The following is a 56076-nucleotide window of genomic DNA, read 5'->3' on the forward strand; positions in this document are numbered from 1 at the left end:
AATAGTTCGGGATGACTTGTGGCTAGGGGTGAAAGGCCAATCAAACTCGGAAATAGCTGGTTCTCCGCGAAATCTATTTAGGTAGAGCGTCGACCGAATACCCCAGGGGGTAGAGCACTGGATGGGCTAGGGGTCCTCACCGGATTACCAAACCTAACCAAACTCCGAATACCTGGGAGTACTAGTCGGCAGACACACGGCGGGTGCTAACGTCCGTCGTGAAAAGGGAAACAACCCTGACCTACAGCTAAGGTCCCCAAGTTATGGCTAAGTGGGAAAGGATGTGAGGATCCCAAAACAACCAGGATGTTGGCTTAGAAGCAGCCATCATTTAAAGAAAGCGTAACAGCTCACTGGTCTAAATAAGGGTCTTTGCGCCGAAAATGTAACGGGGCTAAAGCCATACACCGAAGCTTAGGGTTTGGTCCGCAAGGGCCAAGCGGTAGCGGAGCGTTCTGTAAGCTGATGAAGCCATACCCGTGAGGGGTGGTGGAGGTATCAGAAGTGCGAATGCTGACATGAGTAACGTAAGGGGAGTGAGAGACTCCCCCGCCGAAAGACCAAGGGTTCCTGCTTAAAGCTAATCTGAGCAGGGTTAGCCGGCCCCTAAGACGAGGCGGAAACGCGTAGTCGATGGGAACCACGTTAATATTCGTGGGCTTGGAGGTAGTGACGGATCATTGAGGTAGTCCAATCTTATCGGATTGAACGGGCTGCTGCGTGGTTCCAGGAAATAGCTCCTCCTTATAAACCGTACCCGAAACCGACACTGGTGGTCTGGTAGAGTATACCAAGGCGCTTGAGAGAACTATGCTGAAGGAACTCGGCAAATTGCACGCGTAACTTCGGAAGAAGCGTGACCCTTTTCTACGCAAGTAGAGGAGGGTGGCACAGACCAGGGGGTAGCGACTGTTTATCAAAAACACAGGGCTCTGCGAAGTCGCAAGACGACGTATAGGGTCTGACGCCTGCCCGGTGCTGGAAGGTTAAGAGGAGGGGTGCAAGCTCTGAATCGAAGCCCCAGTAAACGGCGGCCGTAACTATAACGGTCCTAAGGTAGCGAAATTCCTTGTCGGGTAAGTTCCGACCTGCACGAATGGCGTAACGACTTCCCCGCTGTCTCCAGCATAGACTCAGTGAAATTGAATTCCCCGTGAAGATGCGGGGTTCCTGCGGTTAGACGGAAAGACCCCGTGCACCTTTACTATAGCTTTACATTGGCATTCGTAGTGGCATGTGTAGGATAGGTGGTAGGCTTTGAAGCCTGGGCGCCAGCTCAGGTGGAGCCACCCTTGAAATACCACCCTTATTACTATGGATGTCTAACCGCGGCCCGTTATCCGGGTCCGGGACAATGTATGGTGGGTAGTTTGACTGGGGCGGTCGCCTCCTAAAGAGTAACGGAGGCGCGCGATGGTGGGCTCAGAACGGTCGGAAATCGTTCGCTGAGTGCAATGGCATAAGCCTGCCTGACTGCGAGACTGACAAGTCGAGCAGAGACGAAAGTCGGTCATAGTGATCCGGTGGTCCCGCGTGGAAGGGCCATCGCTCAACGGATAAAAGGTACGCCGGGGATAACAGGCTGATGACCCCCAAGAGTCCATATCGACGGGGTTGTTTGGCACCTCGATGTCGACTCATCGCATCCTGGGGCTGGAGCAGGTCCCAAGGGTATGGCTGTTCGCCATTTAAAGCGGTACGTGAGTTGGGTTCAGAACGTCGTGAGACAGTTCGGTCCCTATCTGCCGTGGGTGTAGGAATATTGAAAGGATCTGTCCCTAGTACGAGAGGACCGGGATGGACGGATCTCTGGTGGACCTGTTGTGGCGCCAGCCGCATAGCAGGGTAGCTATATCCGGACGGGATAACCGCTGAAGGCATCTAAGCGGGAAACCCACCTTAAAACGAGTATTCCCTGAGAACCGTGGAAGACGACCACGTTGATAGGCCGGGTGTGGAAGAGCGGCAACGCTTGAAGCTTACCGGTACTAATAGTTCGATCGGCTTGATCGTTCTCATTCCTTATGCCCATCTGACAAAGTCAGATGGTCTGTTCTCACTCACGCTTGTTCCGCCCTGCGGGCGGCGCTACGTGGGTGCGGCGCATCAGCGCCGACGGTCGGTCGACCTTGCGAAGCTTCGCTTCGAAAGGCGCCAGACCAAGAACCGTAAAGGCACACAAAGACCAGCGAACAGCCCCGAGAGGCACCCGACAGCTCCGCTGCCGATGTCTCTTTGTGCGCCTTCGCTCAAAAGCTTCTCGAACAACGTGCGTTTTGCCGACCTGGTGGTTATGGCGGAGCGGCTGCACCCGATCCCATTCCGAACTCGGCCGTGAAACGCTCCAGCGCTGATGGTACTTCGTCTCAAGACGCGGGAGAGTAGGTCGCTGCCAGGTCTGCCAAACGCACGTTGATCTCACATCCAAATCGGATGGAGAGAAATCTTCTCTTTATGAAATGGCCCGCCAAGGGATCACGGGCCGCGTAAGCGGCCCTTTCATTTGGTCAGCCATATACCTATCTGTAGGCCTCGGCTTACACAAAAATTGACGCGGGGTGGAGCAGCCCGGTAGCTCGTCAGGCTCATAACCTGAAGGTCACAGGTTCAAATCCTGTCCCCGCAACCAAATTCAAAAAAGCCCGCCATCGTGCGGGCTCTTTTGTTTTGTGCCGTGCCGTGCTGCCGGCCTGTCATCAGGCGCCCGCAACCAGCCAAGCCAAGCCGCCAGACAGAAAACGCAAATCCTCTCCCCAAAACCAAACTTCAAAAACAGCCCGCCAGCCACAAATGCCCGCGCGCCGTTTTGATATGCGGCTGGGGTGGCCATCGATCTGCCCAGGCTCAGGCCCCCGAAAGCGAAGCCGAAGCTGCAGCCGACTTTCTGGCCAAGCGGACATATGGAGAGCGTCACGCTGCGCCCGGAACAGATCTATCAAAGACAGGATCGGGGGCTTCAGGCGATAAAGACGCGGCCGGCGGGAGGGTACCATGCGAGCCCCCCGTGCGGATACTCCGCCACCCTCTCCGGTTTCGCGGCCAAAGGCCGGTAAGGCCTTGCCCAGCCCGTACGGCATCTTGGCGGCCGCGCCCAGCCTCGTCGACCGGAGCGTAGGAATCCCCTTGAAGTAGAGTATGAAATATATTTCACTATGTGAATTATATTGACAATGCGCGCCCGGGCTGTAATGTCCCGATCGTCGGCTTTCGGAGGAAGGTCGGCATCATCAAATCCATACGGCAGCGCTCACTGAGTGCCTGCAACGGTCATTGAGGATGGCTTCGGCCAAGGGAGGAAACTTGCGCAAATTTCTGAGCACGCTCGCAATCGCGGCGGCTGCATCGACCTGCTTCGGGTCGATGCAGGTACGCGCCGAAACCCCTAACCCGTTCAAATGCGAGCCGGGTGAAAAATACGTCATGAACGTGATGGTCTCGGGCGTCGAATACTGGTTCCCGGTCTATGAAATGTTCAAGCAGGCCGGCCAGCAGTTCGGCTGCGAGACCGCCTATACGGGTACGCCGGAATACGACGTCAACAAGCAGATCGCGACCTTCGACCAGGCGCTGGCGCAGAAGCCTGCCGGCATACTGGTACACCCGATGAACTCCGATCCGTTCATCGAGCCGATCAACCGCGCCATCGAGCAGGGCACCGCGGTGGTGACCTTCGCCGCCGACTCGCCGAATTCCAAGCGCGTCTCCTACATCACCTCCGACAACAATGCCGAAGGCACCTATGCCGCCGACGCCGTTGCCAAGGCGATGGATGGCAAGGGGGAATATGCGGTGCTGGAGAATCCCGGCCAGGACAACCACGACAAGCGCGTCAACGCCTTCGTTGCCCGCATGGAAGCCAAATGGCCTGACATGAAGCTCGTCGGCCGCGCCGCTTCGAACCAGGATCCGACCAAGGCCTATCAGGCGGTTCTGAGCTTGGCGCAGGCGCATCCGGACCTCGGCGCCGTCTTCATGCCGGAGGCCAACTCGGCCATCGGTGCTGCCCAGGCCGCCAAGGAAGGCGGCGGCAAGATCCGCGTCATGCTCGCCGACGTCAACGCCAAGATCCTCGACATGATCAAGGCCGGCGAGATCTTCGGCTCGGTCAATCCCAACCAGGGCATGCAGGGCTATATGGGCTTCATGCTGTTGTGGATGGCCAAGCATCCCGGCCTGATCGATCCGATGAACGACGCCAAGCGTTCGGGTTTCAACCCGATGAGCGTGCCCTTCGTCGACAATGGCTTCTCCATCGTCTCCAAGGACAATGCGGACGACTTCTACTGGGACAAGTACCTCAAGCGTCGCGGCACCAAGGGCATCGAGGAATAGTCTCGATCGCCGCCCCGGCCTCCACAAGGCCGGACCAACCGGGAAGGAGGCTTCGGCCTCCTTCCTCCCCCGCAAGCATCGCAGGAGCATGGCGTGACCCAGTCGCCCATTCTTGAAATCCGCGGCCTGTCCAAGGCGTTCGGCCCGGTCAAGGCACTGAACGACGTGCGGTTCGAGCTGCGGCGCGGCGAAATCCATGCGCTGTGCGGCGAGAACGGCGCCGGCAAGTCGACGCTGATGAACATGATCGCCGGTGTATTGCAGCCCGACGAGGGCGACATCCTGATCGATGGCGAGCGAGTTTCGATCCACTCGCCCGCGGCCGCCCAACGTCTCGGCATCGCGCTCGTCCACCAGGAGATCGCGCTCTGCCAGGACGCCACCGTTGCCGAAAACATCTACATGGCCGCGATCAACAGCCGGCGCGCGCCGCTGATGAATTTCCAGAAGCTCTACGCTGACGCCCAGAAGGTCGTGGACCTGCTCGCGCCCATTCCGGTGCGCACCAGGGTCGCCGACCTCTCCATTTCCAACCAACAGCTTGTCGAGATCGCCAAGGCGCTGACGCTCGACTGCAAGGTGCTGATGCTCGACGAGCCGACCGCCGCACTCACCGAAAGCGAAGCGCAACGCCTGTTCTCGATCGTGCGCGGGCTTAGGGAACGTGGCATTTCGGTGGTCTATATCAGCCACCGCATGGCCGAGATCTTCTCGCTCTGCGACCGCGTCACCGTCTTCCGCGACGGCCGCTACGTGGCGACCGATGCGATAGCCGCCGTTTCACCCGACGATGTCGTGCGCAAGATGGTGGGCCGCGAAATCACCCAGCTCTATCCCGACAAGCTGGCGCCGCAAGAGCCTGGGCGCCTTCTCCTGTCGGTCGAGGGGCTTTCCGATGGGCGCCGCTTCGCCGACGTCGATCTGCAGCTTCGCGCTGGCGAAATTCTGGGCATAGGCGGCCTGATCGGCGCCGGCCGTAGCGAGATCGCACAGACGGTCTGCGGCCTCAGGCCAATGACCTCTGGAACCGTCGCGCTCGACGGAAAGCAGCTGCGGCTGCGCAGTTATGGCGATGCGGTCAAGGCGGGGCTGGTCTATCTCTCTGAGGATCGCAAAGGCTCCGGCGTGTTCCTCGATCTGCCGATCGCGGCGAACATATCGGCGCTCGACCTCGGCCGGCTCACCGGGCGCCTCGGCCTGCTCGACCGCAAGGCCGAGGATCGTCAGGCGCGGGAGCTGACCGGCAGGCTCGGCGTGCGCATGGCCGGCATCGAGGCCACTGTGTCGACGCTGAGCGGTGGCAACCAGCAGAAGGTTGCCATCGCCAAGCAGCTGTCCGTCAGTCCCAAGGTCATCATCATGGACGAGCCGACGCGCGGGATCGATGTCGGCGCCAAGGTCGAGATTCACCGGCTGCTGCGCCAGCTAGCCGGCAGCGGTGTCGGCGTCATCATCATCTCGTCCGAACTGCCGGAGCTGATTGGCTTGTGCGACCGCGTTCTTGTGGTGCGCGAAGGCAGGATCGCCGGCGAACTCGCCGCCAGCGAGCTCGGCGAGGAAGCCATCATCATGCTCGCCTCGGGCGTCCAGGACAGTTCAATTCAAAGGCAGGCCCAGAATGTCGCCTAGGGAATCAGGAGAAGCGCTCGTGCACGCCGAGATCAAGTCCGCCGGGCGGCGCATCAACTTCGCTCACCTCGCCTCGATGCGCGAGGCCGGGCTGATCGTCATCATCCTGGCGCTGTGCATCGCCATGAGCTTCGCCTCGCCGCACTTCCTGACATGGGGCAATTTCCGCGCCATGCTGATGAGCTTCTCCATCGAAGGCATCGTCGTCGTCGGCATGACCGTCCTGCTCATCGTCGGCGGCATCGACCTTTCCGTCGGCTCCGTCGTGTGTTTCTCGATGGTGGTCTCGGGTGCGCTGTTCCTCGCCGGGCTCGATCCCTGGACGGCAAGCCTGATCGGCATCGGCGTCAGCGCGCTGATCGGCGCGGCCATGGGCTTCTTCGTGACCGTGATAGGGCTCAATCATTTCATCACGTCGCTGGCCGCCATGGTCATCGTGCGCGGCATGTGCCTGGTGGTCACCAAGGGCACGCCGCTGTCGCTGTTCACCTTGCCGCCGGCCTTCAAGGCCATCGGCCAGGGCAGTTTCAACAACATCCCCTATGTCATCCTGATCTTCATCGTCGTGGTGGCGATCTTCGACTTCCTGCTGCGTCGCGCCACGGCCTTCCGCAAGGTTTTCTACACCGGCTCCAACGAGAAGGCCGCGCAGTTCTCCGGCATCAGGACCAATCAGGTGAAGTTCTGGGTCACGGTGCTGTGCTCGACCCTCGCCGGAGTGGCCGGCGTCATCTACATGGCGCGCTTCGGCGCGGCGACGCCGACCTTCGGCGCCGGCATGGAGCTCAACATCATCGCCGCGGCCGTCATCGGCGGCGCCTCGCTGAATGGCGGCTCGGGCACCATCTTCGGGGCGATCCTCGGCATGGCTCTGCTGTCGGTGGTGACGAGCTCGCTTATCCTGCTCGATGTCTCGGTCTATTGGCAGGACATGATCAAGGGATGCATCCTGCTGGCAGCGGTGTCGATCGATCACTTCCTGCACCGCAAGAAGTCCTGAACCTCAAAGGCGGCGAAACAAGACCATGGCCCCTCCCAACACCCGCGACGACATCGCCGCTGTTCGTCAGATGCACCAGGCGCTTGTCCTGCATTATGTCGAAGGCAAGACCCAGGCCGAGATCGCCGGGGAACTCGGCATCTCGCACGCGACCGTCAACCGGCTGATCAAGCGCGGTCACCAGCTCGGTCTCGTCGAGATCAAGATCAAGTCGCCGATCGACCATCTGGTCGACCTGGAAGCGCGGCTGGTGGCGCTGGGCGGCATCGAGCGGGCGATGGTGGTGCCGTCGGTCTCCGAAAATCCGCACACCGCCCTGCAGCGGGTCGGCGAGGCTGCGGCTGGGCTGCTGCTCGACACCATCAAGGACGGCGACACCATCTCGATCACCGGCGGCAAGGGCGTCAGCGCGCTGGTCGCCGGTCTCAAGCCGGGGCGCCGCTACGACGTCGAAATCATTCCCGCCACCGGGCTGGTCCAGGGCAAGCACTACACCGATGTCAACCATGTCGCCTCGCTGATGGCCGACAAGCTCGGCGGCCGCGCCTATCAGATCCATGCGCCGTTGTTTGCCGATACCGCGCAGCAGCGCGAGATGCTGATGGGCATCAGCTCCGTCGCAGACGTGTTTCGCAAGGCGCGCGAGGCCGATGTCGCGGTGGTGGGTGTCGGATCCATCCTGACCGACGATTCCAGTTACTACGACCTGCATCCGTCCTCGAATGCCGATCGCCAGGCGATCGAGAAGTCCGGGGCAACAGGCGAGCTGCTCGCCCATCTCATCGATCGCCGGGGCAAGCTTTGCAATTACTCGCTCAACCGTTCGCTGGTCTCGCTGACGCTTGACGAGTTCGCGACCATCCCGCGCTCGATCGGCATTGCAAGTGGCGCCAGCAAGGTCGCGCCGATCCTCGCCGCAATGCGCGGAAATCATCTCGACACCATCGTCACGGACGAGGCCACGGGGCTCCAGATCCTCGAGCTGGCCGAACAGGAGGCAGCATGAATTCTCGACAGATCCAGCGGCAGATCGGCAAGTCCGGCATATCGGCGTCGGCCGTGGGCCTGGGCACCTGGGCGATTGGCGGATGGATGTGGGGCGGCACCGACGAAAAGGAGTCGGTGCGGGCGATCGAAGCCTCGATCGATGCCGGCCTCAGCCTGATCGACACAGCGCCGGCCTACGGTCTTGGCCGCAGCGAGGCGATCGTCGGCACCGCCATCAAGGGCAAGCGCGACAAGGTGGTGATCGCGACCAAATGCGGGCTGAACTGGCATTCGGGCAAGGGCGGGCATTTCTTCGACCAGGACGACAAGCCAGTGCATCGCTATCTCGGCGCCGACGGCATCGCCTATGAGGTCGAGCAGAGCCTGCGGCGTCTCGGCACCGATCATATCGACCTCTACATCACCCATTGGCAGGACCCGACGACGCCGATCGCCGAGACGATGGCGGCATTGGAAAAGCTCAAGGCAGCCGGCAAGATCCGCGCCATCGGCGCCAGCAATATCAGCGCCGAGGATCTTGGCCATTATATCGATGCCGGCCAGCTCGATGCGATCCAGGAGCGCTATTCGATGATCGACCGCGACATCGAGAGCAGCCTGCTGCCGATCACTCGCCGCCATGACATCGCCACGCTCAGCTATTCGTCGCTGGCGCTGGGGCTGCTCACCGGCACGGTCGACCCCGGCCGCACATTCGGCGGCGACGACCAGCGCAAGGACAACCCGCGCTTTTCCACGGCCAACCGACAGAAGGTGGCAAAGCTGAAGGAGGCCATCGCCCCTATCGCCGAGAGCCACCAGGCGTCGACCGCGCAGATCGTCATCGCCTGGACGCTCGCCCAGCCGGGCATCACCTTCGCCCTGTGCGGCGCGCGCAATCCCGAACAGGCGCTCGACAATGCGCGGGCCGGGGAGATCACGCTTGCGGCAGGCGAGCTTGCGGCAATCGACGCCGCGGCAGCCGCGCATCTCACCGCGATGGATGCCTGAGAAAAAAAGGCAACAGCCCCGATGAACCGTAGCCATACGTTAGCCGGTCTGCGCGACCGGCCTGATATCGCCGTGCTCGTCATCGGTGGCGGCATCAACGGCATCAGCGTCTTTCGCGAACTGGCGCTGCAAGGCGTCGATGTCGTGCTGGCGGAAAAGGGCGACTATTGCAGCGGCGCCAGTGCCGCCCTTTCACGCATGGTGCATGGCGGCCTGCGCTACCTCGAAAACGGCGAATTCAAACTGGTGCGCGAATCGCTGCTCGAACGTGACCGGCTGCTGAGGAATGCCCCGCACTATGTGGCCCCGTTGCCGACGACGGTGCCGATCTTCGACATTTTCTCCGGCCTTGCCAACGGTGCGGTGCGTTTCCTGGGTCTGACGCGGCGGCCGAGCCGGCGTGGTGCGCTGGTCATCAAGACCGGCCTTGCCATGTACGACCTGTTCACCGCCGCACGGCGTTTGATGCCGACGCACAGGTTCAGGGGCCGCGCCGAAACCTTGAGAAAATGGCCGGCGATCAATCCGGCGATCCGCAATTCGGCGACCTATTACGACGCCTGGGTGAGCCGGCCCGAACGCCTCGGCCTGGAGATGCTGCTGGACGCCACGGCGAGCGCGGCGAACGCCCGCGCCTTGAACTACGCTCAGGTATCGTCGACAGGTGATAGCCTCGCCATTACCGACACGCTGACGGGCGAACAACTGCCGGTACGGGCGCAATTGGTCATCAACGCTACTGGCGGCTGGATCGACCTGACCAACAAGGCCATCGGGGCGGCGGCGCAGACGATGATGGGCGGCACCAAGGGCTCGCATCTCATCGTCGACAATGCAGAACTGTTCGACGCGCTCGGCGGCCATATGGTCTATTACGAGAACGAGGACGGGCGCATCTGCATCCTGTTTCCCTATCTCGGCAAGGTGCTGATCGGCTCGACCGACATCCGGGTCGACGATCCGGACAAGGTGCGTTGCGAGGAGGACGAGCAGCGCTACATCCTGCAGTCGCTCGCCTTTGTATTCCCCTCGATCAAAGTAGCTGAAAACCAGATCGTGTTCCGCTTCGCCGGCGTGCGACCCTTGCCCGCCAGCGAGGACAGTTTTACCAGCCGCATACCGCGCGATCATTTTTGCGAGTTCGTAGAAGCGAGCGGGCATCTGCCGGCGACACTGTGCATGATCGGCGGCAAGTGGACCACCTTCCGTTCGTTTGGAGCGCTGGCCGCCGACATGGCACTGAAGCGGCTCGGCCTCGCGCGCAGCCAGGGAACGCAGGACATGGCCATCGGTGGCGGCCGTGATTTTCCGGCCGATCCGGACGCCTGGTGCGCATCATTCGCCGCCGAGCATGGCCTGACGGTCGAGCGCGCGCAAACGCTTCTGCAGCGCTATGGCACGTTGGCCAGGGATTTCGTTTCGCACCCGGCGGGCGAACAGATGCTGCCACTGTCGGACTATTCGGCAAGCGAGATAGGCCGCATCATCGAGCGCGAGCAGGTCGAGTGCCTTGCCGACCTGTTCTTGCGCCGCACCACCATCGCCATTTCAGGCGGTCTCAGCTTCGACCTCGTCAACGCCGTTCTCGACATGCTGGCGGCGCACAAGGACTGGAGCGCCAGCGAGGCTGCCACCGAGCGCTCGACCTTCCTCGCCTTGCTGGCCGACCGGCACGGCATCGACCTCCAGACACATCAAAGGAGCGCCCTATGCGCGTAAACAAGAAAGTCCGTATGAACCGGCTGTTCGGCGGCGGCCGCTGCCTCGACGTCGCCATCGATCATGGCGTCTGCAACGAGCCGAGTTTCCTTGCCGGGCTGGAAGACATGGCCAGCGTGGTCAACCAGCTGGTCAAGGCCGGCCCCGACGCCATCCAGATGAACTACGGCCAGGTTGACCTGCTGCAGGCCGTGCCTGGCGAGGACAAGCCGGCGCTGGTGATGCGCATCGACATGGGCAATCCCTATAACAGGATACGCCACCGGGCGATGTGGGCGGTGCTGCAGAACGAGGCCGAGCCCTTGCTTGGCGCCATCGAGATGGATGCGGCTTGCGTCGTGGTCAATCTGTTCATGCTACCCGACGAGCCGGACCTGTTCCGCCAATGCGTGCAGAACATCGCCCGCGTGCGCGCCGATTGCGAGAAATACGGCCTGCCGCTGATGATCGAGCCGCTGGCCATGCTGCCGGTCACCGAGCATGGCGGCTACATGGTAGACGGCGACGCCGATAAGATCGTCACCTTGACCCGGCTTGCCCGCGAGATGGGTGCCGATATCGTCAAGGCCGACCCGACCACCGATCCCAACGACTTCCACCGCGTTGTCGAGGCGGCGCGCTGCCCGGTGCTGGTGCGCGGCGGCGGCAAGGAGGATCTGCGTGCCGTGTTCGACAAGTCGGCCGCCTTGATGGCACAGGGTGCGCTTGGCATGGTCTATGGCCGCAACATCTACCAGCATGCCAACCCGAGCGCTGTCGTGCGCGGGCTGATGGCAATCATTCACGACGATGCCGATGGCGGCGCAGCCTGGGATCTGTACAACCAGGCATAGGCTGCAGTCTCGGGAGGCGCCAATGGCAAGCTATATCCTCGGTCTCGATGCCGGCAACACCGTCATCAAGGCCATTCTCTTCGACCTGTCGGGCCGCGAACTGGCATTCGCCGCCCGTGACGGCCGCTCGTCCATGCCAAAGCCCGGACATGTCGAACGCGACCTCGACGAACTCTGGCGCAATGCGGTCTCGGTCATTGGTCAATGCATCGCTGAAGCCGGTATCGACGCCGGCGAGATCGTCGCCATCGGCTGCGCCGGCCATGGCAACGGGCTCTACGCGCTCGATCGTGCGGGCGCGCCATTGATCGGCATCCAGTCGCTCGACACACGCGCCGTCGATATCGTTGCCGAGTGGGCAGAGCAGAATGTCGGCGACCGCACCTACGCACACTGCCTGCAGCGGCCGTGGGCGGCGCAGACGCCGACCCTGCTTGCCTGGCTCAAGCGCTTTTCGCCGGCTTTGTTTGCCAGCATCGGAACTGTGTTCCTGTGCAAGGATTTCGTCGTCAACCGCCTGACAGATGCGCGCAGCAGCGATACTTCAGATATGTCGGGCTGCGGCCTGCTGCAGATGCAGGACCGCCGCTACGAACCGGACCTGCTTGCCGCCTATGGGCTCGGCGATTGCATGGACCTGCTGCCGCCAGTGCTGGAATCGGCCGACATTGCCGGCCATGTCAGCGCGGAGGTGGCGGCCCTGACGGGACTGCGCGCCGGCACGCCGGTCGTTGCCGGGCTGTTCGATGTCGTCGCCAGCGCGGTCGGTTCGGGCGTGACCAGAACCGGTGCCGCCTCGGTCATCGCCGGAACCTGGAGCATCAACCAGGTCATCACCGACAAGCCGATCCGCGACCCTTCGATCTTCATGCTGTCGACTTTCGATCGCCAGCGCTATCTGGCGATCGAATCCAGTGCCACCTCGGCCGCCAATCTCGAATGGATCGTTCGCGAATTCCTCGAACATGGCGGCGAAGCCGGCAAGTCGCCATTCGAATTGTGCAGCGAACTGGTGGCGTCCGTCGATCCCAACAGCGACATCCCGATCTATCATCCCTTCCTTTATGGCTCGCAGCAGAATGGCCATGCGCGCGCCGGCTTCTACGGCATCGCCGGCTGGCACAGCCGAGCCCATCTGCTGCGTGCGCTGTTCGAGGGTGTCGCCTTCGAGCACAAGCGCCATGTCGAGACCTTGCACAAAGCGGGCGCCGATTTCGACCAGGTGGTGCTGTCCGGCGGCGGCTCGCGCAGCAGCGTCTGGCCGCAGATTTTCGCCGATGTGCTCGGCGTGCCCGTCACCGTGGCGCGCAGCCGCGAAACCGGCGCGCTGGGAGCGGCGATCGCGGCGGGCACCGGCGTCGGCATTTTCGCGGACTACAGTGCCGGTGCAGCCGCCATGACAGCGGCCGCCCGACATTTTGTACCCAACGAGACGGTTGCTCACGCATACGCACGGCGGTATCGACTCTATGGCGAGATCAACCAGGCGATGACCCCGATGTGGGAGCGCATCGCCGGACAGCAGGCGCGCACGTGACCGAAGCTTCACCGTCTCCGTTCGGCAGTTACGACTACGTCATCGTCGGTGCCGGCTCCGCCGGCTGCGTGCTCGCCAACCGGCTCTCGGCCGATCCGCGCAACAAGGTGCTGCTGCTCGAGGCCGGCGGCAGCGACCGCTATCACTGGGTCGATATCCCGATCGGCTACCTCTTCTGCATGGGCAACCCGCGTACCGACTGGATGATGAAGACCGAGCCGGAAGCCAGTCTCAACGGACGCAGCCTCAACTATCCGCGCGGCAAGGTGCTTGGCGGCTGTTCATCGATCAACGGCATGATCTACATGCGCGGCCAGGCTGCCGACTATGATGGCTGGCGCCAGGCCGGCAATGCCGGCTGGGGCTGGGACGACGTGTTGCCCTATTTCCTCAAATCGGAAGATTATCACGGCGGCAAAGGCGCCATGCACGGCAGCGGCGGCGAGTGGCGGGTCGAACGGCAGCGGCTTTCATGGCCGATCCTCGACGCCTTCCGGGACGCGGCCGAGGAACTCGGCATTCCGCGCACCGAAGACTTCAACACCGGCACCAATGAAGGCTCGGGCTATTTCGAGGTCAACCAGAGGAAGGGCGTGCGCTGGAACACATCGAAGGCCTTCCTGCGTGGCATAGCGGGGCGCAAGAACCTGCGCGTAGTGCTCGGCGCGGAGACCGAACGTCTCGAATTCGACGGCCGGCGCGTCACCGGACTGGTTTTCCGCCAAGGCGGCCGCCTGCATCAGGTCCGCGCTGGACAGACGATCCTTGCGGCCGGCGCCATCAACTCGCCCAAGCTGCTCGAACTGTCGGGGGTGGGTCGCCCCGACCTGCTCTCGGGCATCGGCGTGGATGTTCGTCATGCTTTGCCGGGCGTCGGAGAAAACCTGCAGGACCATCTGCAGATCCGCACCGTCTTCAAGGTCGCCAACACTGCCACGCTCAACCAGCGTTACCACAATCTGGTCAGCCGTGCGTCGATGGGGCTGGAATACGCGCTCAAGCGCAGCGGGCCGCTGTCGATGGCGCCAAGCCAGCTCGGCATCTTCGCCAGGAGCGATCCGCGCCTCGCAACGCCCGATCTGGAATATCATGTGCAACCGCTGAGCACCGACCGTCTGGGCGAGCCGCTGCATCGCTTTCCCGCGGTCACCGTCTCGGTCTGCAATCTGCGTCCGGAAAGCCGGGGCAGCGTGCACATGGGTTCGTCCGACGCGCGGGAGACGGCGAAGATCCGGCCGAACTATCTTTCCACCGAGGGAGACCGCAGCGTGGCCGTCGCGTCGTTGCGCCATGTCCGCAGTTTGATGAAGGCTCGGGCGGTGGCGCGCTTTGCGCCGGAAGAGATGCTGCCCGGCACGCAGTATGACGGCGATGAAGAGCTCATCCGCAAGGCCGGCGATATCGGCACGACGATCTTCCACCCCGTCGGCACCTGCAAGATGGGTTCGGATACGATGGCGGTGGTCGACGACGGCCTGCGTGTTCACGGGCTTGCCGGGCTGCGCGTGGTCGATGCCTCGATCATGCCGACAATCGTCTCGGGCAACACCAACTCGCCGGTCGTCATGATCGCGGAGAAGGCAGCCGAGATGATCCTGCAAGAGGCCCGCTGACCGCTATCGGCTTCAAGCCGTGGCGACGCCGCGCGATCGCCGCTTCTCGGCCGCCGCGAGCAGATCGACGAAGGTGCGAACCTTGGCGGGCCGGAACCGGGCCGGCGGAAAGACTGCGTGGATGCCGCCTGACGGCAGGCTCCAGTCGGCAAATACCGGCACCAGCCGCCCCTCGGCGATATCGTCGCTGACGCTGTAGTCCGGAAAGACGCCCAGCCCGATGCCGACGAGCACGCAAGCAAGGGCGGCGGGGCTCTTGTCGCACATGAGGACCGGATTGAGCTCGGTCAGCACCGTTTCGCCATCCCTGGAAAACAGCCATTGGCCGATGCCGCGCAACTGGGTGTTGCCGACCCAGGCCAGCGATCTTGCCTGGTGCGGCGTCAGGTCGGGCGGCAGGCTCGCCGCGAAGCCAGGGCTCGCCACCACGATTTGCCGGATCGTCCCCAGCCGCCGCGCCTGGTTCGAGGAATCGGTGAGCCAGCCGACGCGGATGCCGAGATCGATCTGCTCGTCCACCAGATTGCTGACGGCGTCGTCGAAGATCGCCTCGACGCGCATCTGCGGATAGGTTCTGAGATAGGCCGCCATGACCGGAGCCACCATCTTGGTGCCGTAGTCGAGCGGCGCCGTCAGCCTCAGCGTTCCGCTCGGTTCGACGGTCCCGCGCGAGATTTCGCCATAGGCGGCCTCCGCTTCCCGCAGGATGATCATCGCGCGGTCATAGAAGAGGCGACCCTCTTCGGTCGGCGTGACACGCCGGGTCGTGCGCTGCAGCAGCGTTGCGCCCAGTTCCTCTTCGAGCTTGCCGATCTGATGGCTGACCACGGCCTTGGCGACGCCAAGCCGGTTGGCTGCGGCCGTGAACGAGCCGGTTTCCATCACCGTGGTGAAGTAGGCGAGCCGATTGAGGTTCAGAAGTTCGGCCAAGCTGGCTGCCATTTGTATGATCAGATCATACAGTTTGTATTATTGGGTGCCATTTATCGCAAGACCCCCACCTGCCACATATCAGCCAACGGCATTCGATCAAGCCGGCAGCCGGGATCATGGGTAGCAGCGATTATGAACAATTCAGAAGTGACCTATCTTTTCGATCCGCCCTGCGGCTGGTGCTATGGTGCCACCCGGATGCTCGGCCGGTTGTCGGCCACCGGTGTGCGCGTCGAGCTGCTGCCGACCGGCCTGTTTTCCGGCGCCGGCGCGCGTCCGATGGATGAAGGTTTTGCGGCGCACGCCTGGGCGAACGACCAGCGCATCGAGCGCCTGACCGGACAATCGTTCACGCCGGCCTACCGGCACAATGTCCTCAATGTCCGTGGCACCCTGCTCGACTCACATGCCGCCACACTCGGCATCACTGCCGCTGGCCTGGAGGACCCTAGCCGCCGGTTTGCGGCGCTGAAGACGATCCAGCATGCGCGCTATGTAGAAGGACGCGATGTCGTGACGATCGGCGGTGTGGCCGAGGTGCTCGCCGCCGACGGCATGGCGGACGCCGCCGAAACGCTTAAGGCGCCGACCGAAACATTGCTGGCGGCTCACCGCGACCAGGTTGGCCGTGGCCGTGCGCTGTTCCAGCGCCTGCATGCCGATGGCGTGCCTTCGCTCGCGGTCATCCGCAACGATGCGCCCCGGCTCATCGGTTCGAACGCGCTGTTCGGCAGCTTCGACAATCTCGTCGCCCACATCGCGGCGGCGTGACCCCATCCTCCAGACCCCCAAGCATAAGGAAACAGACATGGCAAAAGTCGCTCTCATTGGTGCATCGGGCGCTGTCGGTTCGCGCCTTCTCAGGGAACTCTCCGATGGCGGCCATACCGTCACGGGCATCGCGCGCAACCCGGAAAAGATTGTCGCGCTTCCGGGCGTTACGGCCAGGAAGGGCGATGTCTTCGACACAGAAGGTCTCGCGGACCTGATCCGCGGCCATGACGCTGTGATCAGCTCTGTGCATTTCCTGGATAGCGATACCGATGCACTGATCGAGGCGGTGCGCGCCTCCGGCGTGAAGCGCTATCTCGTCGTCGGCGGCGCCGGCAGTCTCGAAGTCGCGCCCGGCAAGCGGCTGGTCGATAGCCCCAACTTCCCGGCGATCTACAAGGCAGAAGCGCAGAAGGGCGCCGACTTCCTGGACAGATTGAAGACGGTCGACGACCTCGATTGGACGTTCCTGTCGCCATCCGCCATGTTCGTGCCTGGCGAGCGCACCGGCAAATTCCGCCTCGGCAAGGACACGCTTCTCGCCTCCGACGAGGGCAGCAGCATTTCCTTCGAGGACTACGCGATCGTCATGGTCGACGAGATCGAGAAGCCGGCCCATATCAGGCAGCGCTTCACCGTCGGCTATTGAGCGAACGGATGGTGGCGGCCGGGTCTCAATCGAGGCCGGCCGACGCCAGCCGCATCAGGGTCCGGTTCAATCTCGGTGCTGCCGCCACCAGCGCCTTTCCAATGGCCGATTGCGGTGCGTCGATGACGGTTCGGGCATCGCCGTTCTCGGCAACCCGGCCGGCGTCGAGAAGGATAACGCGGTGGGCGATCGACCGGATGACGCCGAGATCATGTGAAATGAAGAGATAGGCGATCTTTTCCTGGCGCTGCAGGTCGAGCAAAAGCTCGAGGATCTCCCCGCGCACGGAAACGTCGAGCGCCGACACCGCTTCATCGAGCACGATCAGCGACGGCTTCGTGGCGATGGCGCGGGCAATGGCGACGCGCTGCCGCTGGCCGCCTGAGATTTCATGGATGGCACGCGGGGCGAGGTCCGCCGTCAGCCCGACGCGCTCCAGCAAGGCGGCGATGCGGCGCGGGCGCTCGCTGCGGGAAGCGATGCCATGGATGCGCAAGGGATCGTCGAGCACACGCGCCACTGTGGCGCGCGGGTTGAAGGCGGCAAGCGGGTCCTGGAACACCATTTGCAGGCGCGCGCGGCGGGCACGCAGTGCTGCGCTGCGCAGGGCCAGGAAATCGTCGCCTTCGAACTCGATGCGTCCGTCGTCCGGCTCGATCAATCGCAGCACCACCCGCGCGATCGTCGATTTGCCGCTGCCGGAGGGTCCGGCCAACGCCAGCGTTTCACCCGGCTCGATGTGAAAGGAGACATCGTCGACTGCAGCGATGGTGTTGTCGCCGCGACGGTAGCGCTTGGTGAGGTTGGACACCGCCAGCAGGCTCATGCGTGGAGCCCGGCTCGGTTCAGCAGCGGCTTGGTGTCGAGGCCGATATCGGCATCGAGCAATGCGCGCGTATAGGGCTGGGCCGGGGCGCCGACAATCTGCGCCGTCATGCCAAGCTCGACCAACTGCCCATGGCGGAAAACGGCGATGCGCCCGGCAAGCTCGGCCGCCAGCGCGATGTCATGGCTGATGAACAGCAGCGTCATGCCGTCCTCGGTCACCAGGCGTCGGATCAAGGCGACGATCTCGGCCTGCACGATGGTATCGAGCGCGCTGGTCGCTTCGTCGGCGATCAGCAATTTCGGACCGGCCGCAATGGCGGCGGCGATCGCCACACGCTGCTTCTGGCCGCCGGAAAGCTGGTGCGGGAAGGCGCGCAGGGCCGAGTGAGGATCGGGCAGGCGGACGCGTTCGAGCAGGGTTTTGGCCCTGGCATAGGACTGGGACCAGGTGAGGCCGAGATGGATGCGGGCGACTTCGGCGATTTGTTTGCCGATTGGCATTACGGGGTCGAGGCTGGCGGATGGGTCCTGGAAGACGAAACCGATATCGCGGCCGCCGCGGGGAGGGTGACTTGATCTGGTGAAGAGCTTTTGCGGTCTGTGCTCTACGAGGCCCCCTCTGTCCTGCCGGACATGTCCGGCAGGACAGAGGGAGGTGCCTTGGCGCCCAACGCCGACGGTAGGAACCAATCGATCTTTCCTTCAGTCTTGGTGCTTGCCGGCAGCAGCCCTGCAATCGCCAGCGCCAGCGTGCTCTTGCCCGAACCGCTTTCGCCGATGATGGCCAAGCGCTCGCCAGCCTGTATGTCGAGGCTGACATCCTTCAGCGCCGTCGCCTCGTTGCCGTCACGGCGGTAGGTCACCGTCAGGTCGCGGATCGAAGCCAGCGCGGTCACGACAGGCCTCTCCTGACCGCCGTCGTCTCGACGATGCCTTCGCCGGCGAGATAGACGCCGAGCACGGTCAGCACCAGTGCTATGCCCGGCACGATCGACAGGAAGGGCGCGGTGCGCAGGACAGCACGGCCTTCGGCAATCATGCCGCCCCAGGTGACCCGGTTGGGATCTCCCAGGCCGAGGAACGACAAGGCCGCCTCGGTGAGGATCGCGGCGGCGACGATCACCGACGACATCGCCAGCACCGGCGGCAAGGCATTGGGCAGCACCTCGCGAAAGGCGATCGCCAGCGGGTGCATGCCGATGACCCTGGCGCCGGCGACATAATCGCGTTCGCGAATGGACAGGACTTCCGCGCGGGCGACACGGGCTGGTCCGGTCCAGGTGCCGAGCGCGATGGCGATCACGACGATGCCGAGCGACGGTCCGACGACGCTGACGAAGGCCAGTGCCAGCAGGAAGCTCGGCACGGTCTGGAAGGCGTCGGTGATGCGCATCAGCACCTCGTCGACGAGGCCGCCGGCAAAGCCGGCCAATGTGCCGACCACTGCCCCGACGACAAGTGCGGCGGCCGCGGCGGCGATCCCGACAGCCAGCGATGTGCGGGCGCCATGAAAAAGCTCGGCCAGCACGTCGCGGCCAAGCCGATCGGTGCCAAGCGGCAGCGACCAGTCCTGGAACGGCGGCAGCAGCGCCGGCCCGGCAATCGCTTGCGGATCGCCGGGGAACAGCAGCGACGCCGACAGCGCCATGGCGATCAGCGCCGCCAGGAGGATGGCGCCGGCGACCGCCTCGGGCGTGCGCAGAAAGCGGCGGAGGGCACTCATGCGCCGGCCTCGCTGGCGCCGACGCGCGGGTCGAGGAAGGCATAGGCGATGTCGACGGCAAGGTTGATGACAATGACCAGGACGGCGCTGGTGAGAATAATGCCGAGCAGAAGCGGCGTATCGCGGGAGGCGACTGCCTCCTGCGCCAGCCGGCCGAGGCCGGGCACGGAAAAGACGCTCTCGATGACGACACTGCCGCCGAGCATCTGCGCCGACTGCAGGCCGAGCATGGTGACCAGCGGCAGCAGTGCATTGCGGGCGACGTGGGCGAGCACGATGCGGCGGCGTGATAATCCCTTGGCGCGCGCGGCCAAGACGAAATCCTGCCGCCAGACCTCGGCCATGCCGGCGCGCATCATGCGCAGATAGAGCGCCAGGTAGATGAAGCCGAGGGCCGAAACAGGCAGGATAAGATGGACGGCGATGTCGGCTGCGCGGTCAAGGCCGGTCTTGTCGGAAGCCAAGGTCTCGATGCCGCCGATCGGCAGCCAGCGCAGGTCGACGGCAAAGACGACGATCAGCACCAGTCCGAGCCAGAAACCCGGCACGGCATAGAGCGCCAGCGAGCCGATCGACAGGAAGCGGTCGCGCAAACTCCCGGGCCGCGCACCGGCATAGATGCCGAGTGCCGAGCCGAGCCCGAAGGAGAGCGCGGTGGCGCTGACCATCAACAGCAGCGTGTTGGGCAGGCGTTCGAGGATCACATCGCGGATCGGTCGGGAGAAGGTCACCGACTGGCCGAGGTCGAGATGCAACAGCGCCCAGAGGTAGTTAGCCAGCCGCGTCAGCTCCGACTGGTCGAGGCCCCAGCGATGGCGCAACAGCTCGATCATGCCGGCGTCGCCGCCGGTCGAGACGATATAGGCATCGACCGCATCGCCAGGGGCGGCCTCAAGCAAAAGGAACGTGCCGATGACGACGATCAGCAGCACGAAGATGCTGCCGACGAGGCGATGGCGGATGAGAGTGAGCGCGCGAGTCATTGGGGCGTCGCAGCGATACGCTGGTCAGGATTGCGCCTAGGCACCCCCCTCTGTCCTGCCGGACATCTCCCCCTCAAGGGGGGAGATCGGCTGTCTCTTTTGGCTTCGCCAATCTCCAACGTTGAAGAATTCGCGGGACAGACAAGCGGCCAATCTCCCCCCTTGAGGGGGAGATGTCCGGTAGGACAGAGGGGGACCTCGTAGAACTCAACGCCTACGATGATTTCGCGAATTCTCATCCGCGCAATTCTGTCACGATTCCAGATACGTGTCCGCCCAGTTCGACACCGCCCAGCGCGGGTTGTTGGCGATGTTGCCGACGGTGTCGCGCGCGACGCTGATGAAACTCCATTCGGCGACGTTGATCAGCGGCAGGTCGGCAGCCACCGCCTTCTGGAATTCCTTGTAGAGGTCGGTGCGGGCTGATGCGTCGAGCGTCTCCGATGCCTTGGCGATGAGCGCATCGAGCGCATCGTTCTTGTAGCCGCCCTGGTTGGAGAACGGCACGCCGTCGGGAATGCCGCTCTGCACCAGGATGGTGGTCGAGATCGCCGGATCGCCGCGGAACACCGGCGGACCGACCGCGAGATCGAAGGCGTGGTCGGTGTAGACCGCCTTGATGTGCGCGGCCGAGTCGTTGTTGACCAGCTCAGCGTCGATGCCGATGGCGGCGAGCGCCTGGCGCAGATAGTCGCCGAACTGTTTTGTCTCGTTGAAATAGGGCGCAGGCAGCAGTTTCAGCGTGAAGCGCTTGCCGTCCGGGCCTTTCTTGTAGCCGGCTTCATCGAGCAGCGCGTTGGCCTTGGCGACGTCGAAGGCATAGGTCGGCACATCGGCGGTGTAGAATTGTGGATCGTTCTTCGGCACCGGGCCGGTGGCTGTCGCGGCATAGCCGAGGAACACCGTCTTGACGACGAAATCCTTGTCGATGGCATGCGCGATCGCCTGGCGCACTTTGACGTCGGCCAGTTCCTTGCGGCGATGGTTGATCTCGACGACGAGTTGATAGGTCAGCCCTTCGTAACCCTTGGTGATCACTTTCAGGCCCGGCACTTTCGAGATGCGGTCGAGGTCGGCCAGCGGCACGGCGGAAAAGGCCGCCAGCTGGATCTCTCCGGCCTCCAGCGCGCTGGCCGCGGACGTGCGATCCGGCAGCACCTGATAGATGATCTCGTCGAGATAGGGCTCGTCCTTGCCCCAGTAGTCGGTGTTTTTGGTCAGCCGGTAATACTGGCCGGCCTTGTACTCGCCGAATTTGAACGGTCCGGTGCCGATGGGCGCGTTGTTGGCCGGGTTGTCCTCGATCTTGCCAACCTCGTAGATGTGCTTCGGCACCACGCTGCTCAGCGCCGGCAGCGCGTTGCGGATCAGCTGGAACGGCGTCGGCTTGGCGAATTTGAACACAGCGGTGAGATCGTCGGGGGTCTCGACGCTGGCCAGGTCCTTGAACACGGTGCGGCCGAGGTTCTGCAGCGGCTTCCAGATTTGCAGCGCCGAGAAGGCGACGTCGGCGGAGGTGAACGGCTTGCCGTCATGCCATTTGACGCCGTCGCGCAGTTTGAACGTCACCGAGAGCCCGTCGGCGGCACCCTCCCAGCTCAGCGCCAGCCTTGGCGCGAGTCCGTCCTTGCCGTCGTAGGAGGCTTCGGCCAGCGTTTCGACGATCTTGCTGGAGATGAAGAAGACGCCGTTGGAGGCGACGATCGCCGGGTTGAGGTTGCGCGGTTCGGAATCGGCTGCAAGCACCAGTCGTCCGCCCTTCTTCGGCGTCTGCACCCAGCCCGGTGTCGGGATGGCGGTGGAGGCCAGCAGCATTGCCGAGCCGGAAAGCATCGTGCGTCTGGAAATCGTGAAACCTGACATGATCGAACTCCGTCCTCTCCGCGACCCGGTTGGGCGCGCCAATACCCCTCGAACGCCGGCAAGCCCGCCAGCATCCTTGCGGCGGCGATTATGAGCCTTGCCGAGGGTTTCGCCAGAGACGGAATTGGCGCATCCTCGCTTGGCTTTGAAATTTTCGTCCGCTGGACCAGTTTGGAGCATGCGCTTCTATCACGTCAATCTGGTAGGACCAAATTGATGGGATATACGGCGGACAAAGGTATGATGACATCGAACGGTGCTGTTTTCCCTATTTCTGGCTGGACCAGAACGGGCAAAATGGTGCAGATTTGAGTCATGGCCAGGGGATCGCGAGCGGAACGGCCGGCGATTCCAGGCAATTCAGGGAGAGAGAGATGAACATTGCTCCGGGCAAGAATGCCGTCGGCAATATCCCGTTCGACCAGGCAAGGGTCGACCGGCTGATGGAGGAGGCCGGCATCGATGTGCTGCTCGCCACCTCCAAGCACAACACGCAATATCTGCTGGGCGGTTACAAGTTCATCTTCTTCGCCGCCATGGATGCGATCGGCCACAGCCGATACCTGCCGATCGTCGTGTACGAAAAGGGCGGGCCGGACCATGCCGCCTATATCGGCAACCGCATGGAGGGCGGCGAGCACCAGAACAATCCGTTCTGGACGCCGACGCTGCACGCCGCCTGCTGGGGCACGCTCGACGCCGCCAACCTTGCGGTCGAGCACCTGCAGAAGATCGGCAAGGCCGGCGCGCGCATCGGCATCGAGCCTGGCTTCCTGCCATCGGACGCCTATACGCTGATCCGCAAGGCGTTGCCGGATGCCAGGCTGATCGATGCGACCGACATGCTGGAGCGCATGCGCGCCATCAAGACCGATGCGGAGCTGGAGAAGCTGCGCACGGCCTCCGAACTGATCACCGATTCCATGCTGGCGACCATTGCCTGGGCGCGTGAAGGCACGACTAAAAGCGAGATCATCGAGCAGCTGCGGCGCGAGGAAACCAACCGCGGCATCCATTTCGAATATTGCCTGCTGACGCTGGGTGCCAGCCACAACCGCGCCGCTTCACCGCAGGCGTGGAAAAAAGGCGAGGTGCTGTCAATCGACTCCGGCGGCAATTATCACGGCTATATAGGCGACCTCTGCCGGATGGGCATTCTCGGCGAACCGGATGCCGAGCTCGAAGATCTTCTGGCCGAGGTCGAGACGGTGCAGCAGGCGGCCTTCTCAAAAGTCAAAGCGGGCACGCTGGGCGGCGACATGATTTCGCATGCCGAGGGCGTGCTGAAGGCTTCGAAGGTCGCGCCCTACACGGATTTCTTCGCCCATGGCATGGGCCTGATCACGCACGAGGCGCCGTTCCTGATGACCAACCATCCGGTGACCTATGAAGGCACCTATGCGGCCAAACCGCTGGAGAAGAACATGGTGCTGTCGGTGGAGACGACCATGCTCCACCCGACACGGGGCTTCATCAAGCTGGAAGACACGCTGGCGGTGACGGACGCTGGTTATGTGATGTTCGGTGATCGGGGCCGGGGGTGGAACAGAGGTGGGACGGCCTAGCTGGTATTGAGGCTGCTGCCCCTCACCCGGATTGCCATCCGGGAAAAGCAATTCGGGGCAATCCGACCTCTCCCCGAGGGCAGAGGTCGGAGCCGGAACCGAGGAAAGATCACTGCCCCGGCGGAATCAGCCTGAAATCCGGTAGCTCACGCAAAACCAGTTCAGGTCCTGCCGGCGAATAGACGACGAACAGCTGCATCGGCCCGTCGCCGGTGTTGAGCGTCGAATGAAAGCGGCTTTCCGGCACGTAGATGGTGCAGCCGGGGCCGACTTTCTCGACCATCGGATTGCCCTTCTCGTCCTCGACCATCTGTTCGCCATGGCCTGAGATGACGAAGATGATTTCTTCCGCGCCCGGATGGTTGTGGCGCGTATGGCCCTTGCCGGAAGGCAGGTCGACGACGCCGCCGGAAAAGCGGGTTGCGCCATTCACTTCGGGCGCCACCGTCAGCGCCAATTTTCCCCAGTCGAAGCCGAAGGCGCTGACGTCCTTCGGGTACACGAACACTTTGCTCTTGTCGGTCATCTCACTCATCCCTTCTTTTTCTTGAATGTGGTCTTCTGGCCGCCGAGCGCGACGGCCTTGAAATCGGCCGTCTGCTTGGCGATCGCGGCTTCCGCCGGCAGCCGTTCCATCGAGCTGGCGCCATAGAAGCCGTGCAGGCCCTTGGCCTGGGAGAGAATGTAACGGGCGTCGTCGGGCATCGAAATCGGGCCGCCATGGCAAAGCAGGATGACATCCTTGCGCACCGAGCGCGCGGCATTGGCGATGGCGTCGATCTCCTGAACGCAGTCGTCGAGCGACTTGGCCGACGTGGCGCCGATCGAGCCACCTGTCGTCACACCCATATGGGCGACGACGATGTCGGCGCCGGCTTTTGTCATGGCGCGGGCCTCATCCGGGTTGAAGACGTAGGGCGTGGTCAAGAGGTCGAGCTTGTGCGCCTCGGCGATCATGTCGACCTCGAGGCCGAAGCCCATGCCGGTCTCCTCGAAGCTCTGCCGCATGCTGCCGTCGAACAGGCCGATGGTGGGAAAATTCTGCACGCCGGAAAAGCCCATCGTCTTCAGCTCTGCCAGCAGCAGCGGCATGATGACGAACGGGTCGGTGCCGTTGACGCCGGCCAGCACCGGCGTGTGTCTGACCACCGGCAGCACCTCATAGGCCATTTCCCTTACGATCTCGTTGGCATTGCCATAGGCGAGCAGGCCGGCGGCCGAGCCGCGCCCGGCCATGCGGTAGCGGCCGGAATTGTAGATGATGATGAGGTCGATGCCACCGGCCTCCTCGGCCTTCGCCGACAGGCCGGTGCCGGCGCCGCCGCCGATGATCGGCACGCCCTTGTCGATCATTCCCCTGAATTTCTTCAAGATGTCCTTGCGCGGTATGGCGGGCATTTTTTGAGGTCTCTCACTGTCTGGCGATGTCGAGGAAGGCCGCTGTTGCAGCCCTTGCGAATTCCGGGTCGTTGATATGCAGCGGCAGGCGCGTCACGCGCCGCTTGCCGTTGGGCTTGATGGTGCGCTCGATGGCATCGAACAGAACGGCGTCGGCTTCCCGGTCGAAGAAGGCGCCGCCTTCGATGTCGAGCGCCGAGACGCCTTTTTCCGGGATGAGAAAATGCACCGGCCCCTTGCAGCGGGCGAGCCTGGTGCCGATCCACTCGCCGATCGCACGGCATTCGTCCGCCGTGGTGCGCATCAGCGTGACATTGGGATTGTGTTCGTAGAACAGCCGGTCGCGATAGTGTTCCGGGATGGTCGAAGGCGCCCAGAAGTTCACCATATCGAGCGCGCCGACGGAGCCGACATAGGGCAGCCCCGTGCGTGCGACGGCGCCGAAACGATCCTCCGTCGCCGGCAGCACGCCGCCGAACAGGAGATCGCAGACTTCGGTCGTGGTGATGTCGACGACTCCGGACAGCAAGCCGCTGTCGGCCAGCTTTTCCATGCTGCGGCCGCCGGTGCCGGTGGCGTGGAAGACCATGCAGTCATATCCGGAACGGAGCTGGTCGGCGATGGCGGTCACGCAAGGCGTGGTGACGCCGAACATGGTGAGGCCGATCGATGGTTTGCCGTCGGGTGGTGGCGCCGGGCTGGCCGCCATGCCTGATATGGCTTGAGCCGCGTTGTGCAACACGACACGGGAGAGCCGGTTCAGTCCGGCCATGTCGGTCACAGAAGGCATCATGATGATGTCGGAGACATCGACGTAGGGAGCGGTGTCGCCGGAGGCGAGCGTCGAGACCATGATCTTGGGCAGGCCGAGCGGCAGGGCGCGCATGCCCGACGTGACGATCGATGTGCCGCCACCGCCGCCAATGCCGATCATGGCCGCGATGTCGTTGCGCGATTGGGCAAAGCGGGCGAAGGCGATGCCCATTGCGGCGACCGCGGCGCCGCGATCATTGCCGCCGAGCACGGTTTCACTGCCGCCGGGATGATGGTCGGCGATTTCCCTCGTGCTGATATCGACGGGGATGGTTGCGTCGCGCGTTCCGACATCGACACGACAAACGAGGGCGCCCGCAGCCGTGATTGCATCGGCCAGGAAGGCGAGTTCCTCGCCCTTGGTGTCCGCGGTCCCCACCACATAGATACGCTTCATTGCGCTCTCCCAATCCTGGCAGGCGCGATGCCGCCCCCATCGCTCATTGCCCGGGCCACTCGACGATGCGGACGCCATTGCAAATTTTTGAGACGTGCGTATCGTATTGGTATGAATGTCTCACGTCAACAATCCGCTGCGAGCGACGAGGCTGAACGGGCAACCGGCCCAGTGCCCGAACGTGGGCCGCGCGCGCGGACCAAACGGCTGATGCTGGAGACGGCAACAAGGCTGATGCAGGCGGGCGTCACGCCCTCGGTCAGCGAGGTCGCCGAGGCGGCCGAGGTTTCCCGCGCCACCGCCTATCGTTACTTCCCGAGCCAGTCGGCACTGGTGCAGGCCGTCGTCGACGAGGGGCTGGGGCCAATCCTCACCTGGCAATCGACCTCCGCCGATGCCGAGCGCCGGGTCGCCGAGCTGTTCGACACGGCCATGCCGCGCATCGAGGCCTTCGAGGCTACGTTCAAGGCAGCACTGAAGCTGTCGCTCGATCAATGGGCGCGGCGTCAGGCCGGCACGCTGGGCGGTGAGCCCGCCTTTACGCGTGGCCACCGCATCGACCTGCTGAAGGATGCGATCGCGCCGCTCAAGGGCCGTTTGCCGCCGCGCGACTTCAAGCGGCTGGCACAGGCGCTGTCGCTTATCTTCGGCGTCGAGGTGCTGATCGTGCTCAAGGATATCTGGGGGCTGGACAGCCGCCGGACGATGTCGGTCGCACAGTGGGCGGCCGGGGCGCTGGTGCGTGCGGCAGTGGCGGAATCGGTCGATGAAGGAGGCAGCCTCGATCCGAAGGCAGTCGTGAAATAGAGCCTAACTGGTTCGACCAGATTGGCATGCACACTACTGATCTTAGCGGTTGGGTGGGGTATTGGACAATACCCGATCATATCACTGAGTAGGAAAATCTTGGTAAAACAGGCAGATAAAGCGGTAATCCGATGGAAATGGCCACGTCAAGCTGCCAAGAAAGGGCTTGACGCGCATGCAAAATTGGTAATACCAGATTGGATCAGAAAAGCGGATCGAAAGTGAGGGCTGCGATCCATTTTCCGGCGGGGCGAGGAGGCTCGAAACCGGAAAGGTGCGATCACGGGAGGAACTACCAGGGCCGGCCACGTTGCCGGCTCGCACGATAAGGTAGAACGCGCACAAGGGAGGAAATCATTATGCGCAAGTTAGTGACCAGCGTACTTGCTGGTATCGGCTTAACGCTTGCCTGCGGAACGTCCGTTTACGCGCAGGAAAAGTCACTCACCATCTTCTGGGCTGAATGGGATCCCGCAAACTATCTGCAGGAGCTCGGCAACGAGTACGAGAAGCAAACCGGCGTCAAGATCACGGTGGAAACCACCCCGTGGGCCGACTTCCAGACCAAGGCCTTTACCGAGTTCAACGCCAAGGGCAGCGCCTATGACCTGGTCGTCGGCGACTCGCAATGGCTTGGTGCCGCCTCCGAGGGCGGTCACTATGTCGACCTCACCGACTTCGTCAAAGAGAACAAGGTTCTCGACAAGATGGCTCCGGCGACGGTCAAGTTCTACTCCGAATATCCCGGCAACAGCGGCAAATACTGGTCGATCCCGGCCGAGGGCGACGCCGTGGGCTGGGCCTACCGCAAGGACTGGTTCGAGGATCCGAAGGAAATGGAAGCGTTCAAGGCCAAGTATGGCTACGACCTTGCCGTTCCGAAGACCTTCAAGGAAATGACCGACATCGCGGAGTTCTTCAACAGGCCCGACCAGAACCGCTACGGCATCGCCATCTACACCCAGAACCAGTATGACGGCCTGGCGATGGGCTTCGAGAACGCGCTGTTCTCGTATGGCGGTGAGCTCGGCGACTTCGGTACCTACAAGGTCGACGGCATCATCAACTCGGACAAGGCGGTGGCCGCGGCGGAAAACTACCGCAAGCTGTTCGGCTTCACGCCTCCGGGCTGGACCAACGCCTTTTTCGTCGAGAACAACCAGGCCATCACCGAAGGCCTGGCGGCGATGAGCATGAACTACTTCGCCTTCTTCCCCTCGTTGATCAACGAGGCGTCGAACCCGAACGCCAAGAACACCGGCTTCTTCGCCAACCCGGCAGGTCCAGGTGGCGAGCAGTTCGCCGCGCTCGGCGGCCAGGGCATTTCCGTCGTCTCCTATTCCAACAACAAGGAAGAGGCGATGAAATTCCTGAAGTGGTTCATCCAGGACGATACGCAGAAGAAGTGGGCGGCCCTCGGCGGCTACACCTGCAACAAGGCCGTGCTGGAATCGGCCGAGTTCCAGAACGCCACGCCCTACAACAAGGCCTTCTACGACACGATGTTCAAGGTCAAGGACTTCTGGGCGGTGCCGGAGTATGCGGAACTGCTGCAGCAGCTCAACCAGCGTGTCTATCCGTACATCGTAAACGGCGATGGTACGGCCAAGGAAATGCTGGATGCGCTGGCGAAGGATTGGGACGCCACGTTCAAGAAATACGGCCGCGGCCAATAACCGACATGTAGTGCGGAGGAGGCCTGCGCCTCCTCCGTTTTCTTTTTCAGGAATGGGAGCAGGTCTTGGCGACCACAATGATCACACCGCTGAATACCTCCTCCAGAGCCGCCTCTCGCGGCCTCAGCGACATTTCGATACGCAACCTCTTCATCATCCCGACGATCGTGTTCCTGATCGTCTTCAACATCTTTCCGCTGATCTATTCGCTCGGCTATTCCTTCACCGACTTCCGCGCATCGACCAATGCGCCGGCCAATTTCGTCGGACTGAAGAACTATCGCGAGCTCCTCAGCGACCCTTATATCTGGAACAATTTCGCGGTGACCGCGAAATACGTCATCGTCTCGGTCGTCGGTCAGGTTGTCGTCGGCTTTGGAACGGCAATGCTGCTCAATCGCACCATTCCGCTCAAGGGCCTGATCACGACATTGCTGCTCTTGCCGATGATGCTCTCGATGGCGGTGGTCGGTCTGTTCTGGAAGCTGCTCTACGATCCGTCCTGGGGTGTCATCAACTACGTGCTCGACCTCGGCAAATTCCAATGGCTCGGCGACCCGAAGATGGCGCTCTACGCGGTCGCGTTCACGGACATCTGGATGTGGTCGCCCTTCGTCATGCTGTTGTCGCTCGCCGGGCTTTCGGCGGTGCCGAAGCATCTTTACGAAGCTGCCGCGATCGACCGCGCCGGGCCGTTCTATACCTTCTTCCGCATCACGCTGCCGCTGGTCGCGCCGATCCTGATGATCGCGGTCATCTTCCGCACCATGGAAGCCTTCAAGACTTTCGATCTTGCCTATGTGCTGTCGACGCAGCCGAGCACCGAGGTGATTTCCATCCGTCTCTACAAGATGGCTTTCCAGGAATGGCAGACGGGGCGCTCCTGCGCGCTTGCCTATATCGTGCTGATCATGGTGCTGGCGATCACCAACATCTATGTGAAATACCTCAACAAAGTTAAGGAGCGCTGAGATGGCGGCCGTCCAGACTTCGGGTGAACGGGCGCTCAACAAGGTCGCTATTGTCGCCGTCCTCTTGGTGACGATCATCTTCCTGGCGCCGATCTACTGGATCGTGGCGACCTCGTTCAAGCCACGCAACCTGGCCACGACGATCCCGCCGACGGTGATGTTCGAGCCGACCATCTCGCCTTTCGTCAAACTTTTTACAAAGCGCTCACAGTTGCGCAGCCCGCCGTCGGCCGAAGAATATGCCGCCGCCCCGTGGTGGGAACGCGTCGTGTTCGACGGCGGCGAGAAGATCGTGCGCGACGGCAAGGGCCAGGTGCAATGGTCGGGATATCCGAGCCGCTTCCTGAACTCGCTCATCATCGCCATCACCTCGACGGTGTTGGCGGTCGGCATGGGGACATTCACCGCCTATGGCTTCTCGCGCTTCAAGGTGAAGGGGGAAGCGGACCTGCTCTTCTTCATCCTGTCGACGCGCATGTTGCCGGCGGTGGTGGTCGCCATCCCGATGTTCCTGATGTACCGGGCAGTCGGGCTCAACGACACGCATCTGGGCCTGATCATTCTCTACACCGCCTTCAACCTGTCCTTCTCCGTGTGGCTGATGAAGGGTTTCATGGACGAGATTCCGAAGGAATATGAGGAGGCCGCGCTTGTCGACGGCTACACGCGCATGGAGGCGTTCTTCAAGATCGTGCTGCCGGAGGCCGCCACGGGCATCGCCGCCACCGCCGTGTTCTGTTTCATCACCGCATGGAACGAATACGCCTTTGCGCTGATCATGACCAACCGCCGCGCCCAGACCGCGCCTCCCTTCATCCCGAGCCAGGTCGGTTCGGGCCTGCCGGACTGGACGGTGATCGCCTCCGGAACCTTCCTGTTCCTGCTGCCGGTCGCCATCTTCACCTTCCTGCTTCGCAATCATCTGCTGCGCGGCATGTCCTTCGGAGCGATCCGCAAATGAGTTTTCGCGCCTTCAACCAGAAATACCTTGAGCCTGGGTCGCAGATACTGATGGTGCTCGGCATCGTCGCGCTCTGCCAGCCCTGGAACATGCTGCTGCACAGCTATGGCCTGACCATCATCCTGATCGGGCTCGTCGGCTTCAACGTAACCTCCAAGATCGCGCCCGAGGAGAAGGCCGGCACCGGCCAGGTGCGCAATCCGGGAGCACAGCATTGACCCAGATCGAGCTTCGCGGCGTCCAGAAATTCTTCGGCGCCGTCCAGGTCATCAAGGACCTAAACCTCAAGATCGCCGACAACGAGTTCATCGTGCTGCTCGGCCAATCGGGCTGCGGCAAGACGACGACGCTGCGCGCCATCGCCGGGCTGGAAACCATCGACGAGGGCGACATCTTCATCGACGGCAAGCCGGTGCAGCATTTGAAGGCCGCCGACCGCGACATCGCCATGGTGTTCCAGTCGTTCTCGCTCTATCCGCATATGAGCGTCTACGAGAACATCGCCTTCCCCTTGCGCGCCACGCGCAAGAGCAAGACGGAGATCGACAGCGAGGTGCGCTCCGTCGCCAAGACGCTGCAGATCACCGACCTGCTGGACAAGAAGCCGTCGGCGCTCTCGGGTGGCGACATGCAGCGCGTCGCCATTGGCCGCGCTCTGGTGCGGCGGCCGAAAGCCATGCTGATGGATGAGCCGATCGGCGCGCTCGACGCCAAGCTGCGCGAGGAGATGCGCGCGGAAATCAAGCGGCTGCACATCAAGCAGGGCTCGACCACCATCTATGTCACGCACGACCAGATCGAGGCCATGAGCCTGGCCGACCGCATCGTCATCATGCACGCAGGCGTCTTGCAACAGGTCGGCACGCCCGACGAGGTCTATTCGCAACCGGCAAATCTGTTCGTGGCGCAATTCGTCGGCAGCCCGGTGATGAATGTCACCGATGCCGCAGTCGCCGAGACCGGATCCGCGGTCTCGGTAACGGTCGGCGGCGCGGCTTCTGGCTTCGAATTTCCGCAGGCATTGCTGTCGAAGCTCAACGGCCATGCCGGGCGGGAGCTCGCGCTGGGCATCCGCCCGGAGGGCGTGCTCATCCGGCGCGAGGCGACCGAGGGCTTCGTGCCTGTCGACACGCATATCGTCGAGCCGCTCGGCTCCTTCGACATCGTCGATCTCAAGGTCGGAACCGAGTTGCTGCGGGCCCGCACCAAGAGCGGCTTCGTTGCCGGACCCGGTGAAAGGGTCTTCGCCAGGATCGACCCGACCCAGGCGCATTTCTTCGACAAGGCAAGCGGCAAGTCGCTCGAGGTGAGACTCTGATGGCCCATATCCAGCTCAAGAACATCTCAAAGACCTTCGGCAACCACACGGCGCTCACCGGGCTCGATCTCGATATTGCCGATGGCGAGTTCTTCGTGCTGCTGGGCGAGACGGGCGCCGGCAAGACGACGACGCTGCGGCTTATCGCCGGCTTGGAAAAGCCCAGCGAAGGCCAGGTCTTCATCGACGGCGTCGACGTTGCCGACTGGGGTGCGGCCGAGCGTGACGTGGCGCTGGTGCTGCAGCAATATTCGCTCTATCCGCGCTACACGGTGCGCGAAAATCTCGAATTCCCGCTGAAGCCGAAAATTCGCCGGCTGCCCGACGCCGAGATCAAGGACCGTGTCGACCGTGCCGCCCGTACGCTGCGGATCGAGCATCTGCTCGACCGCAAGACGGATCGGCTGTCCGGCGGCGAGATGCAGCGCGTCTCGATCGGCCGCGCCATCGTGCGCAAGCCGCGTGTGTTCCTGATGGACGAGCCGCTGTCTGCGCTCGACGCCAAGCTGCGCGAGGCGCTGCGGACTGAACTGAAGAACCTGCAGATACAGCTCGGCGCCACCTTCCTGTTCGTCACCCACGATCAGATCGAGGCGATGTCGATGGGTGACAAGGTCGGCGTGCTCAACCATGGCCGAATCGTCCAGACCGGCACACCGCATGAGATCTACAACAATCCACGCGACACCTATGTGGCGAGCTTCGTCGGCTCGCCGCCGATGAACCTCATCGACGGCAAGCTCGTGAACGGCCGCGCGGTGATGGCGCCGCTGAATTTCGAACTGCCTTTTTCAGGGGGAGCCAAAGCGGGCGGGGCGACCGATGGTCGCCCGCTCGTCTTCGGCATTCGTCCCGAGGACGTCTATCTCGAGAGCGGCGCGCCGGTCGAGGCGCGTGTCCACGACGTCGAGAACCACGGCGTGGAAAAGATCCTCACGCTGCGCGTCGGAGACGCGACACTGCGTGCAACCGTGCCGGCCAGGACCGACGTCGCCATCGAGCAGGCGGTGCGCTTTGCCTGGAACCCCGACAAGGTGGTGCTGTTCGACAAGGGCAGCGGCGTCAGCTTGCGTCACGCCTCGTAGCCGCATCCCAGCCTATTTCTGGAAGTAGGTTTCGTAGGGCGTGTCGTTGATCAGCAGGATCACGCATTCCGTGTCGGAGACGCAGGCGTCGTCATGCATCTCATTGGCTTTCTGGGTCCAGTAGGATCCAGGAGGCAGTTCGACCTTGGTCGCCTCGCCGCCATCCATCTGCCAGTGCGCCCACATCCCCTTTATGACCACCGCACGATAATCCGCGGTGTGCGCATGGACCGGTGCGCGCCAGTTGCCGGGAACCTTCAGCAACGTGCCTGCCGGACCCTTGGCCCGCTCGCCCCACAAAGGGCCAAGACGATGCGGCTGGTCGGGTACTTCCGCCACATAGGGGATCTTGTCGGCCGGCAGGTAGCTGTCCTCGAGGGCAAAGGCGCGCCCGGGAACCGCAAGCATGACGGCGAGTGCGATGAGCTTCGGATGATTTGGCATTGGTTCTCCTCTTCGGACCGGCTTGCCGCCGGCCTCTCGCTGCCTGGTTCTGGCAAGCTATTGCATGCGGGTGGCCCGGCAATGGCATTGCGTCCGGAAGGCTTGGCAATTCATCCAGACTCGGCGATCCACGGCCACGCTGCGGCTGGTGCCGATGCGATTGATGCCGCGCGCCATGTCGATCATCCTGACCGGCGTTTCGCTGGCGACCGTCTGTGCGGCGCCGGTCGGCGCCTATGTCGGTGACATCTGGGGCTGGCGCACGGCCTTCATGATTGCGACCGTGGTCGCCGCCCTGGCGCTGCTGGTGCAGCTGGCCACCATTTCGAAATTGCCCCCCGTGGGTGTGGCAAGCTTCCGCACCTTGCTCGACGTGCTGAAGCGTCCGTCGATCCGGGTGGCGCTGCTGGTCGTGCTGCTGGTCGCTTCGTGACACTTTGCCGGCTTCACCTATGTCCGTCCCTTCCTCGAGAAGGTCCCCGTGCTCGACATCGAGACGATCTCGCTGGTGCTGCTGGCCTATGGCATTGGCGGCTTCTTCGGCAATGTCGCCGGCGGCATCCTGGCCGAGCGCAGCCTCAAGGCAGCCGTTGGGCTGGCGCCCTTGCTGATCGCACCGGCCGCCGCCTCGATGCTGGTTTTCGGAGCTTCGCCGACGATCGCCGCTGCCGCCGTTGCGGTCTGGGGCTTTGCTTTCGGCGCGGTTCCGGTCGGGCTGCAGAGCTGGCTGGTGCGGGCAGCACCCGACCAGGCAGAAAGCGCCGGCGGACTGATGGTGGCGACGTTCCAGGTGGCGATCGCGCTCGGCGCCGTCTTCGGCGGCCTGCTGGTCGACCACACCGGCGTCGCCAGTGCCTTCGCCCATTGCGGCGCGGCGACATTGCTGGCGGCCAGCGTGGTGTTCCTGCGCGGCCCGAAGCAGGCCGAGTAGCCTCGCCGCAATCAGGCTTCCCTGACACCTGCGCGTCGGCCCGAGAACCATCACGGTTTTCGGTCGACGCCGTTGTGACGGCAGCGACGAACGAACTCAGGCCGACCGCCCGTCGAAATCGAAGACCGACAGGGTCGAGGGGTCGAGATCGGCCACGCAGTTGATGTTGATGTAGGCGCTGCGTTCACGGCCCTCGCGGACATCCTCCGCAAAGGGATGGATGCCGCAGGCCCGGCAGAACCGGTGCGCGATGGCATGATTGCCGAATGTGTAGGTGCCCAAATCGTCGCCCCAGGCCAGGACCCGCAAGGTCCCGTGCGGGATGGCACACAACAGGGCGCCCTTGCGCGAGCAGATCGAGCAATTGCACCTGATGGCGCTGGTCAGTTCGGCCTTGAATTCGAAGGCGACCTTGCCGCAGTGGCAACTGCCTTTGTAGAGCATCGGATTTTCCTCGCATTCGACAGGGTGCAAAACCGCCTGCGCCGGGTTAAGTCTCGGCAAGCCAGGCACTGGCCGCTATCCCTTAAGACGTTCAAGGCGTCCGGAGTCCGACACCGAAAATGCAATCCGTCCGTGATCATCTGGAAACCATCCTTGCGCGCCTCGCCGCCCGTGCCGGCGAAGAGCGTGTGTTCACGAAGCTCTATGCCGAAGCCGCGAGGGCCGCGGCCGATGCCAGCGATGCGCGCAGCCAAGCCGGCGTGACGCTCGGGCCGCTCGACGGCACCATCGTCTCGATCAAGGATTTGTTCGATGTCGCCGGCGAGCCGACCACGGCCGGCTCGCTGATGCTCAGGACCACAGCACCTCCGCTGCGCGATGCCGCGATCGTCAGCCGGCTGCGGCAGGCCGGCGCGGTTATCATCGGCAAGACCAACATGACCGAATTCGCCTTCACCGCGATCGGCGATAACCAGCATTTCGGTACGCCCGGCAATGCTGTGGACGCCAGCCGCATTCCGGGCGGTTCTTCTTCAGGCGCCGGCGTTTCCGTCGGCGAGGGCACGAGCGAAATATCGATCGGTTCCGACACCGGCGGTTCGATACGCATTCCGGCTTCACTCAACGGTGTCGTCGGCTTCAAGCCGACGGCGCGGCGCGTGCCGCTCGCCGGTGCGTTCCCACTGTCGGCCACGCTGGACTCGATCGGTCCGCTTGCCCGAACCGTCGCTCAGTGTGCCGCCGCCGACGCCGTGATGGCCGGTGAGGTGCCGGCCGCGCTGACGCCGATTGCCCTGGCAGGGCTTCGCATAGGCATTCCGCGCGGCGTCCTTTTCGAAGAGACGGAAGACGAGGTGGCGACCGCGTTCGACCGCTGCCTTGGCAAGATCGAGCAGACGGGCGCGCGGATCGAGGATCTGTCGATCGACGATCTGCTTGCCGATTTGCGCGCGGCCACCAAGCGTGGTTCGATCGCCGCGATGGAAGGGGCCGAAGTGCATGCCGACTGGCTGGCGACAGGAGCTTCGGTACCGGTCGACCCGCATGTCAGCGGACCTTTGTCGCGGGCAGCCATGCTGCCGACGCCTGTCTACATCCGGGCAATGCGCCGTCGTACAGCGCTCGCCGCCGCCATGGACGAGCGGCTGTCCTCGGTCGATGTGCTGGCCTTGCCGACCACACCGGTGACGGCGCCGACTATCGTCTCGATGTCTGACGACGCCGGGTTGCGTGACCGCACCGAAGGCCTGCTGCTGCGCAACACGCAGGTTGCCAACCAGTTCGATCTCTGCGCGATCTCGCTGCCGATGCCGAGCACTCAGCTGCCCGCCGGCTTGATGCTGGTGGCGCGCAACGGCCATGACCAACGCCTGCTGCGCATAGCAGCAGAGGTGGAGCAGCTGCTTGGCGCGTGAGCAGGGCTGAACCGCCCATCAGCGCGACGAACAGTGCTTGCGTTCGCTGTCCTTGGCGGTCCGTACGATACGGGTCGCGACCAGCCAGGGCAGATTGTACTCCTTGCCGGTGATCGTCTGGGTGCGGTGCTCGATCGAGCCCCTGACGACAATCTTGCCAGCATGAAGCGCGTCGGAAAGATCGGTTATCGCCTTGTCGGCCTGCGGCAATCCGCTGGGGTCGATCGACACGCCCTTGATGATCGCCCCGGTGGCAAGGTCGAGTGCGCTGTTGGACGGGCAGGGCGCCTTGAAGCAGCGCAGCCCGTTGTCGCAATAGACATAACTGCTCTCGGCCGCGAATGCCGGCATGGCACAGAGCGAACAGGCAGCGACAAAGAGGAAGGCTAGACCGGACATGGCTCTCAACGTCGCGGAGAATTGGGGCGAAACCGCGATGTGTTACAGGCTCGCCGGAAACCGCCGCCGATAGTGATCGACCACTTCTGGATTGCGCAGATTGACCGGCAGCTTGCCCGCCAGCACCAGCAGGGCTTCGCCCGCCGCGCCGACGCCCATGCGCATCATCGATTCCTCGGTGATCCCCGCCATGTGCGGCGTGACGATGACATTGTCGAAGCCGAAATAGGGATGGTTCGACGGCAGCGGCTGCGTCGCAAACACGTCGAGCGCGGCGCCGCCGATGCGCCGTTTCTGCAAGGCCTCGATCAGCGCGTCGTCGTCGACGACCGGTCCGCGCGACACGTTGATCAGCAGCGCCTGCGGCTTCATGCGGGCGATCCGCTCACGGTTGATCAGGCCGCGCGTTTCCGGCGTCAGCGGGCAGCACAGAACGATGATGTCGCTCTGCTCGACGAGAGCGTCGATCGACAGGAAGCCGACCTTGTCCGGCGCCGGCTGCATGCTGCGCGTCGTTGCCACCACTTTCAGGTCGAAGCCGTGCGCGGCGATATGGCCGACCGCCTGGCCGACGGCGCCGAGGCCGACAATGCCGATCGTCTTGCCGGCAAGCTCGCTGTTGGCGTTGGCGTGCTCGCGGCCGGCGAGCCAGCCTTTGGCGCGCAGGTCGCGATCGACGACGCGGAAGTTGCGCAGCAAGGCGAGGGCCACGAACATGACGTGTTCGGCAACCGAGCGGGCATTGACCGCCGGCACGTTCGCCACCAGCACGCCGGCGGCCGTCGCTGCTTCCATCGGGATCATGTCGAGCCCGGCGCCATGACGGATTGCCGCCCGCAGCTGCTTTGCGCCGTCGAAAAGCTGTGGGGGCAGCGGCGCACGCACGATGACGATGTCGGCATTCCTGGCCTCGGCGATCAGCGTGACTGGATCGATGGCGGAGGCGACGACGAGCTCTCCGGCGCCGGAGAGCATAGCCGAGGCGCGCGGATGCAGAGGGTGCGTCGTGAGGATACGAGCCATGTCGGTCAGGCTTTTTCGAGCGCCGGGCTTTGCGGCTCCTCGCCATGGCCCTCAATCAGGCCCTTCCAGTAGCTCTCAGCGCCCTGCAGATGGGCGCTCATCAGCGCCTGGGCGAGATTGCCGTCGCGGCGCAGCAGCGCCTCATAGATCTGGATGTGCTCGGCATGCGAGCGCACGTTGCGCTCGGGGTCGTTGAAATAGATCGGCAGGCGCTGCTCGCCCATCATGTAGTAGACGCTGCAGACATTGTGGAAGACGCTGTTCTTGGTGGCGCGCACGATTTCGAGGTGGAATTCGCGGTCTTCCCTGGCAAGCCCCTCGCCGGCGGCGATGCGCTCTTCCGAAGCCTTCAGGATTTCGCGCAGCCGCTCGAAATTCTCCTCGGTGGCACGCGAACAGGCAAGTTCGGCCGCCTTGATCTCGTGGATCTTGCGCAGTTCGACCGTCTCGTAGATCTGGATCGGGTCGAGCGGCAGGCCCGCGCGGGCAAAGAGCGCCATGGCCTCCACACTGGCCTGCTTGGTGTCGATGTAGATGCCGGATTTGGCCCGGCGCTCAACGATGCGCATGGCCTCCAGGATGGCCAGCGCCTCGCGGATCTGACCGCGGCTGACGGCGAAATGCTCCGCCAGTTCGCGCTCCGATGGCGTTCGGCCGCTCTCCTTGTCCGAATGGGAGAACAGGTAGGCAGCGAGTTCCGCGAGAAGGTTCTTTTCTTTCATCGTCAACCGCGTTGCGCGTGCGCCTCCAGGAACCGCTCCGAAATGGTGAATCCCAGACCCGGTTTTTCCGGGATCGCTATCATACCGTCCCTGGCTTCGACAGTCTCTTCGACCAGATCATGGATCATCGGGTTGGCGCCGAGCGAATATTCGACGGTGAAACTCGACGGCGAGGCGGCGCAGACATGCAAGCCTGCGAAAAAACAGGGCGCGCCGGCCCACAAATGCGGCGCAAAGCGCAGATTGAAGGCGCTGGCGATGGTGCCGATCTTCATCGCCTCGCTGATGCCGCCGCAGAAGGCGGGATCGGGCTGGAAGATGTCGGCGGCTTTGAGCACGGCAAGGTCGCGGAAGGCGTAGCGGGTCGCCTCGCTTTCGCCGGTGGCAATCGGAACGGCGCCACTTGCCCGCACTTCGGCCATGCCCGGCTTATCGTCGGCGATGATAGGTTCCTCGAACCACGCCAGGTCAAGGTCGTTGACGAGATGGATGAAGCGCTTGGCTTCAGCCACCGTGTAGGTGCCGTGCGCGTCGACCATCAGTTCGACATCGGGGCCGAGCGCCTGCCGTGCGGCGCGCACGCGGGTGGCGGAAATGTGCGCCGCGCCGTCCATGGCGCCAACCCGCATCTTCAGTGCCTTGAAACCGCCCTTGGCGATATAGGATTTCAACTGCTCGCCGATGGCGTCGGCGGCCGCCCAGCCGCCAGACGCGTAAGCCGGCATGCGATCGAGCTTGCGGCCGCCGAGCAGCCGCCAGACAGGAACGCCAAGCGATTTGCCAAGGATGTCCCACAGCGCGATGTCGACGGCGCTGATCGCCGCGATGCTCATGCCGCGCCGCGCCAGCTGCGGCATGGCGTGGCCGCCGCGTGCGGCGCTGTCGTGGCGCACGCCATTGTAGAGCATCTCCCAGATGACGCCGATGTCGGCCGGATCGCGGCCGACCAGCTGCGGCCCGACCTCATGGTTCAGCATATGGACGAGCGCGCCATAACTGCCGGCGCTGCCGGCGGCGTTCTTGCCTTCGCCCCAGCCGACCAGACCGTCATCGGTCTCGATGCGCAGGATGGCGGCGTCGAAGGTCGTCACCTGACCGAAGTCGCTGCGGTGCTGCCGAGCGGCTTCGATCGGAACGCGGATCCACCAGGCTTGGACGGACTTGATACGCATATTCTTCCCCAGCCCTGCGCCGGTCAGGGCGGAAGGGCGAATTTCCCTGAGGCAGTCGACTACTTGATCAGCGGCAGCAACGTTTCGGCGTTGATGCGCATCTGGTCGGTGTAGAATTTCTCGGTGAGCACGCTGGAGCCGTGGTCCTGGATGAACTTCAGCTGTTCGGGCGAGATATCGACCGGATTGCGCTCGACCATGTCGGGATAGGGGGCCGCCGGCGTCCGGTCGACGGGCGCGACGAACTCGTTGGTCAGCGCGCCGTCGTAGCCGATCTCGCGCAAGGTGGCGACGATCTTCGGCCAGTCGATCTGGCCGAGACCGGCGGCGAAGCGGTTGTTGTCGGCGACATGGAAGTCGAACAGGCGCTTTCCGGCCTGCCGGATCGCGTCATAGACGTTAAATTCTTCCATATGGAGGTGGTAGGCGTCGAGGCAGACACCGCATTCGGGGCTGACCGCGTCGGCCAAAGCCAGCGCCTGGGCGCCGCGATTGAACAGATAGGTCTCGAAGCGGTTGAGCGGTTCAACAGCGATCTTGACGCCGACCTTCTTGGCGTGGGTGAAGCATTCGCGGGTGGCGTCGACGACCCACTTCCATTCCTCTTCCTCGGTGCCGTCAGGCACGACCTTGCCGACGGTCGCCGGAACCAGCGTGATGATCTCGCCATCGAGTTCGCTGACCATGGTCAGCACGTCCTTGACATACTGAACGGAACGCTCGCGCTGGCCCTGGTTCCTGGCTGCGAGGTTGCGCTCGCCCAGCATCAGGGTCACCGCGCCCCAGCAACGAATGCCATGCTCCTTCAGCAGCGCCCGGGTCTCCCTGGTCTTGTACTGCTCGGGTTCGCCGGAAATCTCGATCGACTCATAGCCGAATTTCTTGATGCGCTTGAGCGTCGTTTCCAGGGGTTCCGCGCGCATCCAGTTGTGCGTCGAAAGATGCATGGTCTGTCCTTCCCAACTCGTCTCTATGGTTCGCCTGCGACATGCATCGCCAAAAGGCGACACAAAGGTTCCTCCCCAAGGCGTTCCCAGCCTTTTCTCGCAAACTGGTTCGACCAATTGGGCCTGAAGCGAGGTCTACAGCAAATTATCCGGATCGGCAAGAAGCGCCGGGATTGAACTTTCGCTGTGGAGTATTTCCTTGATTATATTGAGATATATATGCCTGCGCCGGGTGGTTTTGGGGTCATGATGGCGCATTGCAAGGCTTGACCAAAATTCCACATTTGGTAATACCAGAATAGCGGTGCGTGCAAGCGCCCGTTGAGAAAAGACCAAAGTGGCTGGCCCTGTTTCCAATCGGCGCTATGCTCGGTCGCGAGAGAAATGAGGGAGGATGCCGATGCCGACGACAATGAAGGGCCCGGGGCTGTTTCTGGCGCAGTTCGCGGGCGACGCCGCGCCGTTCAACTCACTGGCGTCGATCACCAAATGGGCGGCCGGTCTCGGCTACAAGGGCGTGCAGATCCCGACCTGGGACGCGCGGCTGTTCGATCTCAAGAAGGCGGCCTCTTCCAAGGCCTATTGCGACGAGGTGAAAGGCATTTGCGCCGACGCCGGCGTCGAGATCACGGAATTGTCGACGCATCTGCAGGGGCAATTGGTGGCGGTGCATCCTGCCTATGACGCGCAGATGGATGGCTTTGCGCCGCCATCGGTGCACAACAATCCCGCAGCCCGGCAGAAGTGGGCTGTCGAGCAGATGAAGTTCGGCGCTAAAGCATCGCGTAATCTAGGCCTGAATGCTTCAGTGTCGTTTACCGGCTCGCTGGCTTTCCCTTACCTCTATCCGTTCCCGCAGCGGCCGGCTGGACTCATTGAGGAAGCGTTTGGCGAACTCGGCAAACGCTGGAAGCCGATTCTCGACGTGTACGAGGACAACGGCGTCGATGTCGGCTATGAAATTCACCCGTCTGAAGACGTTTTCGACGGCGCCACTTTCGAGATGTTCCTCGACGCGGTCGGCGGCCACAAGCGCTGCAACATCAATTACGATCCGTCGCATTTCCTGCTGCAGCAGCTCGACTATCTCGAATTCATCGACATCTATCATGAGCGCATCAAGGCGTTCCACGTCAAGGACGCCGAGTTCAACCCGACCGGCCGGCAAGGCGTCTATTCCGGCTATCAGAGCTGGACCAACCGCGCCGGGCGCTTCCGTTCGCTGGGCGATGGACAGGTGGATTTCGGCGGCATCTTCTCCAAGCTGACGCAGTACAATTATGATTCCTGGGCGGTGCTGGAGTGGGAGTGCTGCCTGAAGCATCCGGAGGATGGTGCGGCCGAAGGCGCGCCTTTCATCGAGCACCACATCATCCGGGTGACGGAAAAGGCATTCGACGACTTCGCCGCTGGCACCACCGACAAGAAGTTGCTGCGCGCCATGATGGGAATCTAGCCCGATTTTCCCTCCCCTTCGCGGGGAGGGTGGCCCAAGGCCGGGTGGGTCGGTTCACACCGCGCTCTGCCTCAACGACCCCACCCGATCCGCTGCGCGGATCGACCTCCCCTCAAGGGGGGTAAGCAACAGCGAGGAGCAAGATATGGTCGGCGCATCGAAGTCGGAAACGGGAGGCGGTCCGATCCGCTACGGCATGGTCGGCGGCGGGCAAGGCGCCTTCATCGGCGCGGTGCATCGGATCGCGGCGCGGCTGGACAACGAGTTCGTGCTGGTTGCCGGCGCTTTGTCAGCCGACCCGGCCCGTGCCAAGGCCTCGGCCGCCGAACTGGGGCTCGACCCCGCACGCAGCTACGCATCCTATGCCGAGATGGCCAAGGCCGAGGCGAAGCGCCCCGACGGCATTGAGGCGGTGGCCATCGTCACGCCCAACAATGTGCATGTGCCAGCGGCAAAAGCTTTCCTCGAGGCCGGCATCCACGTCATCTGCGACAAGCCGCTGGCGACGACGCTGGCCGAAGCGAAAAAGCTTGCGGCGATAGTCGAGAAGACCGGCAAGGTGTTCGTGCTGACGCACAACTACACCGCCTATCCGATGGTGCGGCAAGCACGCGAAATGGTCGCCAAGGGCGTGCTCGGCGACATCCGCATCGTGCAGTCCGAATATCCGCAGGACTGGCTGACCGAGGATTTGGCGGCGACAGGCCAGAAGCAGGCGGCGTGGCGCTCCGACCCCAAGCAGGCAGGTGCCGGCGGTGCGCTGGGCGATATCGGCACGCATGCCTACAACCTCGCCCGCTTCGTCTCGGGGCTGGAACTGGACTCCCTGTCGGCCGATCTCGACGCCTTCGTGCCGGGACGGCTACTGGATGACAACGTCAACGTCATGCTGCGCTTCAAGCCTACCGGCAAGACGCACCCGGCCAAGGGCATGATCTGGGCAAGCCAGGTGGCGCCCGGCCATGAGAACGGGCTGAAGCTGCGCATCTATGGCTCGAAGGGTGGGCTGGAATGGGTGCAGGCCGACCCGAACTATCTCTGGTACACCCCATTCGGCCAGCCAAAGCAATTGATTACCCGCAATGGCGCCGGCGCGCTGCCGGTGGCGGGCCGTGTCAGCCGCGTGCCGTCAGGCCATCCGGAAGGCTACCTCGAAGGCTTCGCCAACATCTACCAGGAGGCCGCACGCGCCATCCGGGCGGCACGCCGCAAGGGCGGCAAGCCGGCAAAGGATGTCGTCTTCCCGACCATACAGGACGGCGTCGAGGGCATGGCCTTCATCGAGGCTTGCGTGAAGTCGTCGAAGAAGAACGGGGCGTGGACGAAGCTCTAGTCCAAGGGGCGCTGAGATTCAGGTGAGGCCGGCCTGCAAACGGCCGTTTCCTGCGCTTCCGGTGCTCACGTACCCAAAAGTACGCTCCGCTCCGGTTCTCGGAACCAGCCGTTTTCGGCTTGGCCTGACCTGAATCTCAACACCCCGGCGATCCGAGGAATCTAAGGGGAGGGGGCGTCGATGAAAATCGGCATGTGCATGTTCTTGTGGACGACGGCGGTGTCGAAGAAACACGAGCCGTTGCTGCGCGACATCAAGGCGACCGGTTTCGATGGCGTCGAGATACCGATCTTCGCCGGCACGCCGGACGATTATAAAAAGCTCGGCGATCTGCTCGACCGCATCGGGCTGGAGCGGACTGCTGTTTCGGCCATGGGCGATCCGGCGATGAATTTGATCGCGGCCGACGCGGCAACGCGCAAGGCCGGTGTCGACTACATGAAATGGGCGATCGACTGCGCGCAGGCGCTTGGCGCCAGCACGCTGAGCGGCCCTCTGCATTCGACGCTCGGGTCCTTTTCCGGCTCTGGGCCGACGGCCGCGGAGAAGAAGCGCTCCGTCGGCTCGCAGCGCGCCATCGGCGACCATGCCGGCAACAAGGGCGTCACCATCGGGCTCGAGGCGCTGAACCGCTTCGAATGCTACCTGCTCAACACGATGGCGGACCTGTCGGAGCATATCGACGCCATCGACCGGCCGCACATCAAGGCGATGTACGACACCTTCCACGCCAATATCGAGGAGGCCGACCCGATCGGCGCCTACACGAAACACCGCAGGAATGTCGTGCATATCCATATCTCGGAGAACGATCGCGGCGTGCCGGGGCGCGGCAACATTCCGTGGACCGAAACGTTTTCCGCCATCCGCAAGAGCGGCTATGACGATTGGCTGACGATCGAGGCGTTCGGCCGCTCACTCAAGGATTTGGCGGCGGCGACCAAGGTGTGGCGGGATTTCTCGGAGACGCCGGAAGCGGTCTATCGGGAGGGGTATAGGCATATCAAGAGCGGGTGGAAGAAGGCGGCTTAGGCGCCCTGGCCCATTTTCTATTTGCGTTTGCGGCGGTTGCCAGGTGGTTCCCCCACTCCGTCTCGGCTTCGCCGAGCCACCTCTCCCCCCTCCGGAGGGAGAGGAAGGAAGCCTCGGCCTGGGAGGACACTCGGCCTAAGAGGACAGGCGTCGGCTCGGACAGCCTGGCGCTTTCCTCTACCCCGTCGATCGGGGGAGAGGTGTCGAGCGAAGCTCGACGGAGTGGGGGTCGATCCTTTGGCGCTGGTCGAGACGACTTGCGCGTCTGCATCACAAGCCTACCCCTGCTCAGCCTGGATCCTGTTGTAGTCGTGGATGGTCCGGCTCAGCCGGCGGCGCAGGAAGTTGGAGATGTTGTCGAAGATGAAGACGACGAGCAGGATCAGCAGCACCATGTAGAAGACGTTGGCCCAGTTGGAGTTGGTGCGCATCGCTTCCCACAGCTTCAGGCCGATGCCGCCGGCACCGACAGCGCCGATGATGGTGGCGCCGCGGGTGTTGGATTCCCACTGGTAGAGCGTCTGGCTGATGAACACCGGCACCACTTCCGGCAGCACGCCGTAGCGCTGCACCAGGAGGCCGTTGGCTCCGGTCGAGGTAATCCCCTCGCGCGGCTTGTCGTCGATGTTCTCCAGCGCCTCGGAATAGGTTTTGCCGAGCGTGCCGACCTCTGTGAAGAAGATCGCCGCACTGCCAGCCAGCGGTCCCGGCCCGAAGGCGCGGGTGAAGAACAGCGCCCAGATCAGCATGTCGATGGAGCGCATGAAATCGAAGAAGCGCTTGAGCACCTGGTTGACCAGCCGGCTGGGCGTGATGTTGCGGGCGGCGAAGAAGGCCAGCGGGAAGGCGACGATGCCGCCCAGCATGGTGCCGAGAAAGGCCATGACGATGGTCTGCAGGAGCTTGGTCCAGACATCGCCATGCTGCCACTGGGCGTTGTTCCAGATGTTGTCGCCGGCCAGCGCCAGATTGGAGGTGCCCGGTTTCAGTTCCGGCCCGGAGACGATCAGCGAAGCGACTTCGCTTGCCGACTTGCCGAAGAAAGGCGAACGCGTGTCGAAGACGAAGTTTGCCCAGCCTAGAAAGCGCTTTCGGATCCTGACGCGGTCAACGGCGACGCGGGCCTCGCCGGCAAAGCCCATGTCGGCGACGACCTCATCCTCATGCGCGGTGATCCAGCCGGGAACCGGTCCCGAGATCAGCGGCTTGCCGGTGCCGAGTGCGACCGCAACGGTCTCACCGTTGGCAATTATCGTCGCTTGCGTCTTGGTGAAGGTAATCGACTTGGCGGTGCCGTCGATCAGGATCGTCACCGAACCATCGGCATTGGTCTTGACCCAGTCCGGATCCGGGTTCGGGCCGAGCACCGAGAAGCGTGGATATTTGGCAGTGATCTGCGGTTCGTCGAGGCGGAAGATCGGCTGCACGTCGTAGCTGATCCACTGGGTCAGGAACAGCGGCAGGCGCTCCCAGTGCGATTCCCGCATGACCTGCGGCAGGTTGAAGAACCACAAGGCGTACAGCAGGTAGAGAAAGATGCCGCCAAGCAGCATCAGCGGCCCGAAGCGCTTGTGGAACGGCCGCTGGAACACCTGCGGGAAGCGCTCTTCGATCGACTGGATCTGATCGGCGGTCATGGTGGCCATGGTCAAGCGCTCATCACGAAAGCCTGCTCGCCGACCAGCTTGCGGCGCAGCCAGGCGGAGAACTGGTCGACGATGAAGATCGTCGTGAACAGGAGCAGCACGAGGGCTATCGTCTTGGCGCCGAAGCCGCGCGAGATCGACAGCTTCAACTCCTCGCCGATACCGCCGCCGCCGACCGCGCCCATGATGGTGGAAATGCGGACATTTATCTCAACACGCAGCAGCGTGTAGGACATGAAGTTGGGCAGCACCTGCGGCAGGCCGGCGAAGCGAACCCGCTCGAACCAGTTGGCGCCGACGGCCCTCAGGCCTTCCTCGGCGCGCATGTCGATGTTCTCGTTGATCTCGTAGAACAGCTTGCCCAGCGCGCCGATCGAATGCAGGCCGATGGCGATGATGGCGGCGATCGGGCCGATCGAGACGATGGCGGCGAACAGGCCGGCGATGACGATCTCGGGAAAGGCGCGCAGCAGTTCCATGAGGCGCTTGACGATCAGCCGCAGCACCGGATGCGGCGTCAAATTGCGCGCCGCGATGAAGGAGAACGGCACGGCGAAGACGAAGCCGATGAAGGTCGAGACCAGGGCCACGTTGAGCGTGGTCAGCATCAGCTCGAAATATTCGGGGATGTAGAAGCTGCCCCAGACATAGGAGCGGCCAAGCGGAAAATTGAATTCCTGGGTACCGGTGTCATGCGGGGAAGCGATGTCGAACATCGCCCGCCAGACATCGTTCCAGTCCTTGGGGACGAGCCAGCTCAGGAAATCCAGCAAATGCGGCAACCGGTCGAAGAAATGCCCGGCATTGGCCTCGTCGGCGAACCACATGGTGCTGCCGAGCGCAGTGATGAGCAGGCCGACGCCGATGGCGGTGTAGAGCCGGCGCAGCGACGTCTGGCGACGCCAGGCGTCGGCCATCTGGTGAGTGGCGCCGGAAGGGGCTGTCACGGAAAGGGTCATGATCGGACATGCAAGAAGGGCGGCGTTTTCTCGACGCCGCCCTTCCTGGTTTCGCCGTTAGCCGCCGATGGCTGCCTTACGGGCTTCGACGATGACGTTGTAGAAGTCCGCCTTAACCGGGACGTAGCCGGTAAAGTCGCCGCCCTCGACGCCTTCGAAGCAAGCCTTGTCCTTCTTCGGCAACTGCGTGAAGAAGTCGGCGAGCTTGGCGGTCATTTCGTCGCCGAGCGCGGTGCGCACGACCAGCGGGCCGTTCGGGATCAGACCCGAGCGCCAGACTTCGACGAAGTCGTTGGGGTCGACGGCGCCCTTGGCGACTTCCTTGTGGAAGGTGCCGGAGGTGTAGCCGTCCTTGAAGTCGCCGATGCCGGAAGAATCGTCCACCGCCACGTCGACCTTGCCGTCACGCACGGCCAGGACGTTGTTCTCGTGACCGCCGTTGAACTGGGTCGAGGCGAAGAAGGTTTCGTTCGAAGCGCCGGTATCCTTCGGGATCTGGGTCAGCGGGATCAGGTAGCCGGAGGTCGAATCCGGATCGGCGTAGCCGAGCTTCTTGCCCTTGGCCGACTTGATGTCGGTGATGCCGGAGGATTTCAGCGCCAGGCCGATCGAATAATAGCCGGTGGCGCCGTCGGTCTGCTGGGTGGTGAGGATCGGGGTGACCGCCTTCGGGTCCTTGAGAGCGACGCTGGCGTAGCCGGAAGCGCCGAGTTCGGCGAAGTCGAGCGTGCCGCCGAGCAGGCCCTGGATGACGCCGTCATAGTCGGCGGCGGGGAACAGCGAGACCTTTTCGAAGCCGAATTCGGTCTTCAAATGGTCGGCGAGGCACTGGTAGTTGCGCAGCCGGTCGGTTTCGTTTTCGCCGCCGAGAATGCCGACGCGAAATTCCTTCATGTCGGCGGCATGGGCCATGCTGGTCGCCATGGCGAGCACCGAAACGGCGCCAAAGACCATCTTCCTGAACATTGGATATTTCTCCTGTAGGTTCCGGCCCCGCGCCGGCAGCGTTATCGATTTTGACAGGTGCCCTTGACGTGGGCTGGCGATCCCAACCGCTCTCAATATCCCGGGAATGCGGGCTCGAGCGGTCCGGCGGATGCGGCGATCTTTCGGCTGAAGGCAACGCTGGTCGAGGTGATGGCCTCGGAGATTTCCTGGCCATTGCTGTCGGCGCCGTAGACGAGGCGCACCGCCTCGCGGTTGAGCTCTTCCGGCGGGCCGTCGAAGACGACCTTGCCGGCAGCCATGCCGATGATGCGGTTGCAGTAGGTGCGGGCGGTGTCCAGCGTGTGCAGATTGGTGACGACGGTGATGCCTTCGCGCAGATTGATGTCCTGCAGCGAATCCATCACCACCTTGGCGTTGAGCGGGTCGAGCGAGGCGATCGGCTCGTCGGCGAGGATCACTCTGGGCTGCTGCATCATGGCACGAGCGATGGCGACGCGCTGCTGCTGGCCGCCCGACAAGGTGCCGGCGGGTTGCAGGGCGGTGCGGGCGATGTCGAGCCGCTCGAGTGCCGCGACCGCCTCGGCGCATTCGGCGCGCGAGAACATGCCGAACAGATTGGTGATGGTCGAACGGTGGTTCAGCTTGCCGAGCAGCACATTGGTCAGCACGTCGAGGCGCGGCACCAGGTTGAACTGCTGGAAGATCATGGCGCAGTCGCGCTGCCAGCGCCGCAGCGGCGAGCCGCTCAGCTTCGAGACCTCGGCGCCGTCAAAAAAAATCGACCCCTGGCTGGGATCGATGAGACGGTTGATCATGCGAAGGAGGGTTGATTTGCCGGCGCCCGAACGGCCGATGACGCCAACCATCTGACCCTGCGGGATCGCGATGTTGATGTCGCTGACGGCAGTGTTCTTGCCAAATCGTCGGGTGACACCGCGGATTTCGAGCGTGGCGGAATTTGCTGGCATGGGGGCAGGTTCCAGTCCGGGACCATTGATCGTCAGGCTCTCGCCTAACGCAGCCACATGAACCTGCCGTGTCGCGATGATGTCAGTTTTGTTACGCTCCACAGGCCTTAGCTTGTCAGCCTGGCTTACCTGTAAGTTGCGCAAGGACCCACAGCATATAGAGTGGAGCTATCGCCGCCGTGAACAAAACACAGCCTAATATCATCAACGTTATTGAAGAGCCAACGTCGGAATTGCCTCCAACGCTTAGCTGCAAGCTTAATCACCAAAATTCCCAACGCGACCAACCCCAGTCCAATGAAAAGAGGTATTACGACAATAAAGGTCACATATGCTCCATGGCTCTGGGTTGGGTGATTATTAGTTCGATGAAAGCACCATTCGCGTCAACCATGCTTCTCCAGAAATGCCTCTGCGGACAGCTCACGGAAGTCCTCAAGGCAAGCGCGCAGCCTTGCGTGGTCCCAGTCCCACCAGGCGAGCGCCTGGTAGCGTTCGGCCGTGCGGCGATCGAAGCGCTCGCGGATCGGCTTTGCCGGCACGCCGGCGACGATCGTATAGGGCGCTACATCTTTCGAGACGACAGCGCCGGCGCCGACCGCGGCGCCATCGCCGATGGTGACACCGGGCAGGATGGTCGAGCCGTGACCAAGCCAGGTGTCGTGGCCGATGGTGACCCGCTTGGCGCGGCGCTGGGCGAAAAATTCTGTCTCGTGCTCGGCATCGTCCCAGTAATCGGAGGCGCGATAGGTGAAATGGTGCAGCGTCGGCCGCCAGGTCGGGTGGTTGGTGGCGTTGATGCGCACGCTGGCCGCGATGTTGGCGAACTTGCCGATCGTCGCGCACCAGACGGCGCAGTCCTGCATCATGTAGGAATAGTCGCCGAGTTCGCTTTCCGAGACCCGGCTGCGGTCGGCGATCTCGGTCCAACGGCCGAGCGTCGAGTTCTGCACCTCCGCCGTCGGATGGATCAACGGCGTCTCGGATAATTTCCTGGTCATGCGGCGATTTTTCCGGGCGCGAAAGCGGTGACGTCGATGATGCGGTCGGCAACCGCCTCGCGCACGTCGTGGTCGTGGAAGATGCCGAGCAGGGCGACACCTGCAGCCTTCTTGGCGGCGATGAGTTCGATCACGACATCGCGGTTCCTGGCATCGAGCGAGGCTGTCGGCTCGTCGAGCAGCAGGATCGGATGCTCGGTGATGAAGCCGCGCGCGATGTTAACGCGCTGCTGCTCGCCGCCGGAGAAGGTCGCAGGCGGCAAGGCCCAGAGTTTCTCCGGCAGGTTGAGCTGCGCCAGCAAGGCGCGCGCCTTGCCGCGGGCAATCTCGCGATCCTCGCCGCGCTCGACCAGCGGTTCGGCGACGACGTCGAGCGCCGAGACGCGCGGCACGGTGCGCAGGAACTGGCTGACATAGCCGATCGTTTGCCGGCGTATGGCCAGCACGGTGCGCGGGCTGGCGGTGGCGAGGTCGATCAGCCCATCACCATGCGTGACGATGATCTGGCCTTCGTCGACGGCGTAGTTGCCGTAGAGCATCTTCAGGATCGAGCTCTTGCCGGCACCGGAAGGACCGCCGAGCACGGTGCATTCGCCAGCCCTGATCGAGAACGAGACACCGGCGACAACAGGCAGTTTGATGCCGTCGCGCAGGTGCATGGTGAAACTCTTGGCGACATCGGAGACAACGAGGGGGGTTGCCATCAGAAGGGCCTCCAATTGTCGTTCGTTTGCGGGCCAACGCCCGCCTCTGCCTTGCCAGGCATCTCCCCCTCAAGGGGGGAGATCGGCAGCTTTCTCGTTGCGCTTGTTCTGCAACGTTGGAGAGTGGCGAAACCGAGGACGATAGCCAATCTCCCCCCTTGAGGGGGAGATGGCCGGCAGGCCAGAGGGGGGTGCCTTGGCGCCATCGTCAAACCTGCAAAATCGAGGAAACAAGCAATTGCGTGTAGGGCGCGCGGGGATCGTCGAGCACGCGGTCGGTGAGGCCGCTTTCGACGACGCGGCCGTCCTTCATCACCATCATGCGCTGCGACAAGAGCCGCGCCACGGCAAGGTCGTGGGTGACGACGATGGCCGCCAGACCGAGATCGGTGACCAGACCACGCAGCAGGTCGAGCAGGCGGGCTTGCACCGAGACATCGAGGCCGCCTGTTGGCTCATCCATGAACACCAGGCGCGGCCCGGTGACGAGGTTGCGGGCAATCTGCAGGCGCTGGCGCATGCCGCCGGAAAAGGCCCGGGGCTCGTCGTCGATGCGGTCCTCGTCGATCTCGACGCGCGACAGCCAGTCGACGGCGGTGGCGCGGATCCTGCCGTAGTGACGGTCGCCGACCGCCATCAGCCGCTCGCCGACATTGGCGCCCGCCGACACCGTCATGCGCAGGCCGTCGGCGGGGTTCTGATGGACAAAACCCCAGTCGGTGCGCATCAGGAAGCGGCGCTCGGCCTCGCTCATGCGGTAGAGCTCGCGGAACTGGCCGTCGCGCATGCGGTAGCTGGCGGTGCCGGAGCTCGGCAGCAGCCGGGTCGACAGGCAGTTGAGCAGCGTCGTCTTGCCGGAGCCGGATTCGCCGACGACAGCCAGGACTTCGCCCGGCCACAGGTCGAAGGAGACGTTGTCGCAGCCGACGCGCGAACCGTAGAATTTAGAAAGTGCTGCGACACGCAGCAGCGGTTCGTCGGTCATTGCGCCGGCTCCATTTTTTCCGAGGCAGGATGGGTTTCCGGGGCAAGGTGGCCGCGATGGCCGTCCGCCCGCCGCTTCTCGCAATGGTCCGTGTCGGAGCAGACGAACATGTGACCGCCATGGTCGTCGAGGATGACTTCGTCGAGATAGACGTTCTCGGCCGCGCACAGCGCGCAGGGCTGGTCGAAGGTCTGGACCTCGAACGGATGATCCTCGAAGTCGAGGCTGACCACTTCGGTGAAAGGCGGCACCGCGTAGATTCGCTTTTCGCGGCCGGCGCCAAACAGCTGCAGGGCCGGCGAGCGGTGCATCTTGGGATTGTCGAATTTCGGCGTCGGCGAGGGGTCCATCACATAGCGGCCCTCGACTTTGACCGGATAGGCATAGGTGGTGGCGATGCGGCCGTGCCTGGCGATGTCCTCGTAGAGCTTGACGTGCATGAGGCCATATTCCTCCAGCGCGTGCATTTTGCGCGTTTCGGTCTCGCGCGGCTCGAGGAAGCGCAGGGGTTCGGGGATCGGCACCTGGTAGACCAGCACCTGGGCCGCCGTCAGCGGATGCTCGGGAATGCGGTGACGGGTCTGGATGATGGTGGCGCTGGCAGTGTCGGTCGTCACCGCGACATTGGCGACTTTCTTGAAGAAGGCGCGGATCGACACCGCATTGGTGGTGTCGTCGGCGCCCTGGTCGATGACCTTCAGCACATCGTCCGGGCCGATGATCGAAGCGGTGACCTGGACACCGCCGGTGCCCCAGCCGTAGGGCATCGGCATTTCGCGCGAAGCGAACGGCACCTGGTAGCCGGGAATGGCGATGCCCTTGAGGATCGCCCGGCGGATCATCCTTTTGGTCTGCTCGTCGAGATAGGCGAAGTTGTAGGTGGCGATGTCGGTCATGGCGATCACATCCACATTGTGCTATCGAATTGGCGTCCAGGACGCGGATACAGGGGCGAATTCAGATGAACTCGACCGGATGGATGCATCTCGGAATTCTGTTGGTGGTGTTCGCCGGCGTCGTTCTCTTCTTCCTTCGGCGCATGATTCTGCCCGGCCCCAAAGAAGGCTCTCAAGGTGAGTCCGTGGGCGTCGGCAATGGTGATTACTCCGGGTATGACGGCTATGGCGGTCATTCCCACGATGGTGGCGGCCATGGTGGCGTCGGGCACTAAGTTCATTCCGCAGCCTCCGATCCCCTGGCATAGCGCGCCAGCCGCTCATGGAGCGTGCCGGTGTGCAGTTCGAACATGTGGTTGTCTTCGTCGTAGAAATAGATCGAGCGGCCTTCACCCTCGACGCGCGGGCGCGGCGGGCGCATATCGAGGCCGAGCCTGCCGATGCGCTCGGCATAGCGGTCGAAATCGGCGTCATCGATCTTGAAGGCGATGTGGTTGTAGCTGCGCTCCGGCAAGGGTTCGCCCTCCATGATGGCGACCCAGATGTCACCGATCAGGAAGAATTTTTCGCGCGACAGCGAGAACTGCCTGGCGTCGCTGGCATAGACTTCGCGTGCGTCGAACACGCTCTCGAGGATCTCGGTCATCCGCTCGAGATCGCGGACGATGAAGGTCATGTGGGAAAGGCCCTCGATCATTCCGCGGCCTCCCGCTTCTCTTCGACCTTCACGGGGTTTTGGCGGGCGTCATATTCGGCACGCATGCGGCGCACGAGATCGAGTTCGGCCTGGAAATCGACATAGTGCGGCAGCTTCAGATGCTCGACGAAGCCGGTCGCCTGGACATTGTCGGAATGCGAGATGACGAACTCCTCGTCCTGGGCCGCGGCGACGACATCCTCGCCGAGCTCTTTCGCGCGCAGCGCCCGGTCGCAGAGTGCCACGGCCATCGCCTTGCGTTCGCTCTGGCCGAAGACCAGGCCGTAGCCGCGGGTGAATTGCGGCGGCGCCTTGGCCGAGCCTTTGAACTGGTTGACCATCTGGCATTCGGTGACGCGGACAGTGCCGAGCGGCACCGCGAAGGGCAGTTCGGGCACGTCGAGCTCCAGCTCGACTTCGCCGATGCGGATCTCGCCGACGAAGGGGTGGTTGCGGGCATAGCCGCGCTGGGTGGAATAGCCGAGCGCCAGCAGGAATCCTTCATCGCCGCGTGACAGCGCCTGCAGGCGGATGTCGCGCGCCATCGGGAATTCGAGCGGCTCGCGGGTGATGTCGCCGGGGACATGGTCCTGCGGCATGTCGCCATCCGGTTCGATCAAGCCTTCGCGGGCGAGGATCGCCGAGACGCGCGGCATGGCTTGCGCTTCCGTCTCGCGCAGCAAGGGCTCGGCGACATCGGCGCCGGCGGCAAGCTCGGGATCGAGCAGCCGGTGGGTGTAGTCGAAGGTAGGTCCGAGCAACTGCCCGCCGGGCAGATCCTTGTAGGTCGCCGAGACGCGCCGCTCGACCAGCATGTTGGCGGTGTCGATCGGCCTGGAGTAGCCGAAGCGCGGCAGCGTGGTGCGATAGGCGCGCACCAGGAAGATCGCCTCGATCATGTCGCCGCGCGCCTGGACGATGGCGAGCGCGGCCAGTTCACGATCATAGAGCGAGCCTTCGCTCATCACCCGGTCGACGCCGAGCGCCAGCTGCTCGACGATCTGGTCGAGGCGCAGGGCGGGCACCGAACGGTCGCCACGCCGGCGGTCGGCCAGCAGGCTGTGGGCGTTGGCGATTGCCGCTTCGCCGCCTTTTACCGCGACATACATCTTACGCCTCCATCGTCTTGATGCGCGTCGTGCGCGGCAGGCAGGCAATGCCGCCTGATGTGGCGAGGATGATGTCGACGCCGCGCGGAAAGCGCTTGATATTCTGCTTCCACTGCTCGACGAAATGGCGTGGCATCTGCGCCGGCGCGATCGTGGCGCTGGTTTCGATGCCGGGACCTTCGAGCAATAGCGGCGTGCCGGAGACCAGATCGCTGACCTGCAGGATCAGCGTGGTCGAGCGGTCGGGATAATCCTGCGTGCCCTGCGAAAAGCCATCGAGCGCCATCATCTCGGCAGGTGCGGCGATCAAGGCGAAATGCGCATCGGCCGGTGTGTTGGCCAATGGCGCGCCGGTATGGAAACCAAGCCAGGATCTGATCGCGGTGGAGGCCTGCAAAGCCGGGTCGAGCCAGAGCGGCGTGTCGTTGTCGCACAGCGCCAGCGCTATGGCGCCGGCGGTAGCCGAGAGCGGCGCCGGCGGGCGGGCGAAGGCCGGCAGCGGCTGCACGCTGCCCGGCCGCGCCATTGCGTCCATCACGGCGCGGAACACGGTCTGGGCGTTGAAGACCGGATCGGCGAACCCGCCCTCGATCGATTGCACAGCTGCGTCCATCAGTCTTCTCCGCGAACCATGGTGAAGAAATCGACCTTCGTTGCCGCCGTCTCGGCGCGGCGTTTTTCGTGCGCCATGGTCAGAGCCGACCGCAGAGGCGCTATCAGTCCGGTCTCGACCTCATTGCGGCGGGCAGGGTCCTGCCATAGGGCGTCGGCGATAGCCGCCAGCTTCGCCTTCTGCTTGTCGCGGCCAAGCGCATAGCAATGGCCGACCTGTCCGGTGGGTAGCCTGACCGTGGCGCGGGTGACGGTCGCCTCGCCGACAGCGAAAGGGGCGCCGCCGCCGCCGATGCGGCCGCGCAGGGTGACAAGGCCGGTTTCGGGGCCGCGCAACAGCTCGGCGTCCGAAGGCAGTCCGGCCTCATTCCAGAGCCGTACGATGTCATCGCCGCTGGATTGCGTAAGGGTTGCCATGGCGGCTTTGCGCTCGGCCTGGTCGCGGGCTTCCTGTCCTCGCATCAGCAGCATTCCTCTTTGTTAATTTGTCTATTGATGTAGACAACTATACAAATTATATCTATTATCTAACGCGTGTCCATGACGGGTGGATGACAGCGATAGAAGACTGGGCGCTGGAAGGTTGGGGCAATGATGGTCGGGCGGCTGTTAGCGGACAGCATCGAGCGGCGCAGTGGCGTTTCGCTGTGGCGGCAGATCGCCGACAAGATCCTGCATGCGATCGCCATCGGCGATTTCACGGAGAATGCAGCGCTGCCGCCGGAGGTGGCGCTGGCAGAACGCTATGGCGTCAACCGTCACACGGTGCGCAACGCCATATCAGCCCTTGTAAGGGAAGGCGTGCTGCGGGCCGAGCAGGGGCGCGGCACC

53 protein-coding genes, 1 tRNA gene, 2 rRNA genes and 2 pseudogenes (2 of these 58 cut by a window edge) are annotated in these 56076 nt (G+C 63.3%); 30 read left to right on the forward strand and 28 right to left on the reverse strand.

Annotation, left to right across the window (positions count from 1 at the left end; all coding sequences use genetic code 11):
* The 12 genes from AC0NIL_RS08520 to AC0NIL_RS08575 form a co-directional block, all read left to right on the forward strand.
* A 23S ribosomal RNA gene (locus tag AC0NIL_RS08520) occupies positions 1-2013 on the forward strand (it extends 809 nt beyond the left edge of the window).
* A 270-nt stretch (positions 2014-2283) separates the two neighbouring features.
* Positions 2284-2398: ribosomal RNA gene (gene rrf, locus AC0NIL_RS08525) — 5S ribosomal RNA — on the forward strand.
* A gap of 154 nt (positions 2399-2552) precedes the next feature.
* Positions 2553-2629 (forward strand) — tRNA-Met (locus tag AC0NIL_RS08530).
* Positions 2630-3300: 671 nt separating this feature from the next.
* Positions 3301-4332 (forward strand): substrate-binding domain-containing protein, encoded by a 1032-nt coding sequence (locus AC0NIL_RS08535; protein ID WP_013529471.1) that lies wholly within the window; start codon positions 3301-3303, stop codon positions 4330-4332.
* 93 nt (positions 4333-4425) lie between these two features.
* Positions 4426-5961, forward strand: coding sequence for a sugar ABC transporter ATP-binding protein (locus AC0NIL_RS08540; RefSeq protein ID WP_473572612.1), 1536 nt, complete (start codon positions 4426-4428; stop codon positions 5959-5961).
* A 76-nt stretch (positions 5962-6037) separates the two neighbouring features.
* On the forward strand, positions 6038-6961 hold the full coding sequence (locus AC0NIL_RS08545) for an ABC transporter permease (protein ID WP_224674565.1): 924 nt from the start codon (positions 6038-6040) through the stop codon (positions 6959-6961).
* A 25-nt stretch (positions 6962-6986) separates the two neighbouring features.
* Complete coding sequence (locus tag AC0NIL_RS08550) at positions 6987-7967, forward strand: sugar-binding transcriptional regulator (RefSeq protein ID WP_024504451.1); 981 nt, start codon at positions 6987-6989, stop codon at positions 7965-7967.
* Positions 7964-8959: an aldo/keto reductase gene (locus AC0NIL_RS08555; RefSeq protein ID WP_064995519.1), complete on the forward strand. Its 996-nt coding sequence runs from the start codon at positions 7964-7966 to the stop codon at positions 8957-8959. Before AC0NIL_RS08550 ends, AC0NIL_RS08555 begins: the two co-directional genes overlap by 4 nt.
* A 21-nt stretch (positions 8960-8980) precedes the next feature.
* The gene (locus AC0NIL_RS08560) at positions 8981-10678 is read left to right on the forward strand and encodes a glycerol-3-phosphate dehydrogenase/oxidase (RefSeq protein ID WP_064995520.1); all 1698 of its coding nucleotides are present in this window, start codon (positions 8981-8983) and stop codon (positions 10676-10678) included.
* Positions 10669-11511, forward strand: a complete 843-nt coding sequence (locus tag AC0NIL_RS08565) for a class I fructose-bisphosphate aldolase (RefSeq protein WP_064995521.1) — start codon at positions 10669-10671, stop codon at positions 11509-11511. Before AC0NIL_RS08560 ends, AC0NIL_RS08565 begins: the two co-directional genes overlap by 10 nt.
* Positions 11512-11533: 22 nt before the next feature.
* On the forward strand, positions 11534-13048 hold the full coding sequence (locus tag AC0NIL_RS08570; protein ID WP_064995522.1) for an FGGY-family carbohydrate kinase: 1515 nt from the start codon (positions 11534-11536) through the stop codon (positions 13046-13048).
* A complete protein-coding gene (locus tag AC0NIL_RS08575) occupies positions 13045-14661 on the forward strand; it encodes a GMC family oxidoreductase (protein WP_064995523.1) in 1617 nt (538 codons plus the stop codon). The genes AC0NIL_RS08570 and AC0NIL_RS08575 overlap by 4 nt, the downstream gene beginning before the upstream one ends.
* A gap of 12 nt (positions 14662-14673) precedes the next feature.
* On the opposite strand, the gene AC0NIL_RS08580 is transcribed toward AC0NIL_RS08575, so the two are convergent.
* Positions 14674-15591: a LysR family transcriptional regulator gene (locus tag AC0NIL_RS08580; protein WP_224620221.1), complete on the reverse strand. Its 918-nt coding sequence runs from the start codon at positions 15589-15591 to the stop codon at positions 14674-14676.
* A gap of 135 nt (positions 15592-15726) precedes the next feature.
* On the opposite strand from AC0NIL_RS08580, the gene AC0NIL_RS08585 reads away from it, so the two are divergent.
* Both AC0NIL_RS08585 and AC0NIL_RS08590 read left to right on the forward strand, forming a co-directional pair.
* Positions 15727-16365: a DsbA family protein gene (locus tag AC0NIL_RS08585; protein WP_473572611.1), complete on the forward strand. Its 639-nt coding sequence runs from the start codon at positions 15727-15729 to the stop codon at positions 16363-16365.
* Positions 16366-16402: 37 nt separating this feature from the next.
* Positions 16403-17014 (forward strand): NAD(P)-dependent oxidoreductase, encoded by a 612-nt coding sequence (locus AC0NIL_RS08590; RefSeq protein WP_024504443.1) that lies wholly within the window; start codon positions 16403-16405, stop codon positions 17012-17014.
* Positions 17015-17039: 25 nt separating this feature from the next.
* Here the strand turns inward: AC0NIL_RS08590 and AC0NIL_RS08595 are convergent, their stop codons facing one another.
* The 5 genes and pseudogenes from AC0NIL_RS08595 to AC0NIL_RS08615 all read right to left on the reverse strand — a co-directional run bounded on the left by AC0NIL_RS08595 (position 17040) and on the right by AC0NIL_RS08615 (position 22411).
* The gene (locus AC0NIL_RS08595) at positions 17040-17840 is read right to left on the reverse strand and encodes an ABC transporter ATP-binding protein (RefSeq protein WP_013529483.1); all 801 of its coding nucleotides are present in this window, start codon (positions 17838-17840) and stop codon (positions 17040-17042) included.
* A pseudogene (locus tag AC0NIL_RS08600) lies at positions 17837-18738 on the reverse strand (ABC transporter ATP-binding protein). The gene AC0NIL_RS08595 and the pseudogene AC0NIL_RS08600 overlap by 4 nt, the downstream one beginning before the upstream one ends.
* Positions 18735-19565 carry an ABC transporter permease gene (locus AC0NIL_RS08605; RefSeq protein WP_063169055.1) on the reverse strand — a complete coding sequence of 277 codons (831 nt, stop codon included), beginning with the start codon at positions 19563-19565 and terminating at the stop codon, positions 18735-18737. The pseudogene AC0NIL_RS08600 and the gene AC0NIL_RS08605 overlap by 4 nt, the downstream one beginning before the upstream one ends.
* On the reverse strand, positions 19562-20548 hold the full coding sequence (locus AC0NIL_RS08610; RefSeq protein ID WP_473572609.1) for an ABC transporter permease: 987 nt from the start codon (positions 20546-20548) through the stop codon (positions 19562-19564). Before AC0NIL_RS08610 ends, AC0NIL_RS08605 begins: the two co-directional genes overlap by 4 nt.
* A gap of 252 nt (positions 20549-20800) precedes the next feature.
* Positions 20801-22411, reverse strand: coding sequence for an ABC transporter substrate-binding protein (locus tag AC0NIL_RS08615; protein ID WP_473572608.1), 1611 nt, complete (start codon positions 22409-22411; stop codon positions 20801-20803).
* Positions 22412-22501: 90 nt separating this feature from the next.
* On the opposite strand from AC0NIL_RS08615, the gene AC0NIL_RS08620 reads away from it, so the two are divergent.
* Together AC0NIL_RS08620 and AC0NIL_RS08625 are read left to right on the forward strand one after the other, a co-directional pair.
* Complete coding sequence (locus tag AC0NIL_RS08620) at positions 22502-22723, forward strand: hypothetical protein (RefSeq protein ID WP_473572607.1); 222 nt, start codon at positions 22502-22504, stop codon at positions 22721-22723.
* A 62-nt stretch (positions 22724-22785) separates the two neighbouring features.
* Positions 22786-23976 carry a M24 family metallopeptidase gene (locus tag AC0NIL_RS08625; RefSeq protein WP_473572606.1) on the forward strand — a complete coding sequence of 397 codons (1191 nt, stop codon included), beginning with the start codon at positions 22786-22788 and terminating at the stop codon, positions 23974-23976.
* A 109-nt stretch (positions 23977-24085) separates the two neighbouring features.
* Here the strand turns inward: AC0NIL_RS08625 and AC0NIL_RS08630 are convergent, their stop codons facing one another.
* Genes AC0NIL_RS08630 through AC0NIL_RS08640 form a run of 3 tightly spaced genes read right to left on the reverse strand, consistent with a single transcriptional unit; the run spans position 24086 to position 26584 of the window.
* Positions 24086-24502: a cupin domain-containing protein gene (locus tag AC0NIL_RS08630; protein ID WP_013529490.1), complete on the reverse strand. Its 417-nt coding sequence runs from the start codon at positions 24500-24502 to the stop codon at positions 24086-24088.
* Positions 24503-24507: 5 nt separating this feature from the next.
* Entirely contained in the window at positions 24508-25374 is an 867-nt protein-coding gene (locus tag AC0NIL_RS08635; protein ID WP_473572605.1) for a phosphoenolpyruvate hydrolase family protein, read from the reverse strand.
* Between the two features lie 13 nt (positions 25375-25387).
* Positions 25388-26584 carry a Tm-1-like ATP-binding domain-containing protein gene (locus AC0NIL_RS08640; protein WP_473572604.1) on the reverse strand — a complete coding sequence of 399 codons (1197 nt, stop codon included), beginning with the start codon at positions 26582-26584 and terminating at the stop codon, positions 25388-25390.
* A 111-nt stretch (positions 26585-26695) separates the two neighbouring features.
* Here AC0NIL_RS08640 and AC0NIL_RS08645 point away from each other — a divergent pair, with 111 nt between their 5' ends.
* The 7 genes from AC0NIL_RS08645 (at position 26696) to AC0NIL_RS08675 (ending at position 33402) form a co-directional block, all read left to right on the forward strand.
* Positions 26696-27391: a TetR/AcrR family transcriptional regulator gene (locus AC0NIL_RS08645; RefSeq protein ID WP_013529493.1), complete on the forward strand. Its 696-nt coding sequence runs from the start codon at positions 26696-26698 to the stop codon at positions 27389-27391.
* 359 nt (positions 27392-27750) lie between these two features.
* The gene (locus AC0NIL_RS08650) at positions 27751-29067 is read left to right on the forward strand and encodes an ABC transporter substrate-binding protein (RefSeq protein ID WP_013529494.1); all 1317 of its coding nucleotides are present in this window, start codon (positions 27751-27753) and stop codon (positions 29065-29067) included.
* A gap of 65 nt (positions 29068-29132) precedes the next feature.
* A complete protein-coding gene (locus AC0NIL_RS08655; protein ID WP_013529495.1) occupies positions 29133-30038 on the forward strand; it encodes a carbohydrate ABC transporter permease in 906 nt (301 codons plus the stop codon).
* Between the two features lies 1 nt (position 30039).
* Positions 30040-30999 (forward strand): carbohydrate ABC transporter permease, encoded by a 960-nt coding sequence (locus tag AC0NIL_RS08660; protein WP_013529496.1) that lies wholly within the window; start codon positions 30040-30042, stop codon positions 30997-30999.
* Positions 30996-31217, forward strand: a complete 222-nt coding sequence (locus tag AC0NIL_RS08665; protein WP_013529497.1) for a hypothetical protein — start codon at positions 30996-30998, stop codon at positions 31215-31217. Before AC0NIL_RS08660 ends, AC0NIL_RS08665 begins: the two co-directional genes overlap by 4 nt.
* A complete protein-coding gene (locus AC0NIL_RS08670; protein ID WP_127385128.1) occupies positions 31214-32317 on the forward strand; it encodes an ABC transporter ATP-binding protein in 1104 nt (367 codons plus the stop codon). The genes AC0NIL_RS08665 and AC0NIL_RS08670 overlap by 4 nt, the downstream gene beginning before the upstream one ends.
* Positions 32317-33402, forward strand: a complete 1086-nt coding sequence (locus AC0NIL_RS08675) for an ABC transporter ATP-binding protein (protein ID WP_013529499.1) — start codon at positions 32317-32319, stop codon at positions 33400-33402. Before AC0NIL_RS08670 ends, AC0NIL_RS08675 begins: the two co-directional genes overlap by 1 nt.
* 12 nt (positions 33403-33414) lie before the next feature.
* Here the strand turns inward: AC0NIL_RS08675 and AC0NIL_RS08680 are convergent, their stop codons facing one another.
* A complete protein-coding gene (locus tag AC0NIL_RS08680; protein ID WP_013529500.1) occupies positions 33415-33846 on the reverse strand; it encodes a DUF4437 domain-containing protein in 432 nt (143 codons plus the stop codon).
* Positions 33847-33985: 139 nt separating this feature from the next.
* Here AC0NIL_RS08680 and AC0NIL_RS08685 point away from each other — a divergent pair.
* Positions 33986-34777, forward strand: a pseudogene (locus AC0NIL_RS08685) (MFS transporter); the annotation flags it as partial.
* 96 nt (positions 34778-34873) lie between these two features.
* On the opposite strand, the gene AC0NIL_RS08690 reads toward AC0NIL_RS08685, so the two are convergent.
* Entirely contained in the window at positions 34874-35221 is a 348-nt protein-coding gene (locus AC0NIL_RS08690) for a GFA family protein (RefSeq protein WP_063169049.1), read from the reverse strand.
* 119 nt (positions 35222-35340) lie between these two features.
* Here AC0NIL_RS08690 and AC0NIL_RS08695 point away from each other — a divergent pair, with 119 nt between their 5' ends.
* On the forward strand, positions 35341-36636 hold the full coding sequence (locus AC0NIL_RS08695) for an amidase (RefSeq protein ID WP_473572603.1): 1296 nt from the start codon (positions 35341-35343) through the stop codon (positions 36634-36636).
* Positions 36637-36654: 18 nt separating this feature from the next.
* Here the strand turns inward: AC0NIL_RS08695 and AC0NIL_RS08700 are convergent, their stop codons facing one another.
* From AC0NIL_RS08700 to AC0NIL_RS08720, 5 genes are read right to left on the reverse strand one after another with little or no spacing between them, the layout of a single operon-like run.
* Positions 36655-37035 (reverse strand): hypothetical protein, encoded by a 381-nt coding sequence (locus AC0NIL_RS08700; RefSeq protein WP_473572602.1) that lies wholly within the window; start codon positions 37033-37035, stop codon positions 36655-36657.
* 42 nt (positions 37036-37077) lie between these two features.
* Entirely contained in the window at positions 37078-38058 is a 981-nt protein-coding gene (locus AC0NIL_RS08705) for a hydroxyacid dehydrogenase (protein ID WP_473572601.1), read from the reverse strand.
* A gap of 5 nt (positions 38059-38063) precedes the next feature.
* The gene (locus AC0NIL_RS08710; protein WP_013529506.1) at positions 38064-38780 is read right to left on the reverse strand and encodes a FadR/GntR family transcriptional regulator; all 717 of its coding nucleotides are present in this window, start codon (positions 38778-38780) and stop codon (positions 38064-38066) included.
* Between the two features lie 2 nt (positions 38781-38782).
* Positions 38783-39952, reverse strand: coding sequence for a mandelate racemase/muconate lactonizing enzyme family protein (locus AC0NIL_RS08715; RefSeq protein ID WP_023812460.1), 1170 nt, complete (start codon positions 39950-39952; stop codon positions 38783-38785).
* Positions 39953-40011: 59 nt separating this feature from the next.
* Positions 40012-40899: a sugar phosphate isomerase/epimerase family protein gene (locus AC0NIL_RS08720; protein WP_013529508.1), complete on the reverse strand. Its 888-nt coding sequence runs from the start codon at positions 40897-40899 to the stop codon at positions 40012-40014.
* A 400-nt stretch (positions 40900-41299) separates the two neighbouring features.
* Here AC0NIL_RS08720 and AC0NIL_RS08725 point away from each other — a divergent pair, with 400 nt between their 5' ends.
* From AC0NIL_RS08725 to AC0NIL_RS08735, 3 genes are all read left to right on the forward strand, one after another.
* Positions 41300-42355 (forward strand): sugar phosphate isomerase/epimerase family protein, encoded by a 1056-nt coding sequence (locus AC0NIL_RS08725; RefSeq protein ID WP_013529509.1) that lies wholly within the window; start codon positions 41300-41302, stop codon positions 42353-42355.
* A gap of 145 nt (positions 42356-42500) precedes the next feature.
* Positions 42501-43688 (forward strand): Gfo/Idh/MocA family protein, encoded by a 1188-nt coding sequence (locus AC0NIL_RS08730; protein WP_473572600.1) that lies wholly within the window; start codon positions 42501-42503, stop codon positions 43686-43688.
* Positions 43689-43868: 180 nt separating this feature from the next.
* Positions 43869-44720, forward strand: a complete 852-nt coding sequence (locus AC0NIL_RS08735) for a sugar phosphate isomerase/epimerase family protein (protein WP_224620206.1) — start codon at positions 43869-43871, stop codon at positions 44718-44720.
* 278 nt (positions 44721-44998) lie between these two features.
* Here the strand turns inward: AC0NIL_RS08735 and phnE (AC0NIL_RS08740) are convergent, their stop codons facing one another.
* The 8 genes from phnE (AC0NIL_RS08740) to AC0NIL_RS08775 all read right to left on the reverse strand — a co-directional run bounded on the left by phnE (AC0NIL_RS08740) (position 44999) and on the right by AC0NIL_RS08775 (position 52827).
* The gene (gene phnE / locus AC0NIL_RS08740) at positions 44999-46366 is read right to left on the reverse strand and encodes a phosphonate ABC transporter, permease protein PhnE (RefSeq protein WP_224620207.1); all 1368 of its coding nucleotides are present in this window, start codon (positions 46364-46366) and stop codon (positions 44999-45001) included.
* Positions 46367-46368: 2 nt separating this feature from the next.
* Positions 46369-47325 carry a phosphonate ABC transporter, permease protein PhnE gene (gene phnE, locus AC0NIL_RS08745; protein ID WP_024504428.1) on the reverse strand — a complete coding sequence of 319 codons (957 nt, stop codon included), beginning with the start codon at positions 47323-47325 and terminating at the stop codon, positions 46369-46371.
* Positions 47326-47382: 57 nt separating this feature from the next.
* The gene (gene phnD / locus AC0NIL_RS08750; protein WP_127370917.1) at positions 47383-48291 is read right to left on the reverse strand and encodes a phosphonate ABC transporter substrate-binding protein; all 909 of its coding nucleotides are present in this window, start codon (positions 48289-48291) and stop codon (positions 47383-47385) included.
* Between the two features lie 92 nt (positions 48292-48383).
* Positions 48384-49241 (reverse strand): phosphonate ABC transporter ATP-binding protein, encoded by an 858-nt coding sequence (gene phnC / locus AC0NIL_RS08755; protein ID WP_027161293.1) that lies wholly within the window; start codon positions 49239-49241, stop codon positions 48384-48386.
* Between the two features lie 386 nt (positions 49242-49627).
* Positions 49628-50242, reverse strand: a complete 615-nt coding sequence (locus tag AC0NIL_RS08760; protein ID WP_473572599.1) for a DapH/DapD/GlmU-related protein — start codon at positions 50240-50242, stop codon at positions 49628-49630.
* Entirely contained in the window at positions 50239-50946 is a 708-nt protein-coding gene (phnL, locus tag AC0NIL_RS08765) for a phosphonate C-P lyase system protein PhnL (protein ID WP_473572598.1), read from the reverse strand. Before phnL ends, AC0NIL_RS08760 begins: the two co-directional genes overlap by 4 nt.
* A 208-nt stretch (positions 50947-51154) precedes the next feature.
* Positions 51155-51931, reverse strand: coding sequence for a phosphonate C-P lyase system protein PhnK (gene phnK / locus AC0NIL_RS08770; RefSeq protein ID WP_013529518.1), 777 nt, complete (start codon positions 51929-51931; stop codon positions 51155-51157).
* A complete protein-coding gene (locus AC0NIL_RS08775) occupies positions 51928-52827 on the reverse strand; it encodes an alpha-D-ribose 1-methylphosphonate 5-phosphate C-P-lyase PhnJ (RefSeq protein ID WP_473572597.1) in 900 nt (299 codons plus the stop codon). Before AC0NIL_RS08775 ends, phnK begins: the two co-directional genes overlap by 4 nt.
* Positions 52828-52892: 65 nt before the next feature.
* Between AC0NIL_RS08775 and AC0NIL_RS08780 the strand changes: the two genes are divergently transcribed.
* Positions 52893-53102, forward strand: a complete 210-nt coding sequence (locus AC0NIL_RS08780) for a hypothetical protein (protein WP_063169036.1) — start codon at positions 52893-52895, stop codon at positions 53100-53102.
* Between the two features lie 2 nt (positions 53103-53104).
* Here the strand turns inward: AC0NIL_RS08780 and fosX are convergent, their stop codons facing one another.
* The 4 genes from fosX to phnG are packed head-to-tail and all read right to left on the reverse strand — an operon-like array spanning position 53105 to position 55707.
* Positions 53105-53524 carry a FosX/FosE/FosI family fosfomycin resistance hydrolase gene (fosX, locus tag AC0NIL_RS08785; RefSeq protein WP_127366811.1) on the reverse strand — a complete coding sequence of 140 codons (420 nt, stop codon included), beginning with the start codon at positions 53522-53524 and terminating at the stop codon, positions 53105-53107.
* Entirely contained in the window at positions 53521-54633 is a 1113-nt protein-coding gene (locus AC0NIL_RS08790; RefSeq protein WP_064995545.1) for a carbon-phosphorus lyase complex subunit, read from the reverse strand. The genes fosX and AC0NIL_RS08790 overlap by 4 nt, the downstream gene beginning before the upstream one ends.
* Before the next feature lies 1 nt (position 54634).
* The gene (gene phnH / locus AC0NIL_RS08795; protein ID WP_127367098.1) at positions 54635-55246 is read right to left on the reverse strand and encodes a phosphonate C-P lyase system protein PhnH; all 612 of its coding nucleotides are present in this window, start codon (positions 55244-55246) and stop codon (positions 54635-54637) included.
* Complete coding sequence (gene phnG, locus AC0NIL_RS08800; protein WP_473572596.1) at positions 55246-55707, reverse strand: phosphonate C-P lyase system protein PhnG; 462 nt, start codon at positions 55705-55707, stop codon at positions 55246-55248. Before phnG ends, phnH begins: the two co-directional genes overlap by 1 nt.
* A gap of 132 nt (positions 55708-55839) precedes the next feature.
* Here phnG and phnF point away from each other — a divergent pair, with 132 nt between their 5' ends.
* Positions 55840-56076: the 5' end (the start) of a phosphonate metabolism transcriptional regulator PhnF gene (gene phnF, locus AC0NIL_RS08805; protein WP_164755509.1), read on the forward strand. The gene runs 513 nt beyond the window's last position; only the first 237 of its 750 coding nucleotides appear in the window; it begins with the start codon at positions 55840-55842; its stop codon lies off the right edge, out of view.

The organism is Mesorhizobium sp. WSM1343 (genome assembly GCF_055901535.1).

Bases quoted from the DNA above. Each gene is read 5' to 3' on its own strand.
- AC0NIL_RS08560 (WP_064995520.1), top strand. From the start codon at position 8,981: ATGAACCGTAGCCATACGTTAGCCGGTCTGCGCGACCGGCCTGATATC.
- AC0NIL_RS08650 (WP_013529494.1), top strand. From the start codon at position 27,751: ATGCGCAAGTTAGTGACCAGCGTACTTGCTGGTATCGGCTTAACGCTT.
- AC0NIL_RS08715 (WP_023812460.1), bottom strand. From the start codon at position 39,952: ATGCGTATCAAGTCCGTCCAAGCCTGGTGGATCCGCGTTCCGATCGAA.
- AC0NIL_RS08615 (WP_473572608.1), bottom strand. From the start codon at position 22,411: ATGTCAGGTTTCACGATTTCCAGACGCACGATGCTTTCCGGCTCGGCA.
- AC0NIL_RS08710 (WP_013529506.1), bottom strand. From the start codon at position 38,780: ATGAAAGAAAAGAACCTTCTCGCGGAACTCGCTGCCTACCTGTTCTCC.
- AC0NIL_RS08695 (WP_473572603.1), top strand. From the start codon at position 35,341: ATGCAATCCGTCCGTGATCATCTGGAAACCATCCTTGCGCGCCTCGCC.
- AC0NIL_RS08760 (WP_473572599.1), bottom strand. From the start codon at position 50,242: ATGACCAGGAAATTATCCGAGACGCCGTTGATCCATCCGACGGCGGAG.
- AC0NIL_RS08645 (WP_013529493.1), top strand. From the start codon at position 26,696: ATGAATGTCTCACGTCAACAATCCGCTGCGAGCGACGAGGCTGAACGG.
- phnK (WP_013529518.1), bottom strand. From the start codon at position 51,931: ATGACCGACGAACCGCTGCTGCGTGTCGCAGCACTTTCTAAATTCTAC.
- AC0NIL_RS08790 (WP_064995545.1), bottom strand. From the start codon at position 54,633: ATGTATGTCGCGGTAAAAGGCGGCGAAGCGGCAATCGCCAACGCCCAC.
- AC0NIL_RS08595 (WP_013529483.1), bottom strand. From the start codon at position 17,840: ATGAGCCTGCTGGCGGTGTCCAACCTCACCAAGCGCTACCGTCGCGGC.
- AC0NIL_RS08605 (WP_063169055.1), bottom strand. From the start codon at position 19,565: ATGAGTGCCCTCCGCCGCTTTCTGCGCACGCCCGAGGCGGTCGCCGGC.
- phnE (WP_024504428.1), bottom strand. From the start codon at position 47,325: ATGACCCTTTCCGTGACAGCCCCTTCCGGCGCCACTCACCAGATGGCC.
- AC0NIL_RS08565 (WP_064995521.1), top strand. From the start codon at position 10,669: ATGCGCGTAAACAAGAAAGTCCGTATGAACCGGCTGTTCGGCGGCGGC.
- AC0NIL_RS08620 (WP_473572607.1), top strand. From the start codon at position 22,502: ATGAGCCTTGCCGAGGGTTTCGCCAGAGACGGAATTGGCGCATCCTCG.
- AC0NIL_RS08550 (WP_024504451.1), top strand. From the start codon at position 6,987: ATGGCCCCTCCCAACACCCGCGACGACATCGCCGCTGTTCGTCAGATG.
- AC0NIL_RS08700 (WP_473572602.1), bottom strand. From the start codon at position 37,035: ATGTCCGGTCTAGCCTTCCTCTTTGTCGCTGCCTGTTCGCTCTGTGCC.
- phnC (WP_027161293.1), bottom strand. From the start codon at position 49,241: ATGCCAGCAAATTCCGCCACGCTCGAAATCCGCGGTGTCACCCGACGA.
- AC0NIL_RS08735 (WP_224620206.1), top strand. From the start codon at position 43,869: ATGAAAATCGGCATGTGCATGTTCTTGTGGACGACGGCGGTGTCGAAG.
- AC0NIL_RS08675 (WP_013529499.1), top strand. From the start codon at position 32,317: ATGGCCCATATCCAGCTCAAGAACATCTCAAAGACCTTCGGCAACCAC.
- phnE (WP_224620207.1), bottom strand. From the start codon at position 46,366: ATGGCCACCATGACCGCCGATCAGATCCAGTCGATCGAAGAGCGCTTC.
- AC0NIL_RS08635 (WP_473572605.1), bottom strand. From the start codon at position 25,374: ATGCCCGCCATACCGCGCAAGGACATCTTGAAGAAATTCAGGGGAATG.
- AC0NIL_RS08585 (WP_473572611.1), top strand. From the start codon at position 15,727: ATGAACAATTCAGAAGTGACCTATCTTTTCGATCCGCCCTGCGGCTGG.
- AC0NIL_RS08625 (WP_473572606.1), top strand. From the start codon at position 22,786: ATGAACATTGCTCCGGGCAAGAATGCCGTCGGCAATATCCCGTTCGAC.
- fosX (WP_127366811.1), bottom strand. From the start codon at position 53,524: ATGATCGAGGGCCTTTCCCACATGACCTTCATCGTCCGCGATCTCGAG.
- AC0NIL_RS08775 (WP_473572597.1), bottom strand. From the start codon at position 52,827: ATGACCGACATCGCCACCTACAACTTCGCCTATCTCGACGAGCAGACC.
- AC0NIL_RS08665 (WP_013529497.1), top strand. From the start codon at position 30,996: ATGAGTTTTCGCGCCTTCAACCAGAAATACCTTGAGCCTGGGTCGCAG.
- AC0NIL_RS08640 (WP_473572604.1), bottom strand. From the start codon at position 26,584: ATGAAGCGTATCTATGTGGTGGGGACCGCGGACACCAAGGGCGAGGAA.
- AC0NIL_RS08610 (WP_473572609.1), bottom strand. From the start codon at position 20,548: ATGACTCGCGCGCTCACTCTCATCCGCCATCGCCTCGTCGGCAGCATC.
- AC0NIL_RS08780 (WP_063169036.1), top strand. From the start codon at position 52,893: ATGAACTCGACCGGATGGATGCATCTCGGAATTCTGTTGGTGGTGTTC.
- AC0NIL_RS08720 (WP_013529508.1), bottom strand. From the start codon at position 40,899: ATGCATCTTTCGACGCACAACTGGATGCGCGCGGAACCCCTGGAAACG.
- AC0NIL_RS08545 (WP_224674565.1), top strand. From the start codon at position 6,038: ATGCGCGAGGCCGGGCTGATCGTCATCATCCTGGCGCTGTGCATCGCC.
- phnD (WP_127370917.1), bottom strand. From the start codon at position 48,291: ATGTTCAGGAAGATGGTCTTTGGCGCCGTTTCGGTGCTCGCCATGGCG.
- AC0NIL_RS08690 (WP_063169049.1), bottom strand. From the start codon at position 35,221: ATGCTCTACAAAGGCAGTTGCCACTGCGGCAAGGTCGCCTTCGAATTC.
- phnL (WP_473572598.1), bottom strand. From the start codon at position 50,946: ATGGCAACCCCCCTCGTTGTCTCCGATGTCGCCAAGAGTTTCACCATG.
- AC0NIL_RS08730 (WP_473572600.1), top strand. From the start codon at position 42,501: ATGGTCGGCGCATCGAAGTCGGAAACGGGAGGCGGTCCGATCCGCTAC.
- AC0NIL_RS08725 (WP_013529509.1), top strand. From the start codon at position 41,300: ATGCCGACGACAATGAAGGGCCCGGGGCTGTTTCTGGCGCAGTTCGCG.
- phnG (WP_473572596.1), bottom strand. From the start codon at position 55,707: ATGCGAGGACAGGAAGCCCGCGACCAGGCCGAGCGCAAAGCCGCCATG.
- AC0NIL_RS08680 (WP_013529500.1), bottom strand. From the start codon at position 33,846: ATGCCAAATCATCCGAAGCTCATCGCACTCGCCGTCATGCTTGCGGTT.
- AC0NIL_RS08570 (WP_064995522.1), top strand. From the start codon at position 11,534: ATGGCAAGCTATATCCTCGGTCTCGATGCCGGCAACACCGTCATCAAG.
- AC0NIL_RS08705 (WP_473572601.1), bottom strand. From the start codon at position 38,058: ATGGCTCGTATCCTCACGACGCACCCTCTGCATCCGCGCGCCTCGGCT.
- AC0NIL_RS08660 (WP_013529496.1), top strand. From the start codon at position 30,040: ATGGCGGCCGTCCAGACTTCGGGTGAACGGGCGCTCAACAAGGTCGCT.
- AC0NIL_RS08555 (WP_064995519.1), top strand. From the start codon at position 7,964: ATGAATTCTCGACAGATCCAGCGGCAGATCGGCAAGTCCGGCATATCG.
- AC0NIL_RS08630 (WP_013529490.1), bottom strand. From the start codon at position 24,502: ATGACCGACAAGAGCAAAGTGTTCGTGTACCCGAAGGACGTCAGCGCC.
- AC0NIL_RS08590 (WP_024504443.1), top strand. From the start codon at position 16,403: ATGGCAAAAGTCGCTCTCATTGGTGCATCGGGCGCTGTCGGTTCGCGC.
- phnH (WP_127367098.1), bottom strand. From the start codon at position 55,246: ATGGACGCAGCTGTGCAATCGATCGAGGGCGGGTTCGCCGATCCGGTC.